At 45.0% G+C, this 40541-nt stretch carries 37 protein-coding genes and 1 tRNA gene; 13 read left to right on the forward strand and 25 right to left on the reverse strand.

The genetic code is table 11. From position 1 onward, the window contains the following. Nucleotides 1-104 precede the first annotated feature (104 nt). The 5 genes from RIG66_RS11645 to RIG66_RS11665 form a co-directional block, all read right to left on the reverse strand. Complete coding sequence (locus RIG66_RS11645; protein ID WP_446378168.1) at nt 105-3353, reverse strand: chemotaxis protein CheB; 3249 nt, start codon at nt 3351-3353, stop codon at nt 105-107. 435 nt (nt 3354-3788) lie between these two features. After that, nucleotides 3789-4748, reverse strand: coding sequence for a tRNA pseudouridine(55) synthase TruB (truB, locus tag RIG66_RS11650; RefSeq protein ID WP_446378170.1), 960 nt, complete (start codon nt 4746-4748; stop codon nt 3789-3791). Next, nucleotides 4733-6136: an RNA-guided endonuclease InsQ/TnpB family protein gene (locus RIG66_RS11655; protein WP_446378172.1), complete on the reverse strand. Its 1404-nt coding sequence runs from the start codon at nt 6134-6136 to the stop codon at nt 4733-4735. The genes truB and RIG66_RS11655 overlap by 16 nt, the downstream gene beginning before the upstream one ends. A gap of 629 nt (nt 6137-6765) precedes the next feature. Continuing rightward, entirely contained in the window at nt 6766-8400 is a 1635-nt protein-coding gene (locus RIG66_RS11660) for an alpha/beta hydrolase (RefSeq protein WP_446378230.1), read from the reverse strand. Nucleotides 8401-8658: 258 nt separating this feature from the next. Next, nucleotides 8659-11022, reverse strand: coding sequence for an adenylate/guanylate cyclase domain-containing protein (locus RIG66_RS11665; protein ID WP_446378174.1), 2364 nt, complete (start codon nt 11020-11022; stop codon nt 8659-8661). Nucleotides 11023-11047: 25 nt separating this feature from the next. Between RIG66_RS11665 and RIG66_RS11670 the strand changes: the two genes are divergently transcribed. From RIG66_RS11670 to lexA, 3 genes are all read left to right on the forward strand, one after another. Then, nucleotides 11048-11188 (forward strand): hypothetical protein, encoded by a 141-nt coding sequence (locus tag RIG66_RS11670; protein ID WP_006105627.1) that lies wholly within the window; start codon nt 11048-11050, stop codon nt 11186-11188. 150 nt (nt 11189-11338) lie between these two features. After that, nucleotides 11339-12256: an ornithine carbamoyltransferase gene (argF, locus tag RIG66_RS11675; protein WP_446378176.1), complete on the forward strand. Its 918-nt coding sequence runs from the start codon at nt 11339-11341 to the stop codon at nt 12254-12256. Between the two features lie 318 nt (nt 12257-12574). Further along, complete coding sequence (lexA, locus tag RIG66_RS11680) at nt 12575-13180, forward strand: transcriptional repressor LexA (RefSeq protein ID WP_446378178.1); 606 nt, start codon at nt 12575-12577, stop codon at nt 13178-13180. A gap of 107 nt (nt 13181-13287) precedes the next feature. On the opposite strand, the gene RIG66_RS11685 is transcribed toward lexA, so the two are convergent. From RIG66_RS11685 to RIG66_RS11695, 3 genes are all read right to left on the reverse strand, one after another. Next, entirely contained in the window at nt 13288-14100 is an 813-nt protein-coding gene (locus tag RIG66_RS11685; protein ID WP_446378180.1) for an SDR family NAD(P)-dependent oxidoreductase, read from the reverse strand. 683 nt (nt 14101-14783) lie between these two features. Continuing rightward, on the reverse strand, nt 14784-14918 hold the full coding sequence (locus RIG66_RS11690; protein ID WP_446378182.1) for a ribbon-helix-helix protein, CopG family: 135 nt from the start codon (nt 14916-14918) through the stop codon (nt 14784-14786). A gap of 453 nt (nt 14919-15371) precedes the next feature. Then, a complete protein-coding gene (locus tag RIG66_RS11695) occupies nt 15372-15968 on the reverse strand; it encodes a glyoxalase-like domain protein (RefSeq protein WP_446348101.1) in 597 nt (198 codons plus the stop codon). A 289-nt stretch (nt 15969-16257) separates the two neighbouring features. Here RIG66_RS11695 and RIG66_RS11700 point away from each other — a divergent pair, with 289 nt between their 5' ends. Beyond that, nucleotides 16258-16917 carry an RNA polymerase sigma factor gene (locus tag RIG66_RS11700; protein WP_446378184.1) on the forward strand — a complete coding sequence of 220 codons (660 nt, stop codon included), beginning with the start codon at nt 16258-16260 and terminating at the stop codon, nt 16915-16917. Nucleotides 16918-16967: 50 nt separating this feature from the next. Then, nucleotides 16968-18047 carry a tetratricopeptide repeat protein gene (locus RIG66_RS11705; protein WP_446378186.1) on the forward strand — a complete coding sequence of 360 codons (1080 nt, stop codon included), beginning with the start codon at nt 16968-16970 and terminating at the stop codon, nt 18045-18047. 185 nt (nt 18048-18232) lie between these two features. On the opposite strand, the gene RIG66_RS11710 is transcribed toward RIG66_RS11705, so the two are convergent. Continuing rightward, nucleotides 18233-18304, reverse strand: a tRNA-Asn gene (locus RIG66_RS11710). 421 nt (nt 18305-18725) lie between these two features. Beyond that, nucleotides 18726-19364, reverse strand: coding sequence for an HAD-IA family hydrolase (locus RIG66_RS11715; RefSeq protein ID WP_446378188.1), 639 nt, complete (start codon nt 19362-19364; stop codon nt 18726-18728). A 298-nt stretch (nt 19365-19662) separates the two neighbouring features. Here RIG66_RS11715 and RIG66_RS11720 point away from each other — a divergent pair, with 298 nt between their 5' ends. From RIG66_RS11720 to RIG66_RS11730, 3 genes are all read left to right on the forward strand, one after another. Beyond that, nucleotides 19663-20307, forward strand: coding sequence for an ABC transporter permease (locus RIG66_RS11720; protein WP_006105685.1), 645 nt, complete (start codon nt 19663-19665; stop codon nt 20305-20307). Nucleotides 20308-20316: 9 nt separating this feature from the next. Further along, nucleotides 20317-20931 (forward strand): Uma2 family endonuclease, encoded by a 615-nt coding sequence (locus RIG66_RS11725; protein WP_446378191.1) that lies wholly within the window; start codon nt 20317-20319, stop codon nt 20929-20931. A 192-nt stretch (nt 20932-21123) separates the two neighbouring features. Continuing rightward, nucleotides 21124-21396, forward strand: a complete 273-nt coding sequence (locus RIG66_RS11730) for a hypothetical protein (RefSeq protein WP_446378193.1) — start codon at nt 21124-21126, stop codon at nt 21394-21396. 81 nt (nt 21397-21477) lie between these two features. Here the strand turns inward: RIG66_RS11730 and RIG66_RS11735 are convergent, their stop codons facing one another. Continuing rightward, nucleotides 21478-22119: an ABC transporter permease gene (locus RIG66_RS11735; RefSeq protein ID WP_446378195.1), complete on the reverse strand. Its 642-nt coding sequence runs from the start codon at nt 22117-22119 to the stop codon at nt 21478-21480. Between the two features lie 26 nt (nt 22120-22145). Between RIG66_RS11735 and egtC the strand changes: the two genes are divergently transcribed. Then, complete coding sequence (gene egtC / locus RIG66_RS11740) at nt 22146-22934, forward strand: ergothioneine biosynthesis protein EgtC (RefSeq protein ID WP_446378197.1); 789 nt, start codon at nt 22146-22148, stop codon at nt 22932-22934. Nucleotides 22935-23843: 909 nt separating this feature from the next. Continuing rightward, nucleotides 23844-24809, forward strand: a complete 966-nt coding sequence (locus RIG66_RS11745; protein WP_446378199.1) for a protochlorophyllide reductase — start codon at nt 23844-23846, stop codon at nt 24807-24809. Nucleotides 24810-25632: 823 nt separating this feature from the next. Here the strand turns inward: RIG66_RS11745 and RIG66_RS11750 are convergent. Together RIG66_RS11750 and RIG66_RS11755 are read right to left on the reverse strand one after the other, a co-directional pair. Further along, nucleotides 25633-26214, reverse strand: a complete 582-nt coding sequence (locus RIG66_RS11750; protein WP_446378201.1) for a sugar O-acetyltransferase — start codon at nt 26212-26214, stop codon at nt 25633-25635. A 112-nt stretch (nt 26215-26326) separates the two neighbouring features. After that, nucleotides 26327-27103, reverse strand: a complete 777-nt coding sequence (locus RIG66_RS11755) for a type I restriction endonuclease subunit R (RefSeq protein ID WP_446378203.1) — start codon at nt 27101-27103, stop codon at nt 26327-26329. Between the two features lie 87 nt (nt 27104-27190). Between RIG66_RS11755 and RIG66_RS11760 the strand changes: the two genes are divergently transcribed. The 3 genes from RIG66_RS11760 to RIG66_RS11770 all read left to right on the forward strand — a co-directional run bounded on the left by RIG66_RS11760 (nt 27191) and on the right by RIG66_RS11770 (nt 29846). After that, nucleotides 27191-28039 (forward strand): esterase/lipase family protein, encoded by an 849-nt coding sequence (locus tag RIG66_RS11760; protein WP_446378204.1) that lies wholly within the window; start codon nt 27191-27193, stop codon nt 28037-28039. Between the two features lie 165 nt (nt 28040-28204). After that, nucleotides 28205-28660, forward strand: a complete 456-nt coding sequence (locus tag RIG66_RS11765; protein WP_446378206.1) for an NACHT domain-containing protein — start codon at nt 28205-28207, stop codon at nt 28658-28660. Further along, entirely contained in the window at nt 28647-29846 is a 1200-nt protein-coding gene (locus RIG66_RS11770; RefSeq protein WP_446378208.1) for a hypothetical protein, read from the forward strand. Before RIG66_RS11765 ends, RIG66_RS11770 begins: the two co-directional genes overlap by 14 nt. A 43-nt stretch (nt 29847-29889) precedes the next feature. On the opposite strand, the gene RIG66_RS11775 is transcribed toward RIG66_RS11770, so the two are convergent. The 12 genes from RIG66_RS11775 to RIG66_RS11830 all read right to left on the reverse strand — a co-directional run bounded on the left by RIG66_RS11775 (nt 29890) and on the right by RIG66_RS11830 (nt 40288). Next, on the reverse strand, nt 29890-30162 hold the full coding sequence (locus RIG66_RS11775) for an aspartyl protease (protein ID WP_446378210.1): 273 nt from the start codon (nt 30160-30162) through the stop codon (nt 29890-29892). Continuing rightward, entirely contained in the window at nt 30156-30278 is a 123-nt protein-coding gene (locus RIG66_RS11780; RefSeq protein ID WP_446378212.1) for a hypothetical protein, read from the reverse strand. The genes RIG66_RS11775 and RIG66_RS11780 overlap by 7 nt, the downstream gene beginning before the upstream one ends. Next, nucleotides 30275-30592: a hypothetical protein gene (locus RIG66_RS11785; protein WP_446378214.1), complete on the reverse strand. Its 318-nt coding sequence runs from the start codon at nt 30590-30592 to the stop codon at nt 30275-30277. Before RIG66_RS11785 ends, RIG66_RS11780 begins: the two co-directional genes overlap by 4 nt. Before the next feature lie 152 nt (nt 30593-30744). Beyond that, nucleotides 30745-31656 (reverse strand): thylakoid membrane protein ThyD, encoded by a 912-nt coding sequence (gene thyD / locus RIG66_RS11790; RefSeq protein ID WP_446378216.1) that lies wholly within the window; start codon nt 31654-31656, stop codon nt 30745-30747. Nucleotides 31657-31663: 7 nt separating this feature from the next. Then, nucleotides 31664-32053, reverse strand: coding sequence for a photosystem II reaction center protein Psb28 (psb28, locus tag RIG66_RS11795; protein ID WP_446378218.1), 390 nt, complete (start codon nt 32051-32053; stop codon nt 31664-31666). A 277-nt stretch (nt 32054-32330) separates the two neighbouring features. Further along, nucleotides 32331-35129, reverse strand: a complete 2799-nt coding sequence (gene secA / locus RIG66_RS11800; protein ID WP_446378220.1) for a preprotein translocase subunit SecA — start codon at nt 35127-35129, stop codon at nt 32331-32333. 439 nt (nt 35130-35568) lie between these two features. Continuing rightward, nucleotides 35569-36750 carry an acyltransferase family protein gene (locus RIG66_RS11805; protein ID WP_446378222.1) on the reverse strand — a complete coding sequence of 394 codons (1182 nt, stop codon included), beginning with the start codon at nt 36748-36750 and terminating at the stop codon, nt 35569-35571. Nucleotides 36751-36796: 46 nt separating this feature from the next. Next, entirely contained in the window at nt 36797-37318 is a 522-nt protein-coding gene (locus tag RIG66_RS11810) for an ureidoglycolate lyase (RefSeq protein WP_446378224.1), read from the reverse strand. A 32-nt stretch (nt 37319-37350) separates the two neighbouring features. Beyond that, the gene (gene upp, locus RIG66_RS11815) at nt 37351-37986 is read right to left on the reverse strand and encodes a uracil phosphoribosyltransferase (protein ID WP_446341941.1); all 636 of its coding nucleotides are present in this window, start codon (nt 37984-37986) and stop codon (nt 37351-37353) included. Nucleotides 37987-38350: 364 nt separating this feature from the next. Next, entirely contained in the window at nt 38351-38758 is a 408-nt protein-coding gene (locus tag RIG66_RS11820; RefSeq protein WP_446378226.1) for a response regulator transcription factor, read from the reverse strand. Nucleotides 38759-39179: 421 nt separating this feature from the next. After that, nucleotides 39180-40112 (reverse strand): isoaspartyl peptidase/L-asparaginase, encoded by a 933-nt coding sequence (locus RIG66_RS11825; RefSeq protein WP_446378228.1) that lies wholly within the window; start codon nt 40110-40112, stop codon nt 39180-39182. 23 nt (nt 40113-40135) lie between these two features. Next, entirely contained in the window at nt 40136-40288 is a 153-nt protein-coding gene (locus tag RIG66_RS11830; RefSeq protein WP_446337469.1) for a DUF2256 domain-containing protein, read from the reverse strand. Nucleotides 40289-40541 lie beyond the last annotated feature (253 nt).

Below are 40541 nucleotides of genomic sequence, written 5' to 3' on the forward strand. Positions count from 1 at the left end.
TAATTGTCTTTGAGATATCGGTGTATTGTGATAGGTGTCCAAGATTTTCTTTCGGAAATCTAGTGAATAGGCTTTCATGTTTAGAAATTCAAGATAATTTTATCTCAAACATTGTACCCCATACTTTCGCAATCTGCTATATTGCGAATTGCCCGCCCAATCATGTTCAGGTAGCGCAACTTACCATCGGGACGAGTGAAGCGCACGTCTACATCGTAGGGTGTCCCCTCCTTAATTAAGCGATCAATTGCCCGTTGCAAGACTTGCTGATCCTGATCCGGATAACACTGAAGCCATTCCGCAAAACTGGGTAACTCTCCCTGGGGATCAAAGCCATAAATATGGAATAATTCTGCTGACCATTCTGGTTGTAGGGTTCTCGGATCACCGTCTGCTTTGATATCAATCTCCCAATTTCCCACTTGGGCGAGACGCTGGGCTTCTAATAGTTTTGCCTGATTTTGACGCAGGGCTGCCTCTGTTTTCATCCGCCCCGTTACTTCGACAATCACCCCGCCCACACCTCGACCATCGGTGCGAAAATTAACCGGGTAGTAACTCGCCATCCAGCAGCGTTCCTGATGCTGAGACACAGGGGTAGTGCCGCGAATCTCCACCTCGTTAACGGATTCATTGGTGTCAATTACCTGACGTAAACAGGGTTCAATCTGATCAGCTAAGTTAGGGACAATCTCACCCACAGTTTTACCCAGATGTTCTTCAATCGAATAGCCATTAATCTCGGCTAAGGTTTGGTTAATTCGTACAAATCTCAGGTTGTCATCAAATAAACAGAGTCCCACGGGACTGGCCGCATATAAGTTTTCTAAGATGGTGTTGGCTTGTTGCAGTTGGTTCTGAACCTGTTTTAGTTCATTAATGTTGATAAACGTCACGACAACCCCATCACTCTGATTTTGGTCGCACAGATAGGGATTGACCCGCATCAACAGATAATTATTCGATGAGGTGAGTCTCACTTCTTGTTCAACATTCTCTTGGGTTTCTATAACCTGTTCCAGAATCTCCAGCAAGTTCGGACACTCTAAATTATTGGTCAGATCAGCTAAAGGACGACCGACATCCGAAGCGCGGAGATTAATCGCATCGGTAGTGGCGGGGGTAAACTTACGAATCCGCAGATGTTTATCTAGGAACATCACGCCAATATTGGTACTGCGAAGTAAGTTGTCGATGTCATTATTAAGTTGGGTGAGTTCCTGAATCTTGGACTGATATTCAGCATTAACCGTGTAGAGTTCCTCGTTTACCGATTGCAGTTCTTCATTCGTACTTTGCAGTTCTTCGTTAGAGGCAAGCAGTTCTTCATTCGTCGCTTGTTGTTCTTCATTCGTGGTTTCTAATTCTTCAATCGTGACCTGAAGATTCTCACGAGTTTGCTGCAATTCATATTCTAGTTCAGTAATTTGCTGGGCAGCTTCTTCATCCACCTCAAAACGACGAGCCGCACTTGATGTCGAGGGTTCGGTTTCGACTTCTAAGACGACAATTAAATAATCTGCTAACGTCGGATTGCTGTCATCGAATCCCACCTGTACATTCACATTTTGTTCCTTGCCATCCCGATTCAATTTAATCCCGGTGTAAAGCACAGGTTGTTTATCCCGTTTGCTGCGATGTAAGGCGGTACTCAGCGGTAGTTTCAGCGACGGATGAATAATTTCAGTAATATCTAAAATGGCTTCGCCAACGGGAAACTGGAGCAATTGAGCAGCGTTATAAAAGACTCGTAGAAGTTGGTTGTCCTGATTCACCAATAAGCAGGTCATTTGCCGCTCACCCAAACTATAGCGAAGCACTTCTCCCATCAGTCGATCTAGGTGCTGTTGTCGAGATTTAGAGCGACTTGAAGTTGGCAGGGGAGTCACCACTTTCTGTCGGGTGATTGGCATCAATGAAAGTTGACTATCCCGATGTTTACGGAAAATTTTCCACTTAGAGTCTAAGGGAATAAAGTCATCTCCAACATCGCCCAAGGTTTCCGAACTCCCCAGAAACAGAACCCCTTGGGGTGCTAAGGCAAAGTGAAGTAAACGCAGCACCTGTTGCTGAAGCTTGGGCTGCATATAGATTAAAACATTGCGACAACTGACCAAATTCATTTTAGAAAAGCCCGCATTTTTGGTCAGATCATGGGGAGCAATAATCAGCATCTCCCGCAGCGATCGCTTCACTTGGAAGTGATTGCCATGAGGGGTAAAATAGCGCTCTAACCGTTCTGGAGAAATATCATTGGCAATGGTTTCGGGGTAAATGCCCTGAGCGGCAATTTCCAGGGCGTTGGTATCTAAATCGGTAGCAAAAATTTTGACTTGAACAGGTTTATTGGCTTTTTCAATCGCTTCATCAATTAAAATTGCCATCGAATAGGCTTCTTCCCCCGTGGCGCAAGCCGACACCCAAACGCGCAGTTGTTCTTGCGGTTGCAATTTCTCGATAAGTTGGGGCAGAACCTGGTGTTTTAAAAATTTCCATGCCCCGGCATCTCGAAAGAAGCAGGTGGCACCAATCAGTAAGTCTTGACGTAACAGTTTCTGTTCGTCTTCACTATCATTAACCAAATGAATATAGTCTTGTAAATTACCGCAGCCAATCAGGGCGCAGCGGTGGTTAATGCGGCGGCTTAAGGTACTAAATTTATAATGAGAAAAATCAATCTCTTCGCGTTCAGCTAAAATATCCAGAATTTGTTGTAACTGATTCGGATCAATTAAGCTGGCTTCTTCCGGTTTAGCCGAGGGACAATTATCCGAAAACCGGATAATTTCAAAAACAGTTTGCGCTAAATCTTCAGGGGAGAGAATCTCATCCACCAAACCCGAGGGAATGGCGCTGCTGGGCATACTGGTAAACTGGGCAGTTTCTGGGGACTGGACTAGGGCAACTCCCCCCATCCGACTAATCGCTTGCAATCCCTCATTGCCATCATTTCCGGTTCCCGATAGTAAAATCGCGATTGTACGTTCTCCCCATTCCTGTGCTAGGGATTGGAAAAACTGATTGATGGGATAATTAAAGGCGTCGGATTTCGCGTGTAAATGGAGTTGGCGATTCTCCAACACCAGATTTTTGCCCGGAGGCAGAAGATAGACATGACTCGGTTCAATCGTCATCTGATCCTGAACTTCCCGCACAGGCATGACCGTTTGCCGTTGCAGGATTTCGGTCATCATGCTTTTATGATTAGGAGACAAATGCTGCACAACGACGAACACGGCATTAGGATCGTCAGGAAGATTGTCAAAAAATGACTCTAAGGCTTGGACACCTCCGGCTGAGGCACCAATGCCAACGATAAAAAAGGTATTGGGATTTGGGTTGGTTTGGGTCATCGCTACTTATGGCGATACATCTTGACAAGAGCCGCAAGTTGTGAATTGAGAAGATTATCGGATTTATGGTTCACCCTGTCTCTTGGGAAACTATAAATGATTGACTGTCAAGCGTTTATAATACCTTAGTCTTGCTCAGAAAGCATCTGACTTTAGGTTGGTTTTAATGGCATCTTGCGCCTTGATCGGGGTTGAGAAGGAGTCACTTAGAAATCTGACTTGAGATCCATGTGCCTTATGAAAAGTTTATATAACTTAGACATATAGTCAGTTGAAATCACTTTAGCAAGAATGTTGGGTTTCATTCCCTGACAAATGACAAAAATGGTGATAACAGGGCATGGCAATGCCATGCCCCTACCACGGATTAGAACTAATTCATTCGGTAGGGGCACTCTGATTATCGTGTCCTGATCTAGATGGTTCCTCGAATCTTCATAATGTACCCAAAACCATCTTAGGCGCAAGCAATACCTCACCGTCTGATTCAATCACCTGAGTAATACCCAGAAACCTCCCATCTTCCTGGTAAACTCGCCGAATATTGGCAGCAGAATCAGTCGAAGTATCTTGATTCGTATTCTGTTTATCGATACTGTTATCATGTCCTTCTATCTTCTGCCCCCTATCCTCTACCTTTATCCGTTGACCCTGACACCAACGACGAGCATCGTCTGGCGATAAAATAACCTTCTCTAAATGTTTTAATGCGGCTTCAGGTGGAATTGGAGTAAAGGTTTCGGCTTGTATCTGTGCTGCCAATTCCTCTAAACTCAAGCTATTCTCTAACGTAAATCCACTGCTTTGAGTCCGAATCAGAGACGCCAAGGTTCCACCAGTCTTAAGCACCTCTCCCAAATCACGAGCAATAGAACGAATATAGGTTCCTGCACCACAGGCGATCGCCAGATCCAATTCCGCCAATTCCCCTGGACGCCAATCTAATACCTCAATCTGATACACTTCAACCTGTCGCCTGGGAATTTCCGCCGTTTTACCCGCCCGCGCTAACTCATACAGCCGCTTTCCCTGAACCTGAACCGCACTGTACATCGGGGGAATTTGCTCAATTGTTCCCTGAAACTGTTGCAGTAACGGCACAATTGTCTCCAGGGTTAATCCAGAAGCAGAAGTCGTCGCCACAATATCTCCCTCTAAATCATCGGTTGTTGTCTTCACGCCCAACCGAATCGTCGCCTGATATGCCTTATCTGAGGTCATATACTGTAACAAACGGGTTGCTCTACCCAGTGCGATCGGCAAAACTCCCGTCGCCAATGGATCTAACGTTCCCCCATGCCCCACTCGCTTCAGCCGCAATAAACGCCGCACTTTCGCCACACAGTCGTGAGACGTGAATCCTGTGGGTTTGTTTAAATTTAAAAATCCTTGCATTTGTCAACACAGATTACACAGACAGCATTGACATCCTCCCTCGCCGGAGACGAGGGATTCCCAAACCTCACGATTTGACGCTTCGACTCCGCGAGCGCGTCAACACCGAGCGGAGTCGAGGTGTTGAGTTTCTGCTTCCTACCCCTGAGACTACGCGGTAGCTGAGCCTGTCGAAGCTCAGGGGTTTTTCGCAACTGCCCTTTGGACTTATGTCCATCGGGTCTTATGTTCGCTCCACAGACTATCACCGCAAGCCCTGCGGCTAGAATATTATTTGCGGCATTAATATCTCGGTCGTGGTGAGTTCCGCATTCTGGGCAATCCCACTCTCTGACATCAAGCGGCAATTTATCAACAACGTGACCACAATGTCCACAGCGCTTAGAGCTGGGAAACCATCGGTCAATCTTAACCAGTAATCGACCGTACCACTGGCACTTGTACTCCAACTGACGAACCAGTTCGCTCCAGCTTGCGTCAGCAATTGCTTGAGCCAACTTGTGGTTTTTCATCATGTTCTTCACGGCTAAGTCTTCGACAACAATCGTTTGATTTTCACGTACCAGTCGAGTCGTTAGCTTGTGAAGAAAGTCTTTGCGGGCGTCGGCAATTTGAGCATGGATTCGAGCAACCTGCCGCCTTGCCTTTTCCCTATTATTTGAACCTTTCACCTTGCCAGACAATGCTTTTTGAGCTTGTCTCAACTTGCGTTTTAGCCGCTTAAAATGCTTTGGATTAGCAATCTTTTCCCCATCGCTGGTCGCTATCAAGGAGGTGACGCCTGCGTCAATTCCAATAGCTTTGTCAAGTTGAGGAAGCCTCTTAACCGTATGATCCTCAACACCTCGGCTCCGCTCGGTGTTGACGCTGAGCGGAGCCGAAGCGTCAACTAATAGAGAGACGAACCATCGTCCAGAAGCATCTAGCCTTACTGTAACCGTAGAAGGTTCACAGTTTTCTGGAAGGGTTCGACTCCAGCGAATTGGTAAAGGTTCGCGACATTTTGCTAACCATAATTGCCCATCTTTCCACTTAAAAGCCGAACGGGTAAACTCAGCACTACCGCCATTCCGCTTCTTTTTGAAGTTGGGGTATTTAGCACGACCTGCCCAGAAATTGGTAAACGCTTTTTGCAAGTTCCTCAATCCCTGCTGCAATGGTACGCAGCTAACTTCATTGAGGAACTGCAAGTCTTCTTGCTTTTTCCAATCTGTCAGCATGGCGGATGTCTGCTTGTAGTCAATCCGCTCCTGTCTTTCGTACCAACCTTCAGTTCGGGTATGCAACGCCAAGTTGTAAACCAGACGAACGCAACCCAACGTGCGGCGCAAGAGTTGTTCTTGTTCCGGCGTTGGGTAAAAACGGTATCGGTAGGCGCGTTGAGTCATGCCTCACATCTTACTGCATTTCCTGTGAAAACTGTAAACGGTAACCGGAGGCGCGGCTTTCCTCCCGTCGCTTTAAGCGAGGGTCTCCAGCCGCGAAGATAGATGACACAGATTAACACAAACAACGAAATAATCTCGCCGACAATCTAATCATCCTTTGCCTATTGAGAACTAACACCTCCGTGAAATCAGTGCGGCTAACCTATCCCACCCCACCCCTACCAGTTCGATAAAATCCGTGAAATCAGTGTTGCGATAAACAGCAACAACATTCAAGCAATACTAGCTGAGTGATTTCCTCCTTTGGGTAATGAAACTTGAAGTGGCACTGATAAATCAATTATTCAGTTACACAGCTTCCCAGATTCTATTTGAGGAACTATCAACGTTCTCGATGAATGTTGCTGCTGTTATGGTGTTTGTTGCTATCTTCTGATGAGACAGATATTAAATGAGACAGGTTTTTTCTTCCTCCTAACTTCATTCAACATTTGTAGACTAAGCTGTTTTATCTGTCGTCCAGAAGTTATTTAGCTTTATATTCAATTTAGCACGTTCTCTGAGATAGGCAACCCCTTGATAGAGTCTTTTACATTTGTTTGAAAACGACAAAAGTTTGAAACATAAGTTTACGGAAGCGGAATCAAAAACGGTGCCTGTGGTGGGGGTGAGGAGTTTTGCGGTTCATCCGTCTGTTCAGAAAGCTGATTTAGGGTTAAAGATTCCACTAAACTCAATGGCATAGCGTCTTGACTGAGGAATTGGGCATAAGCCGCATTCAGATAACGTTGGTATTCCGGTTGACCCGCAATATAGACTTGAAAAAAGGCAACACTCAACGCCTGGGTGTAAGCACGCCCGATCGCGGGATCAGGACCCATCACCTCTGGCGGCAATTCTACCGCCGTTGTCGAGACACCGAGGTTAGAGAAGTGAGTCCCTTTATTCTGCAATACCAGATACTTATTTGGCATGGTTAACCAAGTAAAGGGTTGAATCTGTTCCGGGAGGGCGGGTGCTACAGTATCACTACTTCCCGAAATTAACATCAAAGGGATTTGAATCTGAGCAAACTCCGATTTGCCAAAGATAGCACTCCCCACCGGATTAATCGCGATCGCGGCTTGAATCCGTGGATCACGAAAGTCATAGTCCGCCAGGGGTAACTCTAATGCCCGACATTGCAGCAACAGTGATACATTTAAGGAATCCTCTGCATTACCACAAACTTGCTGCAATCGTTCAAAATTCAGTTCCGCACCCGCTAGCGCCAACACGGTGTAACCGCCAAAGGATTGACCCAATACGCCAACATTATCCAGATCTAACTGTCCTCGATAGGATTGTTCCAGTTGATCCAGTAAAAAGGTAATATCCAAGGGACGGTCAATGAATTCTGACGGTGGCGTCACCTCACTGGCTAATCCTCGACTCAGGGCTTGTAATTGTTCCGCATTACTGCCAGGATGTTCCGGTAGGGCTACGGCAAACCCATAAGACGCCAAATGCTGGGCTAAATATTCAAACGTCATCCGATCAGAACCGAGTCCGTGGGAAATTACAATTAGGGGAGTTAATCCTTCCCCAGCCGATATCGAAGACGGTAAATACAAATCCACCGGAAATCGGCGTCCGCGACTGGGATCACTCAATGTCAGAGTTTGTTGAGAATAGGCAATAGGTCCCGGTTCGCGCAAATCAGGTAATTCGGAAAAGTCGGGTAGCATTTGGGGAAACTGGGACTCAATCTGGGCTTGAACTTCCGCCATCGCCTCCTGATTCACCCCTGCGATCGCTTGTTGAGTTTGCCGACTTAACCGAGATAGTTCTTCAATGATCTCAAAACTCCGGGCAGAGTTAATCCGTATCCCATAAGTGGGAAACTCCCGCAGTACATTTAATAAGGTTAGCCCCCCCGGTTTAGCCGCCGCTTTGATTAATGCCGCCCGAATCGCATAAAATCCCTCTTGACCGGCTTTAGTTTGAATCACTTCCCCTAACCGTTCCAGGATGGCTTCCCCTTGAGGCGAATAGAGAAACTGTGCGATCGCAACTGGACTCACATCGATGGGGGTAACTAAAACCTGCCGCAATTTTTCTAACTGTTGCGGTTCCACATAACTAGCATAAAACGCCAATTCTGGCTCAATTTTACCCTCGGTGGCGTAAATTTCCAGTGCCTCAATGGGCAGAGAAAATTCTAACGGACCATAAGGAATATAAATTTTCGTCGCCCCCTGAACCGGAGTCGCCATCACCACCATTCTCAATAGGGCGGTTGAAACCGCAGCTACACAAACTAAACCTGCTTTCGCGGGTTGCCAAACCCTTAATTTTCTGTTCGTCCGCCCAGGCAGACTTGGTTTCGTCTGGTTCCACGATTTCCCATCGTTCTGGTTAGGTACAATATCTGAGTTTAAATGGTTATTATCATTGGCTTCCACCTTACCACCTTGCTCCTTTCCTTCTGCCCCTTCTATCCCTTCTACCTTCAAACAACCTTCTGTCTTACTTTTCATACTTTAAAATTGATATCTTTTGCTATTAAAATCATCCCATTGCCCCCACCTCCATAGCTTGTGGAACTTGCGGCAACGCTTCATGTAGAAGAGAGCGGTTTTATCCTGATTATTTTCTTGACAAATTTCTTTAAATATTTTGTATCCCTCAGCAAATTTTCGGCTATAAAAAAGATGAATACCCAACTCAAACTTGCCTCGATGCTTAATTTTCAGATTAACCGACGTCAGGGGTTCGCCATCAAAGGCTTCAAAGACAGAGACGGCTTTTTTTCGTCCTTTAACCGGAACTTTACCTAAAAACCGATAATTATAGCTTAACGGATTATCCAAACTCAGCAAAAACTTTTCACTAAAGATAATCGACGCGCCAAAAATCTTCGTCAATCCTTCCAAGCGAGATGCCAGATTCACGGCATCAGAAATGACTGTTGCCTCCATCCGTTGTTCTTCTCCAATGGTACCTAGCATTAGACTACCATTATGGAGTCCCATGCCCACTGAAATCGGTAGGGTTCCGTTTTCTTCCTGCTTCCCGTTATAGATGGCGATCTGTTTTTGCATTTCAATCGCCGCGTCTAATGCTTCTTCGGCTTTTTCGGGAAAGACTGCCATGATCGCATCCCCGATATACTTATCCACAAAACCATTGTGCTGACGGATGGTGGGGACAACTTTCTTAAAATAATTGTTGATGAAATCAAAATTTTCCTGGGGCGACATTTTCTCAGATAGAGTAGTAAATGACCGAATATCGGCAAACATAATCGTCATATCTCGTTGAACGCAATCCCCTAATTGAGCCTCGCCGAGGTTGGTATACCCTAAAATTTGTAGTAATTTAGGCGGAATGAAGCGGTCACAGTTGGCATTGATCTGGTTCAGTTTCAGATAAGGATTAATTCGAGCAAGCATCTCATTGGGGTTAATCGGCTTCGTCCAATAATCATTGATCCGGTAGCTCCCTATCTTTTGCCAATCCGGTTGGTTTTCTTTATCGTCAACGAGAATAATCGGCAATTCATTGGCGGAGAAAAAATTGCGAATTATTTGACAAAGTTCATAGCCATCCATGGGAAAAATTCCGGCATCCACAATCAGCAAGTTAGGCTGAAAACCTTTTTCGATTTCCGCTAAAGCTTGACTGCCATTAGATACCCGTTTTACGCTGTAATTGGGAGAAGGCAAAAATAGCTGGAGCAGGGGTTGCCAATTGACCGATTCATTGTCTACAATTAAAATCTTGAATGATTGGCTAAAAACCGGGGAGGTTTTAAATTTGGTCGGTATTTTATTGGTGGGTTTTACTAGAGAGAGAGGCTTTTCCCCAGACGCCGCTAATCGGGTTTGTTGATTTCCAGAAATGGGTAGCGTCAAAATAAAGCGTGAACCCTGGTTGCCGATTGATTCAACCCGCAGTTGACCCCCATTGAGTTCGACCAGACGTCGGGTCAAGATCAATCCTACGGCGGTACTGCTGTACTGTTGGATGGTGGCACTATAGGCATTTTCTAGTAATTGCTCTGCCGGAATAGTGATGCCGATATCAGCGATAGTCAGTTTTAATTGATCAGGGGTAATCGTGGCTGAAACGTCGATCGCGCCTTGTTCGGTAAACTTAATCATGTCAATGATTAAGTTATACAAAATTTGCTGCAATTGATCGGCATCAGCCTTAAATTGGGGGAAATCACCAGCGATGGAGTTGCGTAATTGTAAATTTTTTTGCCGGATTAAGGGTTGACAAAGCTCTAACACGTCTTGAGTGATGGAGCGTAGATCGACTGACGGATTGAGAGGTTGAGGCGGATTGGGCTTTAAGCTGAAGGCATCGAAAAGGGTATCGGTAAAATTGGCAACCCGCTTAACGTTTGCCATCAATGCAGAAGGGTTAAGATTTGACTCCTGGGAAAGAAAATTAAGGTCTTGATCAGATAAATATTCAGCGATTTCCTGGAGGCGATCGCGAAAGGGTGGCTGTTGGTTAACGGGCTGGTTGAGAACGGGGAGCGTGGTATCTTTATTGGTGGTTAAGGCTTGGTTTGTGGCGAGTTGAGCAGCGATGATTGAGGAGATGCGATCGCCGGATTGTTTACGGTTGGGGTTATCCGGAAACGGGAGCGAGGCGGGAACCTCACCAAACCGAGGGTTTTGGGCATCATCTTGAACAGTAGAAAAAGCCTTAATCAATCCTAAGGCGATCGGGAGTGCCAAAATTAAACTCAGACTCCCTAAGCTCAAAACCAGCCAGAGGAGTTTCTGAGTGGGATAGAATTCTTCAGTAAGATACCCAGATGCCAGATAGAAAAAACCAAGATTGGTACTAATGATGGCAACGACACAGAGAAGGATGACGGAGCGTTTCATAAGGTTTAGAGTTTAGGATGGTTAAATGCATCGATTTAATCAAGTCAATGCCAACTCCCGGAATCTACAGGGGATCAAGAGTTGGTATTGGCGATCGGTTCTCAACGCTTCCGAAAAAAAACTATTATTTTACATCATCCGCCTCAAAATTAAACTGATCCGATAAAAATCTGCTAAATTTTTAGCACGGTGCTTCTTGCCAAAACCTGGGTAGCCGTAGGAGACTGACATCGGTAAAAAGTGGTGCTGGGTGAGATTACCTCAGCCAACGTGCTTTCTGGCAAGCGCCGATCCACTGAGTCATCGGAGAAGGAACATGACGGCATTACAAGGACGAGACGTGTTAGGTTTAGCTGACCTGAGTGCGGATGAAATTCACGAACTGTTGCATCTAGCTATCCAGTTGAAAACCGGTCAGGTTAACCTGCGATGCAATAAGGTGTTAGGGCTTTTGTTTTATAAGGCATCGACCCGAACCCGAGTCAGTTTTTCGGTGGCAATGTACCAACTGGGGGGTCAAGTGATTGACTTGAACCCCAATGTCACCCAGGTGGGTCGAGGAGAACCTGTGGTAGATACAGCCCGGGTTTTGGATCGGTATCTGGACATCCTGGCAATTCGCACCTTCGAGCAAAACGAACTAGAAACCTTTGCTGAGTATGCTCAGATTCCGATTATCAACGCCCTGACTGACTTAGAACACCCTTGTCAAGTCTTGGCAGACTTGTTGACCATTCAAGAATGCTTCGGCTCACTAGCGGGTGCGACGGTAGTGTACTTGGGAGATGGTAATAATGTGGCTCACTCACTCATGGTAGGATGCGCCCTCATGGGGATGAATGTCAGAGTTGCCACACCATCAGCTTACCAACCGAATAGTTTAATTGTAGATCGAGCTAAACAACTGGCGGTCAACAGTGAAGTGACGATTACGGATGATCCAAAGGCAGCCGTTAAGGGCGCTAATGTGATTTATACCGATGTCTGGGCAAGTATGGGTCAGGAGGCGTCAGCTGATGCGCGAATTCCGGTCTTTTTACCGTACCAGGTCAATGAACAACTGTTGAGTTTAGCGGCAAAGGATGCGATCGTGTTGCACTGTTTACCCGCCCACCGAGGCGAAGAGATTACTGACGAGGTGATGGAAGGTTCGCGATCGCGGATATGGGATCAAGCCGAAAACCGGATGCACGCCCAGAAAGCGTTACTCGCTAGTCTTTTAGGCGCTGATTAACAGGGCGGAGGGGATGGTTTAACGGTAAAGCCTATGGTTAAGTTGGGGCGGGTTTACTTGTATCTGGGTGAGGTCAAAAACGTTAATAGGGAAACCCGCCCCTACAGAAAACTGATTAAACATTGCTTTTAACGGAACAAGTATAGGACATTCGTACTACTAATGTCTTATAGTAAATAGTATTCGTTGAGTTGAATAATGGGTTTCAATTTAACCCCTCTCAGGGCAGATTGACTGCCATAAAGACTGGTAAGTCGAATGGTTGAGCCATCTGCTTGACAACTTGTAACGTCAAAATCTAGTGTAATTTATAGGATTATGGAACCCCTCACCCAAGCCCAGAAAGAACTCTATGATTGGCTGGTTGGTTATATTCAAACCGCCCAACACGCGCCCTCAATCCGGCAAATGATGCGAGCGATGAACCTGCGATCGCCTGCACCGATTCAGAGTCGGCTCGAACATCTACGCAATAAAGGCTACATTGATTGGACAGAAGGCAAAGCCCGGACGATTCGGATTCTCAGTAGTACGGCATCAGGAGTGCCTGTTCTGGGTGCGATCGCGGCGGGGGGGATGGTTGAACCCTTTATCGATGGGATGGATCGGATTGATTTATCCAGTTTATTCACCCAACCCGGTAATTTTGCCCTGCGGGTTACAGGGGATAGCATGATTGAAGCCTTAATTCGAGAAGGTGATTTGGTGATTATGCAACCCGTTCCTGAACCTGATCAACTGAAAAATGGTCAGATTGTCGCCGCTAGAGTCGAAGGATACGGTACAACATTAAAACATTTTTATCGGCAAGAGGATAGGATCACCCTGCAACCTGCTAATTCTAATTATCCGCCCATAGAAGTGGAAACAGAAAAAGTAGAGGTACAAGGTGTATTAGTCGGCGTCTGGCGTAGTTTTGAGTAGGGGCTTGGTTTCCAAGCCCCTTGCTTGGTTCCCAAACCCCTTGCTTGGTTCCTAAGCCCCTTGCTTGGTTCCAAAACCCCTAATTATTCACAATTGTCCAATTCGGCTCAATGATGACTGGGAACCACAGGGGGTAATGCACCCGTGCGGGAGAGAGGCGCTGCCATTTTTAATACCTTCTCCATCAGCCACGGTGCAATCCGACTGCACCAGACGGCTAAATGACTTTGCCATCCCACCAGGATTTCCGGTGAATAATCCTTTTGCAGTCCCGTGACTAGGGCTTTGGCAACTTGCTCAGGTGTCATGGGCATAACCCAGCGAAATAGCTGTAAACCCCGCACCATATCAGTATCCGTGAGAGAGGGGAGCAAGGCAATCACCCGGATATTATAGGGTGCTAGTTCGCCCCGCAAGGCTTGGGTGAAGCCTAAAATCGCAAACTTGGTGGCGGAATACGTCGCCATCGTCGGCGCGGCGACTTTGCCCATTAAACTGGAGACGTTAATAATGACTCCTTGGCGTTGAGCTGCCATTCGTTTGGCAAGCAGACGGGTAATCGTGTATAATCCCATCAAGTTAATTGCCAGCTCCTCCTGCATCTTGGGCAGTTTCGCGTTCAAAAAGGGAGTTTGGTGGGCAACGCCTGCACAGTTAACTAAGATGTGAACGGGTCCATAAGTGCGCCAAGCGCGAGCAATTGCTACATTGACCTCTACCAGTTGGGTTAAATCTAACGCCAAAATAGCGACTTCGACTCCTAAATTTTCAATTTCCGTCGCCACGGCTGCTAAACGTTGGCGATCGCGTGCGACTAAGACTAGGCGCTTAACACCTTGTTTGGCAAGTTCGAGGGCGATCGCGCGACCAATTCCCCGCGATGCTCCGGTAACCAAAGCAGTCTTTCCTTGAATATTCATGGCAAAAACCTCACTCTTGTTGAGTCTCACTCGGTTTTTTCCGATTATTCATGCTCAGGGGTACATAACTCCTCCTAACCGCCTCAGCATGAAGTGAGACATAAGTAATCAAAACGTTGGATTATCTCTGTCGTTGCACTAAAACTTTGAAGAGTAGGACTTGTTTCACGCTTCGCCATTTTTTAAGTGAATTGGCGAGTGATTTAGCGTTAAAACAGTAATCAAATCTTTGAAATTAACGGGTTCTATGAAAAGCTGACCCGTGAGTCGAACATGATCTCCAGTCATGCGGTAACTGCAAAGAGTGAATCATGATCATGATATGTCTCCAGTGGAACTCGGTGAATGTGGAAGCGTGAGTTGTTGATCGAGTGTCCCGATACATATCTGGTTGGTAATTCGCTAAATCAGCCAACCACCTGACCGTCAAGATAAACGCAGTGCTTATACAATTAGCCTCCTATAGACTAGATGAGCTTCTATTAGAATCGACTCATTACGCATACATTAGCAATTCTTTCAAGACAATGGCAATATTTTTTAATAAATTCCTTGTAACATTTGTTTACAAACTGTGAAAACCTTGTCCCGATTGACCTGTAGCTGGCTTAACCCTTCGCGAGTACAATGAACAATCAACAATGAACTATCAACTGATGAGAGCATTGATATAGCGCTACGCGCTAGGCTTTCTTGCAATAGGCAACACCTCGGCTTAGCTCTGCATAACGCCTAACTGCCTCTCGAATTAAATCATTGATTGACCTTTGAGTGTTTGCTGATAGTTTTTTGAGCGCTTCATACTCTTTGTCTGGCAATCTTAAGTTGTATTGTTAAATAATCCCATATTTGTGCTAATATGATATGAACTTAGCCCACAGGATGAGAAACTCCAAAAACAAACGTGTCAGCTAAGTTACTGAACCATGACAACTAAAGATATAGGGTTGCACCAAGAAGTATAGAAATATAGCCGTTGGTGCGTAAAATCTTCACGGTTGGAAGATACCAAAGTATCCATACAGCCCTGAGCTTGGTCGAAGGGTCGAGGTGGGTAGGGCGTTTTGACTGCGCCAAAGTTTAAGTAAAATTAAGCTGAGAGATAAAGTGAAGTGATGCGGTTTTAACCCGTCACTGAACAACGTCTGGCGAATCCACGTTTTTCAAAGCGTGGAGAAGTCAAAAAAAAAGTGACGATAGTAAAACTAATCGTCACGGATTTGATGAAAACCCTTTCATTCCTTCACCGCTTAAGCGATAATCATCATGCCTTAATTCGAGACTTCTGCCATTTCAATAACACGCCCCTCTAAATCCTTGACTAAAAAATTCAACGGTTTTTGAGCGCGAACCTTATACTTGAGGCGTCGCATTTGTACCCGCATCAACACTTGTTCTAAGCAATCATGATCAAAGCAGACATGGCGGTGTCGATTTTTATTCCCATAGCTGGCACCGGAAATGACATGGAGTTGGGTATTTTTTTTAAGCTGATACCAAAGTCCCTCGGTTCCTTGGAGTTGAGTCGCACTCGTGGTTCCGGTATTGGTAGATAGATAGAGGGGATCGATCCCAGTTGCACCTAGGGTTTGCTCATAGTTGTAGTAGTAATGTAAGGGAACTTCCGCTGCGGACAATTCCAGCAAGCCTTCGTAAAACTGCCGTGCCACCTCCAAATCAGACACCATAATGGTATGTACTTTTGGCGCACTGGTGAGAAACATCCACATCGCCACCGCGTAAGCTGCCAAGAGCATAACCATAATGCCTTGGGTGGAAAAAAGGCTATCTAATGGCAGAGACGGTAAAAAAGCACCCAAAGGCAGGAGCGGTAGTCGAAAGGCAATAATATCAACTGATAGAATCATTCTGACAAGCTATGTTGAGTTGATTTAAGTTTGACGAATCGGTTTTCCTGTTACAGGTTTATGATGAATACCATCTGATGTCCTATAGATGTTACTAGATGTTACTAATTTTAGCTAAGCTCAACGAGCTATGCTAATGCTCTGGTAGGTACAACTTACACGCTAAGTATGATAGGCGTCAGCAACTCACTGTTAAATCCTTGACAAAAGGGATAACACCTGCATAAGGGAGGCATCTACTGGAGAGTTAACGCCGCGCATTCGGAATTCTAGCTAGAACGTAAAGACTGTGCATATTCCACATTTTTCTGAATCCAACCATCCGCTAGTCAAATCCCTGTTCCACTACAGCGATCGCGAACTGGTGACTCTGTTTCAGCGCTATCCGGAACAGGGAAAGTATTTCACGGCGATTTTTTGCCGCTATAGTCCGATTGTCTATACCTTAATTCGTCATTCCGCGCGATCGCCTGTGCAAGCTGACTACCTCTTTGCCCTTACTTGGCGTCATATTTTCTATGAATTGCGGGGAATGGACTTTATCAAAGAGGCGGCGAGTGAATCCAATACCTTCCAAAGCTGGCTGATTAACATGACAGCCGTCTGCATCAATCAAGCCGAGTTACCCCCAGTGGAGTCTATTCACTATAGCCTGCAAGCCGCACCACCGCCATTATGGTGTTATCTGGAGGCGGCATTAGAGCAGTTACCTGCGCTCATGCGGTTAATCATCATCATGGCTTTAACTTTTAAGTGGAGTGAAACCCGAATCGCCGCCTATTTACAAGCCGAAGGCGAAGCGATCGCACCCGCTCAAGTCAGAAATCAACTCCAGCAAGGGTATCAGCGATTAGAGGCAAACTTACCCGATGATATTCGCGAGATTTACTTACAGAAAGCGACGGATAATGCCGAGGGCAAGTCCGAATTCAATGCTGTCCCCGTATAAACTAAGGATAGAAATTTCTGATCCCGATTAAAAAATCTCCCGATCATGACATGAACAGAGGATATCTCTCGGTGAAGGTGATTCGTCGCACAGCGATGGCTCTGATTTCTGGGGCGGTACTGCTGGCGAGTAACCCGGCTCAAAGTCAAACTGTCTCCAATGACACCGAGGGGTTTGACTTACAAGAGCAATTGACGATTCCCTTAGATAGCACGATTCAACGGGAAGCTAGAAATGAGGCGGATGTACTGTTGCGCCTCGGCGGAGAGGCAAAGCGTCAAGAAAATTTGCAAAAAGCGATCGCCTATTGGCAACAGGCGTTGGATCTTTATCAGAAAATTGGCGATTTTGAAGGACAGGGCTTAGCTTACAATTATATCGGTCTCGCTTACGCTGATTTGGGACGCTTTCCCCAAGCTGAAGAGTCTCTGCGCCGTCGGTTAGGGGTTGCTCGTTTCCTCCAAGATTTTCAGGGACAAATTTATGCCTTGAATAACGTGGGTACGGTGCTGCTGCAATCGAACGATCTCGACGCCGCTCAAGAAAGCTTTACTGAAGCCCTAACCATTGCTCGCACGGTGGGCAATCGCGAAGGGGAAGGACTTAGTTTGAGCAACCTGGGTTTAGTCGCGGCTCGTGCGGGTGATTATTTAGAGGCGATTAAACAGTATAAAGCGGCGATAACCTTGCGGCGGCGATTAGGCGATCCCTTGGGAGAAGCAAATACCCGTAATAATTTAGGCGATGCCTATTTCGCGATCGCCTCCTACAAAGATGCGATTGGCTCCTATCGCTATACCTTACAACTGGCACAAGATAGCCAGGATATTCCCAATCAGTTTCGCGCCTTGCGGGGATTGGCGAAATCGTACAGCATCATTGGTCCAGATTTGCTGGCGATTCGATATCTGAATCAGCATCTCGCCTTAGCCCAAGAACAGGAAAGCTTAAGCAGAGAACTCGTTACACTACGGTTATTTGCCGAATTTTACCTCGCCAGAGGCAATGTAGTGCAAGCGAAGCAATTTTACGAACAAGCGATCGCCCTTGCCAATGCGATCGGCGAAACTCAGCAAGAAGCCTTATTACGGAATCAGTTAGCCCAACTCCTTTATGACAGAGGGGATTGAACTTCTATAGCACTACGCATTAAGGTTAGGACATAAAAGAAAAATTAAAATCGCTCAATCCCTTGTCAGGTAAGCGTTTTTCTTCACTATTGCCCATTGCCTATTGCCTAGCGCGTAGCGCTATATCTTCCTCAACGCCGAGCAACAAGCTTGGTGTTGGGCATCTACAATAAGTTGCTTGTTAACTCCCCAGGCCGGATTCGAACCAGCGACCAATCGGTTAACAGCCGACCGCTCTACCACTGAGCTACTGAGGATCATGACTTCAACGCTTGCCACGATTACTAATCTTACCCAGTAAAGGGATGATTTGGCAAGTCCTCTGGCAAATTTTTTTTTAGAGCATCCGCTGTTACGCCTTCGGGTTTCCCGCCATACCTGTAATTTCTCGCCAAAAAAAAGGCTGAAACTCCTTTGGTTAAAGCATTTCAGCTCATACTGTTTTTTGCCTTCATTGCCGATGCGTCAAGCAGCGCGATCGCGGATCTATACTCAATCGGGATCAACTCCCCCTGTTTTGATCGGGGACAAGGCAGAGGACAAAGGCTCCAAGACACGAGGAAACAGTAGTGCGAGCGTCTCGCTCGCTAAGTGACAGCGTTAACCAACCAGGAATTCATACATCTCTCTCCTGCTATTGCCTATTGCCTATTGCCTATTGCCTTTTTCCCTATAAACTTAATCCCATTGTGCGATAATGTTTAATACATCACCAGGATGGTCAACTAAAAAATCAGGATTGTATTGGTTTAATACACTGAACGAATTAAATCCCCAAGTTACGGCTATCACCTTTATGTTAATCTTCTTGGCGGCGGAGATATCTCGCGTTTCATCTCCTATATACATAAGAGAGTTAGATTGAAAGTAGTGATATTTGATCAAGTTTATTAAAGCGCGTGATTTACCAAAAATTGAAGGTTCTGAACAAATAAAACTAAAAAAACAGTCTAAACCATGCATTCTAAAGAATTCTTTAACATTCTCTTCGCTATTTGACGTTAAGATGCCGATAATTTTTCCTTGATTTTTCAACTCCTTTAACAACTCAGGGATTCCAGCAACAGGCTTTAACGATTCAATATCCTGATGTAATTCTGATTGAATTCGCTTCAGCAAAAAAGGAATCTTGAATAATGGAACTCCTGATTCTTTAATAATCTGGCGAGCGCTTAAATTTCTAACTCTCTCAATATCTGATGGCATTAACGGTTTATATCCAAAGTCGTCTGCTAAACGATTCGCGATCCGGACGATCGCGTTGAAAGTATCCGCTAAAGTGCCATCAAAATCAAAAACAATGACTTTTATACTCATGAGTTGGCTCCGACAATTGACAATAACCGAAATGTCAACAGATGCCTCAAAATCTATCTAGACATCCCGCTGAAACACCAACGTCGGAACATCTCAGTTTCTTGTCCAAGATTTTTTCCGAATTCCGTAAGCGTAGGATCTATAGTGCAGGGAAAGATAAAAAACTTGACATGACAGCATGAAAACCAAGTAAAATCCGGGTTGTAGGGATAAACACTGGGGCAGATAGCCTGATCACTACAGCCACTGGCACGGGCAGAATGACTGTATGATAAACGTTAATGGCTGAAAAACTCAAATGTTTCAGAAATTTACTGAAGTCCTAAATTATATTGCTAGTCATCCAGACAACTTTAGGGAAGCCCTAGGGCAACATTTGTTATTGGTACTCGTACCACTGACAATCAGCTTGGTGCTGGGTTTACCGTTAGGGCTGCTGAGTGCGCGATCGCGCACTGCCTCAACTGTCTTGATTAATACCGTCAATGGCTTACGAGTCATTCCCAGTTTAGCGATTTTATTCGTTGCCATTCCCTATTTGGGGCTAAGTTTCAAATCGGCGGCGGTAGCGTTGACACTTTTAGCACTACCACCGATTTTGATCAGCACAGATGTTGCCTTTCGCAATATTGAACCTACTATCATCGAAGCCGCCAAAGGAATGGGGATGTCTCCCCGGCAAATTCTGCAACAAATCGAAATCCCGTTAGTCTTACCCGTCATTATTGCTGGGATTAAAACGGCGACAGTTGAAGTAATTGCCAGTGCGACTCTGGCTGCTTTTATTGGCGCGGGGGGATTAGGGAGTTTTATTGTGTTGGGGTTTGCGCTTTATGATCAAAGTATTTTATTAGTGGGTGCTATTCCTGTGGCAATCTTGGCATTAGTTGCGGAGGTGAGTTTGACTGCTTTACAACGATTGACATCCTCACATAGCGCGTAAGAGAAAAAGATGGTACAGACACCTGCTAGTCGAGAAACTGAAACCCTATCGATTGAATTGCCTAAGGCGATTGGGCTGTACGTCACCCAGGAACAGTTTGCTGCTTTAGCCGCAGCCAATCGCGACTTGAGACTGGAAAGAAGTGCAAAAGGAGAGTTAATTGTGAACCCACCAACAGGCTGGGAAACTGGGAGACGCAACCGCAGCCTCACCGGACAACTTGATCGCTGGTACGAAGAAAATGAGGATTTGGGTGAAGCCTTTGACTCCTCGACTGGCTTTATTTTACCCAATGGTGCAACTCGCTCTCCTGATGCCTCTTGGGTGAGTCGGGAACGTTGGCAGGCGCTTACTCCGGAACAAAAAGGAACCTTTGCTCATATCTGCCCAGATTTTGTGGTTGAGTTACGCTCTAGTTCAGATACTCTCAAGTCTGGGCAAGATAAAATGAGGGAGTATATCGACAATGGCGCTATATTGGGCTGGTTAATCGATCCGCAGCAGCGACGGGTGGAGATTTATCGAGCGGGTAAGGATGTGGAGGTGTTGGAGAATCCGGCTGAATTGTCGGGTGAAGCAGTGTTACCAGGTTTTGTGTTGAATCTGCGTCGAGTTTGGGATTGAAAATGGTAAGTAGGTGGGGACAATTACAGTTAACGGTGGAGATCGTCATTCGTCATTCGTCCTTTGTAAGGGTTTGAGGTACTTTTACAAAACTTAATCTAGTTAAGTTTATTTCCACCAACCTACTTATTATAAAGTATTAATATTCATCCTAATATAATAATTAAAAAGCACAAAGCAGGTGTCATTATCATGCAGGCTATTTTTTGGAGTGTAGAAGAAGTTGCCCACAGAGCTAAACAATTTTACGAAAATGGCATTCGCCAACAAGTTGAGTATGGTGATAACATTGGCAAAATGATTGTGATTGATTCTGAAACAGGCGAATATGAAATTGATAAAACTGGCGTAGAAATAGCCTTAAGATTAAAGCAGAATAAACCAAACGCCAGGTTATTTACGATGCGGATTGGTTATGATGTTGCTGTCAGCTTTGGTGGCGCGATTGAGCGTACTGTAAAATGATTTACGGCAGATTGAACGTCAGTCACCTCATCAAGATACAACGACACCCGCTCCAACTCTTTTACCAATCCCTACTCCCAATCAACCCTCACTCATCAGCTTGATTTTTCGTTGCGGATTCGATAGCCACTGTAATCCCAGCAAGATACCATTTAAAGCAAATGCCAGAATCGCCACGGTAATTGCCCCCGCCCAAATCTTATCGTAGCGACTCTGAGACACCCCATCAAAGAGGAGTACCCCCAATCCTCCCGCCCCAAACTTAGCACCAATTGTGGAGATCGCGATCGCGACAATGGTTGCCAAACGGATTCCGGCAATACCAATGGGTAAAATTAGGGGAACTTGTACCCACCACCAACGTTGCCAAGCATTCATCCCCATCCCGCGTGCGGCTTCTAAAATTTTCGGATCAATCGATTGTAAGGCGACTAAAAAATTTCGTACCAGAATCACCTGGGTATAGAGAATCATCGCTACCACGACTGATTGGCGATTTAACCCCAAAAGTGGCACAAGCAGAACAATTAGCGCCAGACTGGGTATGGTGTAGAGGATGCCCAGAATACCCACGACTGGGATACTCAGCCAACGGTAGCGAGTGATCAGCACCGATAACGGCAGTGCGATCGCGATAGCAATCAGTACGGCTAAACTCGTCATCTGGAGATGTTCGAGCAGTAATTGAATAATATCTGTAGGATTCTTAATAATATAATTCATAACGTCGTCGGACAAAATTAATCAGTATGTGCCGATTACTAGGCTACTTAGGTTCCCCTCTCCAACTCGATCAGCTTTTGTATAAACCGGAACGTTCCCTGGTTGTTCAGAGTTACTTACCCCAGGAGATGACATCGGGGGTTGTCAATGCGGATGGATTGGGCATTGGCTGGTATCACTCAACCCAGGATGTTGATCCATTTACTTACAAAAATACGCTACCCATCTGGAATGATAGTAATCTACCGGAATTGAGCCGTTATGTGGACTCTGACTGTGTACTCGCCTATGTACGGAGTGCGACACCGGGTCAAGCGTTGGATATGGGAAACTGTCAACCCTTTCGCCGCGATCGCACCTTATTCATTCACAATGGTTTTATCGAACGATTCCGCCAAACGCTCTATCGACCGATTCGCGATCGCCTGAGTGATGAAATTTACCAGTCAATCTACGGTACGACTGATTCTGAGCATATTTTTGCCCTCCTTGTCAATGAACTCCAAACGGTTCCCGATTCTTCCTTAGAGAAAGCTTTATCCCAAACCTTGATCCAGTTGACACAACTAGCCGAATCCTACCACGTCAACTTTTCTGCCAATGTGATTATCAGTGATGGGCATAGCCTCGTTGCTAGTCGCTACGCATCGGGTAGTAGTGCGCCCACCCTATACTGGTTACGGGATGATCCTAATTACCCTAACGCTGTCCTCATTGCCTCTGAACCCTTATTTGCGGGGAATTGGCACAGTTGCCCAACCAATAGCCTGCTGGTGGTTAAAGAGGATTTGGAAGTTCGCATCAATCAATTCTAAAGAACGGATAATGTCATGGAACTTGACCTATTCCAGAGGCTGCTGATGCACCGCAATCTCAATGCCGTTGCAGTTTGTGTTATTCTAATAAATACCTACCATCTCATTTTTCTCAACCCAGCGCTCTCTCACGCTCGGGTTTTCTTAGATGTCTAACTAAGTCGAATAGGCATAGCTTGAGTTCTATAGCTTAGCTCTTAAGATTAGTTTGAGATAAGTCCAGGGTATTTTTTTCAGGCTTCACTATCTTTTAACAGTATTGCGGAATCCCGTTATCTGGCAGGATTGCTGCATTCTAGATACCTGCACTTATCGCCTCATACCCTAGGTTTATTCATTCATACCCTGCCGAAGACAACTCCTGATTAGCCACGCCAATCGGGAAATTGGCCCTGAAGACAGGCAGCGATTTCATCGTTCCAGTCATCTTCTATTTGGGTAATCCACGCCTCAAACTTATCCTCAGTTTTTGAGTTGAACATTTTGTACCGTAGTTTTAACGACAATTTATCTCCGTGCTGAGATTGGTTATGAGAGAGTTGGTAATAAGTCATTATTAATCTTCCGATAATTATTAATTAACTACAAGTCACGGATTTTCTAAACTTCTTTTAACAAATATATTGAATTGTAAAGAAAAGATCTAGGCATTGAATAACACAACCCAGGTGATGATTGGCAAGAAGATGGGTGATACTGTATGGTCTGGATAAGTAATTTCAATGCAACGTCAGCGTGACTAGATAGAATCCCTTTGGTGAGCGAGGTCACAAATTTTACTTCTGCCTCTCTACCCAATCCATCGGAAACTTTTTTGATCAACTGGATCTACTGAAATGTAAAATCGTTAGATCAGTGGGATGAAATCCTAGAAAGCAGTTAACGGCGGTTAACGGAGTTTTGAACCAAATGGAACAACATCAGAAATCAACGGTTGTAATTACGGGTGCCTCGTCAGGGGTGGGTTTGTATGCTGCCAAAGCCCTGGCGCAACGGGGAAACTGGCATGTCGTGATGGCTTGTCGGAATTTAGAGAAAGCCCAAAACGCTGCCCAAGAGGTGGGGATGCCGGAGGACAGCTACACGATTATGCATATCGACTTGGGTAGCTTAGAGAGTGTGCGCCAGTTTGTAACTAAATTCAGGGAAAGCGGCAAATCCTTAGATGCCTTGGTGTGCAACGCTGCCATTTATATGCCCTTACTCAAGGAACCTCTGCGATCGCCAGAAGGGTATGAATTAAGTGTTGCCACAAATCACCTGGGACATTTCCTCTTGTCTCATCTGATGCTGGAGGATTTGAAGCATTCCTCGGCTGAGTCTCCCCGGCTGGTCATTTTGGGAACGGTGACTCATAATCCCGATGAATTGGGTGGAAAGATTCCACCGCGTCCAGACTTAGGTGAACTCAAGGGGTTTGAAGTGGGATTCAAAGAGCCTCACTCGATGATTGATGGCAAAAAGTTTGAACCGGTCAAAGCTTACAAAGATAGCAAAGTCTGTAACGTCCTGACCATGCGAGAACTGCATCGACGTTATCACGAGTCAACCGGTATCGTCTTCAGTTCACTGTATCCAGGATGTGTGGCTGATACACCCCTGTTCCGCAATCACTATCCTTTGTTTCAGAAAATCTTTCCCTTGTTCCAGAAACACATCACGGGTGGGTATGTGTCGCAGGAGTTGGCAGGTGAACGGGTTGCTGCTGTCGTTGCCGATCCTGAATATAGCCAATCCGGTGTCTATTGGAGTTGGGGGAACCGACAGAAGAAAGAGGGTAAATCCTTTGTGCAGAAGGTTTCTCCCCAAGCCCGCGATGATCAAAAAGGGGAACGGATGTGGGAGTTAAGCGCCAAGTTAGTGGGAGTTGCTTGATGGGAGATTAAGCTGTCACCCATTTAAATTGGGAATGGGTTGCGAGCAAGATGCTCACCCTAGAAGGATTTCACCATTATTGAGATTAAGGTTTAAATCCCAAACAGCTTAGGTGTTACCGTTTGTCCCAAGTACTCCCTATCATGAGTCGGGGTGATTCATAAATTGCCCCGACTATAATTCGGGGTTGCTGAATAAGTCTTGTGGTGGGGATCGGGAATAGGGAATAGGCAATGGGCAATGGTTTCAACGGGCATAAAATATTAAGAAATATTAACAAGTGTCAACTCCTGACTGTTCTCTATTCCCCGTTTTCTGTTCCTTTGTCCATGTCCTGACGACTTAATCGAAGAAATAATACAGTGTATTACGAAAGCGTTGACAATTATTGTATTCTTTTCTACTATAGTTAATATTCCTTCTAAAGAAGGTGACTTAGATGTATTACAGTAAGGGAATTTACTCTCACAGCCAGAAGAAAATTCCATTGCTGTGGACGATTGATGTTGACGGTATTTAGATAGGGCGCATTTACCCAACAAGCCGTTAGGTTGTTCAAGCTTTGTGTTTTTAATCTCAACAAAGTTTTGTAGAACGGCAAAACCTGTTTGAGTGGAGCAATTCGTTGAAAAGAGATGGCTCTACGTGAACAGTTACTGGTAAGTGAAACTTTAGTGATAGCAGATGGATGTTAGGGTGCATTTTCAGATTCAAGTGACGTGTTTGATAAGGGTCTTTATTTAATCAACGCCACTGATAGATAAGAATGCGCGATCGCTTTTAATTCTCTTTCAACAAGAGAGGGCGATCGCCTTTTTTTGGGTTAAACTTCTAAGATTGGAGGTTGAGTTGGACTCACTTGTCGAATAACCCGACAGGGGTTTCCCGCTGCGATAACATTGGCGGGAATACTTTTGGTCACAACACTACCCGCACCAATAGTTGTGTGATCGCCAATGGTGACACCTGGACAAATAATTGCACCGCCACCAATCCAGACATTATTGCCAATTTTAATCGGTGCAGCCAGTTCGCGTCCAGTTAATCTTTGGGCGGGATCAGTGGGATGATAGGCGGTATAGATCTGCACATAGGGTCCACATAACAGGTTATCGCCTAAGTGAACTGTATTACAGTCGAGAATTACACAGCCATAGTTCATATAGAGATTATCGCCAACATAGATATTACTGCCATAATCACAGTAAAAGGGAGGACTAATTTGAGGATTAGATCCCAGCTTGCCAAATAAGTTTTGTAAAAGGTGCGATCGCGTTTCTACTTCGTCTTCAGTTGTGGCATTGTACAAGCGGGTGAGATGACAGGCTTGATTGTGTAATGCTTTTAATTCAGGGTCAGATGCTAGATATAGCTCTCCCGCTAACATCTTCTGTTTTTCGCTCATCAGAAACCTGTCTTTCCGTGTCTCCATAACACCATTTATTGTAAGCTACCTGTAGGGGCACGGCAATGCCGTACCCCTACCATAAATGGCGTTTGTGCTTAACAGTTTTCTTCTACTCTATGAGTCGTTTTAAAATCTGAATCACCCGATGCAGTTGGTTTTCACGGCGAGTTGAAATGGTAAATTTATCAGATAAATCATATTCTCTTTGCTGAGGGTCTAGTTTGACAAAAAGGTAATCTTCTCCGGTGGTAATTAAACCATAAGCGGGATTCTCGGTTGTCGGGTTAGACATCATGTAGGCGAGGGTTTGGGGTAAAGCTTGCATCACACTAAAACCATAGCGTTTGGTTTCTAAAAGGATGAGCCACAATCGCTCCTGCATGACTAAAATATCAATGAGTCCCTCTAGGATTTGGTCTTTGTCTTCGATTTCAATTTTGATGTATTTTTCCCCTTTGATGAGATAGGGGGGATCGTACAAGCCTAATAGTTCTAGAATGGGAGCAATTATAATCAGGTTTACGGTACTTTCGGTAATCACACCTTCAGCTTGGTAATAACGATAGCGGGTTCGTAGGCGATCGCACGTTTCAATTTCCCCTAGGCTGAGTTCGGGTAAGGGTTCTAGCCATTCTGGGAAGAAGGTGGGGTTGGTTGTCGGCTGCAATTGAAAGGTATGATGCGCCTGGTTTAAGTTTGTAATCGCTTTGGTAACACCAATAACCTGGGGCATGGCATAGATTTGAGCATAAATGGGCGTCGTCTTCTTTAATTCTAAGCGGGGATGGTAATCTTGGAGTTTCCACTGTAAGCCGAATTCAGAATACAGTATACTGGCTAGGGTTGAGGATGAGAGTTTAAAGATTTGATACGAACCCCTTGTCAAAATCCCCTAAGCATTGGCTAGATTAGGATATCTTTTTCCTATTTGTATCACCCAAATTTTGTCCACTACAGAACAATGGGATAGCTGGTGAGTAACTTCAATGATTTAATCGAAATCTCTGGGTGTGACAACTCATCCCGCCGAGGAGATGTAATTTTTGTCCACGGGTTGGGGGGTACGGCGCGGGGAACTTGGCATCCCCAGGGAAAGCAGGATGATGATAACTTTTGGTGCGCCTGGTTGGGGGAAGATTTACCCGATGTGGGAATTTGGTCACTGGGGTATGAGGTGGAACCCTTTCGCTGGAAAGGGAATTCCATGCCATTAGCAGATCGCGCCACGAATAGTTTAGATCTGCTGGATAGTTATGAGATAGGCGATCGCCCGATTATTTTTATCACTCACAGCATGGGGGGATTGCTGGTTAAGCAGATGCTGCGGAGTGCTAGGGATTTTGGTAGGTGGAGTGCGATCGCACAAAAGACAAGGGGGATTGTATTCCTGTCTACGCCTCATTCCGGTTCAGATATGGCGAGTTGGATTAAGCATATCGGTGGGATTCTGCAAACCACTGTCTCTGTTGAGGAGTTGGAGGCGCATCACTCGCGGTTACGGGAACTGAATCTTTTATATCGCAATGATGACCAGTTTAGCCAAATCCCGATGTTAGTGTACTGCGAAACGCGACCAACCAAAGGGATTTTAGTCGTCAATCAAACCAGTGCAGATCCGGGGATTAAGGGTGTGATTCCTGTCCCGATGGATTTTGACCATATTTCTATCTGTAAGGTGGCGGATAAGAAGAGTCAGATTTACCGCCAGGTGAAGCGATTTATCGATAAGAATTTAGCGGCGCCGTTACCACCAATTACCCAGAAGGAAAAACAAGGAGACGCAATTCCGATTGAGATACAGTCTCAAGAATCGCCACCTTGACTGAAGTCGCCCGAATCGGAACGGGTAAAGTTAAATCCGCCTGGTAAGAATGAACCCAAATCGTCCCTAACTCGACAAGAGTATCGCAATCGTCAGGCTTTACTTACAAAAGTCAACAATTTTTGGGTCAAAGGCGTTCTAGAAAAATCACTCTACAATCAGGTGATGATTGAGTTGGGGTTGGAGGAACGCCCCGATGCAATTACTAATCCTTGGAATCTGATTATAGAGACGGATGACTCACCTCAACCCCTCCCCGATGGAACTAAAATCATCGATATCTTTGACCAAATCGGCATAGGTCGAACGCTACTAATTTTAGGGGAACCTGGGTCAGGAAAAACCACAACGTTACTGGAACTCACCCGCGATTTAATTGCCCGTGCGGAACAAGACATTAATTGGCTGATTCCTGTTGTATTTAACCTCTCCTCTTGGGCGAATAAACGGCAGAAAATCGAGGATTGGTTAGTGGAGGAACTGAATAGTAAGTATTCTGTACCTAAGAAAATAGGTCAAGCCTGGATAACACAACAGCAACTCTTACCATTGCTGGATGGTTTAGACGAAGTAAAGGCGGAGTATCGAGACCACTGTATTGCAAGCGTTGAACCAATTTAAGCAAGATCATGGTGTCGAGTTGGTGGTATGCAGTCGGATTAAAGACTATGAAGCTTTATCTAACCGTCTGAATTTTCAAAGTGCTGTTTATATAAGATTGCTGAATTTAGAACAAATCTATAATTATTTGAATAGTGTCGGTGCTGATTTGACAGGGTTGAGGACATTAATTGTAGAGGATACGGTACTACAAGAGTTAGCCCAATCCCCTTTGATGCTTAATATTATGACGTTGGCTTACCAGGGAGTAGCCGTTGAAAATTTGCCGAAAACTGAGGTTTTGGAAGAAAGGCGTAGGCAGCTTTTTGATGATTACATTGAGAATATGTTTAAGCGTCGGAAGACTAATCAACGGTATAAAAGCGTGCAAGTAAAGCGCTGGCTGATTTGGTTAGCTACCCGGATAGTACAGAAGTCGCAAACGGTATTTTTCATTGAAAAAATGCAGCCATATTTGCTAATAAATAGAAAGTCAGAACAAATTTACAAACTGATTTACAGACTGATTTTTGGACTGGTTTTTATGTTGGTTGGAAGGCTGGTTTTCATGTCGATTGTCGGGCTGGTCTTCATATTGATTGTTGGGCTGATTGTCGGGCTGATGAAAAGGAAGAATCCTGAAGAAATCAAAACAGTTGAGATAGTTCGATTTAATTGGAACAAATTTAAGAATAATCTGATTGGATCACTGATTGGATCACTGATTGTAAGGCGGGTGAACAAGGAGGTGAACAAGGAGGTGAACAAGCTGATTGAATTGATGGGGCCAGAGGAAGTGTTAAACACTTTAATTGGTAGTATATTTTGGTGGCTTGCAAGAACAATTATCTGGCTGATTGGAGCGCTGATTGAAGCGCTGATTGAAGGGCTAACTAGAGGGTTTGAGAATTCAGAAATTGAAACAAAAACAAGTCCTAATGAAGGAATTTGGAAATCAGTTCGTAATGCTATAAGGTTCGGGTTGATTGTTGGGCTAATTTTCAGGCTGATATCTGGAGGCAACGCTTGCATCAAACACTTCTCCCTCCGCCTCATCCTTTACTGCAACAACTACATCCCTTGGAACTACGCCCATTTCCTCGACTACGCCACTGATCGCATCTTCCTGCAAAAAGTTGGTGGCGGCTACATTTTCATCCATCGAATGCTGATGGAACACTTTGCCCAGATGGAACTTGAACGCTAAACCCCCACCGAATAAAGCTTACAAACCAATACCCAACATCGCCCTAACTGCCATTCCTCCCCCGATGCTCTAACGTTAATACTCCCACTGGCGCATCTACGACTAACCGCATCATTCCCAGCCACTGTAACCCCAGCAAAACATCAGGAATTTCTTCGCCCACATGAACAGGAATTCTGTACTCAACCCCATCACGACTCACCGTTCCCTGATACAAATCAAACACATCCTGTCCTTGTGCTATCCGCATGGCTTGATTTCGTTCAATCACCAGCCACCCCAATCCATCAATATCTTGACTATTAACGGCTAACAAACCTGTCGTAAATCCCGTTCCAACAACGCATCAACTTGAAACGCTTCACCCTCGGCTGTAATCAAATCAATCTCAAAAAAAAGCTCACCAATATCGCCAAATCTGCCATAAATCATATCATGCCGCAGGCTCCCGTCTGATTAATCCGGAATGTCATCAACCAGCCAGTCGGATACTTTTGACGCACCTTTTCCACCGCCTTATCTTCATCGGGATCAATAAAATAGTCCCCACTATTTGGCTCAATTAGTATAAACCAGTTATAGTGATCCCCGATTAACTCATCCCGAACTCGTTCAAAAACCGAGAAACAGCATTGATACCGTGCATTTCGTTCCGCTTTACGTCTTGCCAGTTCTTGCGGCGGTATTGTATGTTGAGGAAATATTCGACCCCGACGTAAGGGGCGCTGGGTTTGCTGCTGGGTCATATTATGTTAAGTAGGTGGGGAAAATTAAAGTTAATGGTAGAGATCGTCATTTGTCATTCGTCATTCGTCATTTGTAAGGGTTTGAGGCTTGTTAATATAACTTGATCCAGTTGAGTTTATTTCCACCAACCTACTTATGTCCGGTTGAATACTCAATTAGAAGTCACAATATCAGCTAACGCAGGTTTGACATTGGCATAGTCATAGTTAAAACCACTGCTAGTTGTTCGCTTAGGTAACACCTTTTGACCCTCTAGCACCACCGTAGCCCCTTCTCCTAATAACGCTTCTAGAGCAATGCTGGGAACGGGTAACCAGGAGGGACGATTCATGACATCTCCCAAAGTCTGACAAAATTCCGACATCCGCACAGGATTGGGTGCTGTAGCATTGAAAACTCCTTCCATTTCATTACGGGTGAGTGCATTGATAATCAAGTTCACCAAATCCTCTCGGTGAATCCACGAGAACCACTGACGCCCACTACCAATTGGACCCCCAGCAAATAGTTGAAATGGAGGTAACATTTTTGCCAGTGCGCCACCATCTCCTAAAACAATGCCAAACCGGAGGATAACTAACCGCACTCCAGCCTCTTTCACCTTTTGCGCTTCCGCTTCCCAAGCCTGACAGACTTGGGCGAGGAAATCATCTCCGGGGGGACTGGTTTCGTCAAACGTTGCTGTTTCGCTAGTCCCGTAATAGCCAACAGCCGACGCATTTACTAACACGCTGGGTTTGGGTTGAGCTTGGTTGATTGCTTCAACAATTCGCCTTGTTCCCAGTTGGCGACTATCGAGAATTGCTTTTTTCCGTTCCGGTGTCCAACGATTCTCACCGATGGGTTCTCCTGCCAAATTTACCACTCCATCACACCCTGCGATCGCGTCTTGCCAAGATCCCGATTCGGTGGGAGTATAGCCGATAATCTCTAAGTCAGGAAACAGCCGAGTCGCTTTGGCTCGGTTTCGGGTTAAAATCATCGGTTGATGCTCTAACTCAAGCAGACGCTTGACTAAGCGAGAACCAATAAATCCGGTTGCTCCAGTAATAGCGATTTTCACGATTAACCTACTCTGCTCCCTGTGCTTGTTTTGTGTCACCGTAAGCCATACCATTGGCTTCGGCATAGCGGTGCATAAAGCGCATAAAACGATCCCAGTGATCTTGGCGTTCGACTTCAAATTCGCAGTCTACCCGCCTTAAATCATCGCCTTCTGGACCACCGAATATAAATTTAACCGATGATGGTTCCACACTAATCTGCCCTTCTTCATCAATTAAAAGCAAGGCATTGGCGAATCGTTTAGTATAACTCTGGAATTTTTCTATCGCTTTTAAGGAATCGAAACTCATTAATACTGAACGCACGCCCGAACTTCGATTGCGCCGTAAGCTAACATTGCTCAGTTCTTCAGGAAGTCCTTCAAAAAATTGAATCGATGGCGTTTGGGAAGTCATTTTTAAATGGGGAATACTATATTTTTAAGTATACTCCAACAGATCCCTATTATAAAGACGAGTCAGCGTGACTTTTTCTTAGCATCAATGACTAAGGATTCTAGAAAAGAAGGGGGTCGGAGAAAATTGTCCCCCTTCTTTTGTTTTTAGAAGTAATTTGATGATTCGTAGGGGCGCAAGGCTTGCGCCCTTGCTTAGCGCAGGATTAAACCCTCGTATCGGAAAGGACAAATGACAAATGACAAATGACAAATGACAAATGACAAATGACAAATGACTAAACCGCTTGCGGTTGCACTTGCGGCTGGAATTGGAACAGTGAGTACACCACATTGCGACGAATGTCAATCATCATTTCCAAGAAGGTTTCATAGCCTTCTTGCTTATACTCAATCAGTGGGTCTTTCTGCCCATAACCGCGTAACCCGACTGACTCACGCAACGCATCCATTGATTGCAAATGCTCCCGCCACAAGGTATCAATCTGCTGCAAGATGAAGAACCGTTCTGCTTGTCGCATCAATCCCGGTTGAATTTGATCGATTTGGGCTTCTTTAATGTCGTAAGCTTTGCGGACTTCTTCATGCAAGAAGGTTTTAATCTCCGTGACTGTCATATCATCCAGATGCTCTGGCTGGAGATCTTGCAACAAATACACAAACTCTTGTACCTTGGATACCAAACTGCCTAAATCCCATTCTTCCGGCGGCAAATCCGGGTTGACGTAGGCGTCTACAATATCATCCATCGTCTTCTCCGCATATTGGATGACTTGTTCTTTCAAGTCTAATCCTTCTAACACCCGACGACGTTCGGCATAAATTGCCCGCCGCTGATTATTCATCACCTCGTCATATTCAAACACCTGTTTCCGGGTGTCATAGTAGAAGGTTTCCACTTTTTTCTGCGCCCCTTCTAAGGAACGAGTCAGCATTCCGGATTCGATCGGCATATCTTCCTCAACTCGGAAAGCATTCATCATCCCCGCCACGCGATCGCCCCCAAAAATCCGCAGCAAGTTATCCTCTAAGCTGAGGAAAAACTTCGTCGAACCCGGGTCACCTTGGCGTCCCGCCCGTCCCCGGAGTTGGTTATCAATCCGGCGAGATTCGTGGCGTTCGGTACCAATCACATGCAATCCGCCGATCGGCTCGGTTTTGATTACCTCATCCTGTTCTTTATGAGTAAAGGCTTCATATTCCTTTCGCACCGCCCGACAAACCTCCCGCAGCTTTTGAATCACTGGGTCATCCGTCGGGGCATTTTCCGCCGCGATCGCTATTTTTTCTTCGGCTTCTAATTCCGGTAGACTGCGTTCCCCATACTGCTGCACCGCAAACTTCACCGCCTCAATCAGCTTTTGCTCGGTTTCCGGAGACAACTGAGTCGGGTAAATCTGGGGACTTACCTTCCAAGTTTTCACCTTTTTCCCTGGTGCAAACCCTTGGGCTTGGGAGCGTTTCCCACCCCCTCCTGCCATAGCCGCAAAGGAATCTTCTTCTTCGGGGATGACAATCTGCGGCATGAAATATTCCCGCACTTTCAGCCGCGACATGTAATCTGCATTACCCCCTAAGATAATATCGGTACCACGTCCTGCCATGTTCGTCGCGATCGTCACCGCCCCTTTGCGCCCCGCTTGGGCAACAATTTCTGATTCCCGTTCCACGTTCTCCGGTCGGGCATTGAGCAGATTATGGGGAACGTCCAATTGGCTTAACAAACGCGAAAGCACTTCTGATTTTTCCACACTGGTCGTACCCACCAATACTGGGCGTCCTTGCTCATGCATGTCCGCACATTCTCGTGCCACCGCTTTCCATTTGGCTTCCTCAGTTTTATACACTACATCCGACATATCCCGCCGTCCGGGGGGCTTATTGGTGGGGATAATCGTGACTTGTAGGTTATAGATTTTTTCAAATTCGGCTTCTTCTGTTTTGGCTGTTCCGGTCATCCCGGCTAGCTTGGGATAGAGCAAAAAGAAATTTTGATAGGTAATTGTCGCTAGGGTTTGGGTTTCTTTTTGAATCTCGACGCCTTCTTTTGCCTCAATCGCCTGGTGCAGTCCATCACTCCAACGCCGTCCCTGTAAGACCCGTCCGGTAAACTCATCGACGATGACCACTTCATCGTTACGCACGATATAGTTTACGTCATTGGTAAACAGTTCCTTTGCCTTAATCGCGTTGAAGATATAGTGCGCCCAAGGATTTTCCGGGTCATACAAATCCCCAACCTCTAGGAGTTTCTCCGCCTCGATAAAGCCTTCATCGGTGAGGATGACATTACGCGCTTTTTCATCAACCTCATAATGCTCCTCCGGCTGAAGCATTTTAGCGATTTGAGCCGCTTTCATATAGTTCTGGGTAGGGCGTTCCACCTGTCCAGAAATAATCAGGGGGGTGCGGGCTTCGTCAATGAGTACGGAGTCTACTTCGTCAATGATGCAGTAATTGAAGGGACGCTGCACCACCTCATTCATTGAGGTTGCCATATTATCCCGCAAGTAGTCGAAGCCCAACTCGCTGTTTGTGGCATAGGTAATATCACAGCCGTAGTTGCGCTGTCGTTCCGCAGGACCCATCCCTGACTGAATCAGTCCCACCGTTAATCCCAGGAAACGGTGTACCTGTCCCATCCATTCCGCGTCCCGGCGTGCCAGGTAGTCGTTGACGGTAACAATATGTACCCCTTTGCCACTTAAAGCGTTGAGATAAGCTGGGAGGGTGGATACAAGGGTTTTCCCCTCACCCGTTTTCATCTCCGCGATTTCTCCCCGGTGCAGCACAACACCACCTAATAGCTGCACATCAAAATGGCGCATTCCCAGAACCCGCCATGCAGCTTCCCGCACGACGGCAAAGGCTTCGGGTAGGAGATCCTCTAACAGTTCTTCTTGCTCACGATCGGTTGTCGCTTTTTCAAGCTGCTGCTTGAATTCTACGGTTTTCCCTTGGAGTTGCTCATCGGAGAGCGATCGGATATCTTCTTCCAGAACGTTGATATCGGCAACGAACGGTTGGTATCTTTTAAGTTTGCGGGTGTTTGGATCGCCAAGTAAGTTTTTTAACATAGCAGGAGAGGGATACGTCTAATCGCGCTTTGTCTAGGGTTAAGGTTAGACACTCAAGACTAAGGGCATGAATAGGGGAGTCAGCGTTCACAGGCAATCTTGCACGAGTCCCAGTGGCTAACGGCTAACCCATGATAAACCACCGCTTAGGGCGGCATTTTTATGATCATCCTACCATTTTTGCTCAGATTGAGGGGGTACGGGGATCTCGAACAATGCTGGTGGATACTCTTGGCGCGTGGGCAAGATGCTAATCCTATAATAAGATGGTAAGCTGTTCGGCATTTAAATTGGGATACCTCAAACCCTGAAAGGCAACAGGCAACAGGCAACAGGCAACGGGCAACGGGCAACAGGAAATACACAATTTAAATGCGTTTTACTTATTTTGGTAAAAATGGAATGTACCTCCTATTATCGCCCCAATAAGCTATTGACTTTACTTAAGAAATATCACGGATAAGGCTTCAGAATATTTTTGACCGTATGTCGTTCTTTTAATGATATAAGATATAAATATTTTTTGAAAATATGTAATCAATACAGAAAGTATTAACCACACCAAAAAACGTTCAATTGCTTGTGATTTAAGGTTAAGTATTTTGAAAATAGCTCCTCCATGATAAATTAATAAAATATGCCACAAATAGATCCATAGTGACGAAGAACTAATAAAAAGTATAATTTTTTTAATCTGATCTATCTGATTGTTATGAAAATTTAATTTATTCCATAGATTCAAGCAAAAGTCAACGAATAAATACATTAAAGTTGACATAAATATACCATAAGTCACATAGTAAAGTCTCGGCGGGAACTTGGCAATATAGGTTGAAACAAAATATCCGGCGTCACTATAATAATTTAATCCTAAAATAATATACACAATACCAGCGAAAATAGAAATTAATAAGATTGAACTATTTTTCATTCTTGCCATTATCATCCCCAGTCCGAATAAACAGCTATAAGGAATTAAATAAAAACAAATTTGCTGCCAAAATATAAAGAGGAATAATCTGCCGTAAATAAAATCAAGAATAGGATTAGAAATGCCCGTATTTTCTACATTTAACCTGAGGATAAAACTAGCCAATACTTCATAAGCGCCATAAATAATTCCCAAAGACATCAAGAAAAATAGCCGACTTGACAAAGCCTGTTTTAACTTTAAGAAAAGTGGAGAAACCATGGCAACTAAGACAAAGACACGAAGAATCCAAACATATCCAATGCTGATATAATTCAACAAACAAAAGCTTCCTATTATTTCTTTCAAACTAAAAGGAAATACCTGGTTTTTATCTTGAGCTAAAGTGACTAGATATGTAAAAACAAAAAGTACTATAAGAAAAAACCATACGGGGATAATTAATCTAGGAATTCTTTTTCTCAGGTAAGTGATGAATGAATATTGTTTATCACCAGAAGAATGATAAAAAACACTTCCTGAGATGATAACCATGAGTGGGACATCAAAGTTTCGTAATTCTTCTATGACCATTTCGATCGAATTTTGACTATTTCCATAAATGGCATGGGCAGCAAAAATTCCGAAAATGCCAATAATTTTAAGAATATCAAATCGGATATCTCTACTATGGTTCGGTTTAACTTGCATAAAACTAATGCTTTTTGATTGTTCTTGAGAGTTGTACCTACTTTTTTTAAAAAAAACTATATGGTTTTAGGCTTCTCTCCACAATTTCAAATTCTAAATTGTGGCTTTCCCTAAAATCATGGGTAAAGTGGTCAACCTCATTTGTGTCACTCAGTTCTAAATTGTAGAAATCGACAACATCATGTTCAAAATAAGGACCAGCGTGCCAAGTCCCTAGTTCTAACTTGATGAAACAGTTTCCCGGAATCCGAAAAACTTTAATTTCATCAATGGCGGGTTGTTCACGTTCACAAGCAGGTGCAACCGCCATCCACCAGTCTTTCCCTTCTAGAGAACCCAAACATTGGGTACATTGCTGATGGCGCGTGATTGTGTGAAATTTGCGACCTCTGTGATACAAGCGCATGATGTAAAAGCGGGGAGTACCGTCGTGCAGAACTAATTGGGCATCTGTTGCATCATAGGGTTTATCATCGGCTGTCGGCGTGATTAATTGACCGAAAGGTTGAAAGCGTTCGGCGCTAATTTCTTCTACTGAAAGCTGTTTCACTGAAATGGTGCGATTCATGACAGATATCAATTGCAACACAAAGCTTACTGCTATTTTGTCCCAAACAAGCGATCGCCTGCATCCCCAAGTCCGGGCAAAATATAACCATGCTCGTCTAAGCTTTCATCAATCGCGGCGGTATACAAAGGGACTTCCGGATGATGATCATGGAAATTCGCGATTCCCTCCGGTGCAGCTAGCAAGCACAAAAATTTAATGGACAACGGGATAAAATCCTTCACCCGATCCACGGCTGCTACGGCTGTATTCCCTGTAGCCACCATGGGATCAACAACCAAGATGTCTCGGTGTTCAATATCATGAGGCAGTTTGCAATAATATTCAATCGGAATCCGAGTCGTTGGATCGCGATACAAGCCAATATGCCCCAAGCGGGCGGAAGGGATCAATTCTAAGATACCATCAACCAGCCCTTGCCCTGCCCGCATAATCGAAACAATCACCATTTTCTTATCTGAAGCCAGCATGGGAGCGTGCATGGGAGCCAGAGGTGTTTTAATCGGTGCGTATTTAAGCGGTAAGTCCCGCGTTACCTCGTAAGCTAGCAAGCCGCCAACTTCTTTCATCAGTTGACGAAATTTAGCTGTACTGGTGTCAGCCTGACGCATAAGGGTTAGCTTGTGCTGTACGAATGGGTGATCGATTACTGTAACTTGAGGGATCATTTGTTAATAGTAGACAGATTTTTATCTGTATAAAAGTTAATCTTCCTGAGAGTATACCACTCCTGTTGCCAAATCACAGCAAAGAAAGGAATATAAGATAAAATGTATTTGCAAAATGGATTTAATTCATTTTTGCAATATCCAAAATAAAAACAATATAACAGTGAGACTATTAGCCTATTTTACACTAGCAAAGTCAATGGGTAACGTCATAGTTGGTGGGCAATGGACTAAAACTCTTATCCAGTCGTCTAAAGACGACTGGATCTTGGGAGACGCATCTTATGGTAGAGACGTTGCATGCAACGTCTCTACAACTTCACTATTGCAAGAAAGCCTATTGCCTATTCCCTGGCGCGTAGCGCTATACTTTTGATGCAGAAGAGGGAGAAGGGATATCCGTTAACACTCGCTTCACCATGCTGATAAATTCCTCCAAGACATAAGGTTTGGTTACATACAGATTCGCTCCTAGACGTATCCCGCGTTCAATATCCCTGGGTTCGGATTTTGCTGTCAAAAAAATAAACGGGGTTTGGCGACCAAATCGGCGCAGTTGTGATAACACAGTATACCCATCAAATCCGGGCAGATTAATGTCGCAAATAATTAATTCTGGGTTCAGACATAAGCTAAAGTTGACGCCACTTGACCCGTTATCTGTGGAAATTACATCATAGCCATTGGACGGGTTATATCCTTCCATTGCTAAAATTTCGGATAAATTATCACGCAGGCTTATGTCATCTTCAATGATTAGAATTCTTTGCATTGTTTCGCCTATTCCCATACTGGCGTTTTAGTTGGATTGAATCATGTTGTTCTTCTTTATTATTCCCTAACAGTTGAGGGGTTTCATCCGTGAATTCTCTAGATTTTTCAAGTTTTCGGGAAAACTAGACGTTGCTTATCGTTGGGGAACCCTCTCCTAGAATTTACAGAGATCTATCCTTATAAAGATTTGCAAACAAAACTTGACTCAAGCGAGTTGATCAGTGAAACTACAGACAAGAGCGTAATACACTGTAAACAAGCGTATTACGTTAGTTGTGGTTAACTCCAAACAAAGGCTGATTAATCCATAATTAGCCGGAAGCTGGGATGGAACAGCACGTCTTGCCCAGAAATACTGTCTCCATCCAGGCAACCCGCGAGATTGGTTGATTGAGCCTATTGATGAAGGATAACCTCTGCTATACCGTTTGCACCTCCTCAATCATTTCTAGTGTGTCTCCCTTTTGGTGTCCGGTATGGTAAGCAGCAAGGAGAATTTGGCTGGTTTTTCCGCAGGCGATCGCACCCCTAGCGTCAATAGCGATCGCACCTAAATCCCGCCGATTCTCCTTTGCTTCTTTTATGGAACGTTCCATAGCATCGGCTAAGGATAAACCGTCGGTGACACGCACCACCACCCGTGCGGCGAAGCATTCATCAATAATATCTTCCCCAATTCCGGTACAGCTTACCCCCGCGTTTAAGTTGGCGTAATTCCCCGCAGGCATTGCCGAATCGCTGACTCGACCAATGCGTTCAAATCCTTTCCCTCCGGTGGATGTACCCGCCGCCAAGCCGCCCTGACTATCTAATGCCACAACTCCAATTGTGCCACGTCCGGCTTCCGAAGAAAGGAGTTCGGGTTCGCTGACGACATCCGCCATCGTCCGTTCAAAGTTGTCCTGTCTATCCTGTAACCATTCCTGTAAACGCTTCTCAGTCAAGGGGTTGTAAATCGGTGCATTCACTTCCCGCACCAATTCCGCCGCCCCAAAATCCGAGAGAATGCGATCGGGACAATCTTGCAAAATCTTCGCCAAATTGATGGGATTTTTAATCCGTGAGACATTAATCACACCGCTAAAGCGTTGAGGTTTACCATCCATCAGTGACGCACTCATGCGAATCTGTCCATCGGATTGTAATACCGAACCCGTTCCGGCATTATAGCGGGGTTCATCTTCGAGGAGTTGACAGCCTCGAATCACCGCTTCACGGGCGTTTGCACCCGATGATAACAGGGCATAGACCTCATCAAGTATTTGATAAAGCGAATCGCGCACCGCTTGGGTGGCGTCTTTGGTTTTCAGGGCGCTTCCGGCACCACCATGAATAATTAATTTGGGTTGCATTGAATTCACGAACTCCTTGATAGTCAACTGGCTTGGGATTTGCGTCGGCGGCAGCGTTCCGAGCAGAACTTTACATTATCCCAGCATTTCGCCCATTTTTTGCGCCAAGTGAAAGGACGTTCGCAGACGGGGCAGATTTTGGTCGGTAGATCTGACTTAGAGCGTACTCGTGCCATGTTACGTTCAGGAGCAGTTAACTCCTCAATCGTAACTCCTTGTAACCTGTAATCCTGTAAACCAGTAGGGTGGGTTAGGCAGAACTTTATTCGGGCAAATACTATTTAATTGACTAAGCTGTTCGGCATTTAAATAGGGTATAATTAAAATAGGAAATCCGAAAAACGAAAAAAATATGCCAGCCAAAAATTATTTGAAACCCGCTCAAAAAGAAAAATTACAAGTTGCTCTAAAAACCGAGAAAAATGCAGA

The organism is Coleofasciculus sp. E2-BRE-01, assembly GCF_040221695.1.
GTDB lineage: Bacteria > Cyanobacteriota > Cyanobacteriia > Cyanobacteriales > Coleofasciculaceae > Coleofasciculus.

Coding starts and splice junctions, on each gene's coding strand:
- RIG66_RS11645 (WP_446378168.1), bottom strand. CDS start 3,353: ATGACCCAAACCAACCCAAATCCCAATACCTTTTTTATCGTTGGCATT.
- truB (WP_446378170.1), bottom strand. CDS start 4,748: ATGCAAGGATTTTTAAATTTAAACAAACCCACAGGATTCACGTCTCAC.
- RIG66_RS11655 (WP_446378172.1), bottom strand. CDS start 6,136: ATGACTCAACGCGCCTACCGATACCGTTTTTACCCAACGCCGGAACAA.
- RIG66_RS11660 (WP_446378230.1), bottom strand. CDS start 8,400: ATGGTGGTGATGGCGACTCCGGTTCAGGGGGCGACGAAAATTTATATT.
- RIG66_RS11665 (WP_446378174.1), bottom strand. CDS start 11,022: ATGAAACGCTCCGTCATCCTTCTCTGTGTCGTTGCCATCATTAGTACC.
- RIG66_RS11670 (WP_006105627.1), top strand. CDS start 11,048: ATGCATCGATTTAATCAAGTCAATGCCAACTCCCGGAATCTACAGGGG.
- argF (WP_446378176.1), top strand. CDS start 11,339: ATGACGGCATTACAAGGACGAGACGTGTTAGGTTTAGCTGACCTGAGT.
- lexA (WP_446378178.1), top strand. CDS start 12,575: ATGGAACCCCTCACCCAAGCCCAGAAAGAACTCTATGATTGGCTGGTT.
- RIG66_RS11685 (WP_446378180.1), bottom strand. CDS start 14,100: ATGAATATTCAAGGAAAGACTGCTTTGGTTACCGGAGCATCGCGGGGA.
- RIG66_RS11695 (WP_446348101.1), bottom strand. CDS start 15,968: ATGATTCTATCAGTTGATATTATTGCCTTTCGACTACCGCTCCTGCCT.
- RIG66_RS11705 (WP_446378186.1), top strand. CDS start 16,968: ATGAACAGAGGATATCTCTCGGTGAAGGTGATTCGTCGCACAGCGATG.
- RIG66_RS11715 (WP_446378188.1), bottom strand. CDS start 19,364: ATGAGTATAAAAGTCATTGTTTTTGATTTTGATGGCACTTTAGCGGAT.
- RIG66_RS11720 (WP_006105685.1), top strand. CDS start 19,663: ATGTTTCAGAAATTTACTGAAGTCCTAAATTATATTGCTAGTCATCCA.
- RIG66_RS11725 (WP_446378191.1), top strand. CDS start 20,317: ATGGTACAGACACCTGCTAGTCGAGAAACTGAAACCCTATCGATTGAA.
- RIG66_RS11730 (WP_446378193.1), top strand. CDS start 21,124: ATGCAGGCTATTTTTTGGAGTGTAGAAGAAGTTGCCCACAGAGCTAAA.
- RIG66_RS11735 (WP_446378195.1), bottom strand. CDS start 22,119: ATGAATTATATTATTAAGAATCCTACAGATATTATTCAATTACTGCTC.
- egtC (WP_446378197.1), top strand. CDS start 22,146: ATGTGCCGATTACTAGGCTACTTAGGTTCCCCTCTCCAACTCGATCAG.
- RIG66_RS11745 (WP_446378199.1), top strand. CDS start 23,844: ATGGAACAACATCAGAAATCAACGGTTGTAATTACGGGTGCCTCGTCA.
- RIG66_RS11750 (WP_446378201.1), bottom strand. CDS start 26,214: ATGAGCGAAAAACAGAAGATGTTAGCGGGAGAGCTATATCTAGCATCT.
- RIG66_RS11765 (WP_446378206.1), top strand. CDS start 28,205: ATGATTGAGTTGGGGTTGGAGGAACGCCCCGATGCAATTACTAATCCT.
- RIG66_RS11780 (WP_446378212.1), bottom strand. CDS start 30,278: ATGATTTATGGCAGATTTGGCGATATTGGTGAGCTTTTTTTTGAGATT.
- RIG66_RS11785 (WP_446378214.1), bottom strand. CDS start 30,592: ATGACCCAGCAGCAAACCCAGCGCCCCTTACGTCGGGGTCGAATATTT.
- psb28 (WP_446378218.1), bottom strand. CDS start 32,053: ATGACTTCCCAAACGCCATCGATTCAATTTTTTGAAGGACTTCCTGAA.
- secA (WP_446378220.1), bottom strand. CDS start 35,129: ATGTTAAAAAACTTACTTGGCGATCCAAACACCCGCAAACTTAAAAGA.
- RIG66_RS11805 (WP_446378222.1), bottom strand. CDS start 36,750: ATGCAAGTTAAACCGAACCATAGTAGAGATATCCGATTTGATATTCTT.
- RIG66_RS11810 (WP_446378224.1), bottom strand. CDS start 37,318: ATGAATCGCACCATTTCAGTGAAACAGCTTTCAGTAGAAGAAATTAGC.
- upp (WP_446341941.1), bottom strand. CDS start 37,986: ATGATCCCTCAAGTTACAGTAATCGATCACCCATTCGTACAGCACAAG.
- RIG66_RS11820 (WP_446378226.1), bottom strand. CDS start 38,758: ATGCAAAGAATTCTAATCATTGAAGATGACATAAGCCTGCGTGATAAT.
- RIG66_RS11825 (WP_446378228.1), bottom strand. CDS start 40,112: ATGCAACCCAAATTAATTATTCATGGTGGTGCCGGAAGCGCCCTGAAA.
- RIG66_RS11830 (WP_446337469.1), bottom strand. CDS start 40,288: ATGGCACGAGTACGCTCTAAGTCAGATCTACCGACCAAAATCTGCCCC.